The following is a 53847-nucleotide window of genomic DNA, read 5'->3' on the forward strand; positions in this document are numbered from 1 at the left end:
CCCGTATCCGGGTCATGGATTCGGCGACCGTACTCGCCGCCAAGGTCTTCATGACGGTGATGCCGCTGCTGTTCGTGGTCTGCGCTTTCATGCCGGACCCGGTCCGCGGCTGGATGCGCGACTCCCTGCGCGAGGTGCTCGGCCTCGGCGCCGGCGATCAGGTCGACGCCCTGTTCGCCGCGCCGGGCTCGGCGGCGACGCAGGCGTTCGGCCTGCTCGCCGTCCTCGTCGTCGTCCTGTCGGCCACCGACTGCAGCCGCTCGCTGCAGCGCCTGTGCGAGCAGTGCTGGCATCTGCCCCAGGCCACGTCCGCCTTCGTCGTCTGGCGCTGGCTCGTCTGGCTGGGGGTCCTGCTGCTGTCGCTGCTGGTGGGCGCGACCGTCCGCCACGAGCTGTCGGCGCGGGTGGTCATCGGGGTCGCCGCCGCCCTCCTCGGCAACACCCTCCTGTGGTGGTGGACCCAGCACCTTCTGCTGGCCGGCCGCGTCCGGTGGCCGGCGCTGCTTCCCGGCGCCCTCCTGGCCGGGCTCGGACTGACCTGTGTGCTGACGGCCTCCAGGCTGTACATGCCGGACGCGCTCGACCACAGCACCGCCCTCTACGGCTCGCTGGGCCCGGTCTTCACCGTTCTCGGCTGGCTCATCGCCGTCTGCTTCGTGCTGACCGCCGGCCTGGCCGCGGGGCCCGTGATCGCCCGCCGGTCCCCGGTCCGCGGATGGCTGGACGACACGGGCCCGGACGTCACGGAGTGACGATGCCGAAATCGCGATCGGCCTCGTCGGGGTCAGGGGCGGCGGGGGGTCACCAGGCCGGATTCGTAGGCGAACACCACCAGCTGGGCGCGGTCCCTGGCGTGCAGTTTGGTCATCGCCCTGCTGACGTGGGTCTTCGCGGTCGCCGGGCTGATGACCATGTGGGCGGCGATCTCGTCGTTGGACAGACCGCGCGCCACCAGCGCGGTGACCTCGCGCTCGCGGTTGGTCAGCGCGCCCAGGCCCAGGGGCGCGGGCAGGGGGCGGCGGGCGACGTACTCGCCGATGAGGCGGCGGGTGATGGCGGGTGACAGCAGGGCGTCGCCGCGGGCCGCGACGCGGACGCCCTGCAGCAGGTCGGCGGGCTCGGTGTCCTTCACCATGAAGCCGCACGCGCCGGCGCGCAGCGCGTTGAAGACGTACTCGTCGAGCCCGTAGTTGGTGAGGATCACGACGTGGACGCCGGACAGCCGTTCGTCGGCGGCGATGAGCCGGGTCGCCTCGATGCCGTCCAGCACCGGCATCTGCACGTCGAGCAGGACGACGTCGGGCCGGTGCTCGCGGGCGAGGGCGACACCCTGCTCGCCGTCGGCGGCCTCGGCCACCACCTCGATGTCGTCCTCGATCTCCAGCAGGGCCCGGAAGCCGCCGCGGATGAGGGCCTGGTCGTCGACGAGCAGCACCCGGATCACGGTGTTCCTCCGAGGGGGAGTTCGGCGCGGACGGTGAAGCCGCCGTCGGGGCGGGGAGCGGCGCGCAGCCGGCCGCCGAGGGCGGTGACGCGCTCGCGCATGCCGAGCAGGCCCGTGCCGGGTATGGGCGGCGCGGCCGGGTCGGCCTTGCCGTCGTCGTCGACCTGCACGACCAGTTCCGTGTCGCCGTAGCCGATGCGTACCTCCGCGGCCGCCTCGCCGGCGTGCCGGGAGATGTTGGTGAGCGCCTCCTGGACGATCCGGTAGGCGGCCTGGTCCACTTCGGCGGGCAGCTCGCGTTGCTCACCGGTGATCGTCACCGTGGTGGGCTGCCCGCCCGCCCGGGAGCGGTCCACCAGGTCGGCGAGCCGGTCCAGGCCGCTGGTCTCGCCGCCGGGTTCGCGCAGCACCTCCAGGGTGGCGCGCAGCTCGCGCATGGCGTCGCGGCTGGCGTCCTGGACGGCCAGCAGCGCGGGCGGCACGTCCTCGCCGCGCCGGCGCGCCAGATGGACGGCCACCCCGGCCTGGACCTTGATGATCGAGATGCTGTGGGTGAGCGAGTCGTGCAGCTCGCGCGCGATGCGCAGCCGCTCCTCGTCCGCGCGGCGGAGGGCCGCCTCCTCGCGGGTGCGCTCGGCCTCGGCGGCGCGCTGCTCGGCCTCCTCCAGGTAGGCCTGCCGGTGCCGGGCCACCGTCGCCGCCACGCCGGCGGCGACGAACCAGCCGATCAGCAGCGAGATGCTCTGCAGGGTCCCGCCGGACGCGTCGGCGCCGGGCAGGTCCACCAGCAGGCCGGCGCCGAGGAAGACCGTGCCCGCCAGCGCCGCGGCCAGCCGGTGGCCGGCGCTGACCGCGGCGAACACCGCCGCCAGCACGGGGAAGGCGACGGGCGGGCCCAGCTGGACGTGCGCCGCGACCCCGAGCATGCAGGCCGTGCTGACGGCCAGCGCCACCAGCGGCGCCCGCCGCTGGACGGCGAGCACGAGCGTGCCGGCGAGGACGGCCGCGACGTCCGGCGCGCCGGTGTGCGGCGTGACGAGCACGATGACCGTCAGCAGGACGGCCAGTGCCACGGCGGGCAGGCCGTCCTGAGCGAACGGCCGCAACCGCTCCAAGTACCTCATCCGGGCAGATTAGGGCTTTCCCCGGCGAAGATCATCGGCCGTGAGTAGCGATCGGTCGCTACTCCCCGGGGAGTAGCCGGGCCGTTTTTACGCCCCCGGTGCCGGGCCGAGGAGACTCCCCCGGTGCGACGACCGCCGGGTGGCCCGGAGATCACGATGGCCGCCATGAAGACGATGCGAGCAAGCACGGGGGTCGAGGCGTGATGGCGGTCAGGGAATCGGCGGGCGCGACCGCCCGGACGGCGGCCGCCCGGCCCGGGCTCACGCTCGCCGCGGTGGCGGTCGTGCAGTTCATGGTGTCGCTGGACCTGTCGGTGGTGAACGTCGGGCTCCCGCAGATCGCGGCCGGCCTCGGCTTCGGCGCGGTGGGCCTGACCTGGGTGATCCACGCCTACGCCCTCACCTTCGGCGGGCTGCTCCTGCTGGGCGGCAAGGCCGCCGACCGGTATGGACGCAAGCGGGTCCTGTTGTCGGGGCTCGGCCTGTTCGGCATGGCCTCCCTCCTCGGCGGCTTCGCCCAGGAGCCCGGCCAACTGGTCGCCGCCCGCGCCGCGCAGGGCGTCGGGGCCGCCGCGCTGGCCCCGGCCGCGCTGGCGCTGCTGACCGCGACCTTCCCCGAGGGCAGGGCCCGGGTCCGAGCCTTCGGCATCTGGAGCGCCACGAACGCCGCCGGGGGCGCCTTCGGTGTCCTGATCGGCGGGCTCCTCACCCAGTACGCCGGATGGCGCTGGGTGATGCTGGTGAACGTGCCGATGGCCGCCGGCGCGCTGGCGCTGGCCTGGCGCGGCATCGCCGCGAGCCCGCCGGCCGCGCGCGGCGGCCGTCCCGACGTGCTCGGCGCGGTCCTGGCCACGGCGGGCGTGACCCTGCTGGTGTTCGGCGTCGTCCGCACCGACCGGCACCCGTGGACCTCGGCGGCGACCGTGACGACCCTGGCGGCCGCCGTCGCGCTGCTGGCCGCGTTCGTCCTGGTCGAGCGGGCCACCGGCCGCGAGCCGCTGCTCCGGCCGGGGCTGTTCGCCAACCGCTCGGTCGCCGGCGCGAACGCCTACAACCTCCTGGTCGGCGCGGCCATGGCCTCGTCCTTCTACTTCATGTCCCTCTACCTGCAGCACGTGCTCGGGCACGGGGCGGCGCTGACCGGGGTCATGTTCGTGCCGTTCGCCCTTGGCGTGGTCGTCGGGGCCGTGCTCGTGGTCAGGCTCGGGCACCGGTTCGCGCCGCGGACGTTCATGGTCGCCGGCGCGGCGCTGACCGCGGCCGGGTTCGCCTGGTTCGCCCTGATCAGCCCGGATGGCTCGTTCGGCGCCGACGTCCTCGGCCCCTCGCTCGTCGCCGGCGTCGGCTTCGGGCTCTGCCTCGGGCCGCTCGTCTCCGTCGCCACCGCCGGCGTCGCGCCCCGCGAGACCGGCACCGCCTCGGCCCTGCTCACCGCCTCGCGCCAGCTCGGCGCCTCGATCGGGCTGGCCGCGCTCGGCACCGCCGCGCACGACCGCACCGGCCCGGTCGTCACGCCGCGGACGCTGAACGACGGGTACGCGCTCGGCCTCGGCCTCGGCGCCGTCCTGCTGGCCGCCGCCGCCCTCGTCGCCCTCGCCGTGCTGCGCCGCAAGGACGTCCCGGCATGACCGCCGCCCCCATCGACCTCTTCGCCTCGGCGATCCACCTGTACCAGGGCGGCACCATCCGGGCCGGAGGAAGGACTGCGGACTGCGGCCGGGACGGCTGGCGGCTGACGGTCGTCCACGCCAAGACCGGCGCCGACGTGCACGCCGACCACTGGGAGGTCCACCCCGACGCCGAGGAGGTCGTGTCCTGCCTCATCGGCAAGTTCCGCCTCTACCTGCGCCCGGAGCAGGAGGGGCGGCCGGAGGAGGAGATCAGGCTGCGGGCCGGCACCGCCGCCATCGTCCCGCGCGGCCGCTGGCACCGCATCGAGCTGGACGTCCCGAGCAGCATCATGGCCGTCACCCTGCCGCACGGCGGCCGGCTGGAGAGGCGGACCGGGCGCCCCGGCTAGGATGAGCCGCCGTGCCAGCACAGCCTGGAGGTGCAGTGCCCGACACCCGTCCGGTGGATCCCGACGTCGATCTGCACGTGCCCCAGCAGCGCCTGGAGCTGCGGAACGCGCCGTGGTCGACGCTGGCGGCGATCTCGGCGGGCGGGGTCTGCGGGGCGCTGGCCCGGTACGGCGCCACCACCGCCTTCCCGCACGCCCCCGGCTCCTTCGACTGGGCCACCTTCGCGGTGAACGTCTCCGGCTGCGTGCTGATCGGGATGCTGATGGTCGCCATCACCGAGGTGTGGCAGCCGCACCGGCTGCTGCGGCCGTTCCTCGGCGTCGGGGTGCTGGGCGGGTTCACCACCTTCTCCACCGCCATCGTCGAGGTGCGGCAGGCCGCCGCGGCCGGGGCGGCCGGCACCGCGCTGGCCTACCTGGCCGCCACCCTGGTCTGCGCGCTGGCCGGCGTCTGGGCCGGTACGCGCGTGATGCGCCTGGCCGCCCGCCGCAGGACCGAACGATGATCACGGTGCTGCTGGTGGCGCTGGGCGCGGCGGTCGGCGCGCCGCTGCGCTACCTGACCGACCGGCTGGTCCAGGCCCGCCACGACACCCTGTTCCCCTGGGGCACCTTCACCGTCAACGTGTCCGGGTGCGGCCTGCTCGGGTTCCTGGCCGCCCTGCCCGCCGGGCACCACGTCATGGCCCTGGCCGGCACCGGGTTCTGCGGCGCGCTGACCACCTACTCCACCTTCGGGTACGAGACGCTGCGGCTCGCCGAGGACGGCGCCCGCCCGTTCGCGGTCCTGAACGCCGCCGCCTCCATCGCGGCGGGCCTCGGCGCCGCCTACTGCGGCCTGCTCGTCGCGCAGGCGGTCTGAGCCGCCCCGTCAGCGGGCCGGGAAGTCAGCGGGCCGGGAAGGCCAGCAGCGTCCCGACCGCCGCCAGGAACCCGCCGGTGCCGGCCTGGACGGGCAGCACGATGTCGGCGCCCTCCCACTCCAGCGCCTCGGCGGCGGCCCGGTCGGCGGCCACGCCGATGACCTTCGCGCCGCCGCCGAGGCCGGCCCGCACGTCGCCGGGGGTGCCGCCGACCAGGATCGTGTTCCGGCGGGTGAAGTCCGCCGCGTACTTGCGCTCGGCGCGCCGCTGGGCGGCCGCGACGAGGCGGGCGCGCACCCGGCTGTCGAGGCCGTAGGCGCCGACCTGGAAGTCCAGCACCTCCGCCAGGCCGAACCGGTCCGCCTTGGCGAAGACGCCGGGGCCGTTGTCGCCGGACAGCACCGTCTGCACGAGTTCGTCCCGTTCGGCCAGCGCGGTGAGCACCGGGCGGACGCGGGCGGCCGTCTGCTCCTTCAGCAGGTCGTCCACGTCCCACAGGATCAGCGCCGACTTCACCGGGCGGCCCCGGGTGGGCGCCGAGGGCATCAGGGTGAGCAGGGGGGACGGCATGGCAGGCTCCCTGGTCGATGGGGTGAGCGGCGGCGAAACCGCAGGTCGAACGGGATACCACCGACGATAAGCGTCCGCTTGCGGGCTTTCCATGGGCGCGCACACGACGCTCGCGCCGGGTTCTTGTGTCCGGGCACAGCCGGGCCGTCCCGTCGCGCAGGGTGCGCCCGCGTTGACTCGGCGGGAGGCGCACCGCAGAATCACTCCATCGCCCGATGTGATATTCGGTGCAGTGTTAGCGCGAGAGGGGGGTCGTGCCGGCCGCCTGGACGATCCACATCGATCTGCCGCCCGCGGAGATCGCGGCGCGCACCCCGGCGCTGCGGCGGCATCTGCCCGGCGTCGCCGCGGAGGCGGTGGCCGAGATCCGGCGGTCGGTGCCGGCCTATCTGGACGACGCCGCGCCGCTGACGCACATCGTGGAGTCCACGCTCGGCCACTTCGTCGACATGCTGGAGCGGCCCGAGACCGGCTCGCAGGAGATCCTGGACCGGTTCTGGCGGATCGGCGCCGAGGAGGCGCGCGCGGGCCGCGGGCCCGAGCAGCTGCAGACGGCCGTCCGGCTCGGCGCCGGCGTGGCGGTCCGGCGGCTGACCGAACGGCTGGAGAACGACGGCCTGCACACGCCCGCGCACGTCATCGCCCAGGTCGCGCAGGCCGTCTTCGGCTACCTGGACCGCATCGCGGCGGCCGTCACGGCCGGGCACGCCGAGGCGAGCGAGGGCGCCGGGGGCGGCCGGCCGGCGCGGCGGCGCCGGCTCGTCGACCTGATCATCGGCGGCGGCGCGGCCGAGGGGGAACTGGAGGAGACCGCGCGCCGCGCGGACTGGCCGCTGCCCGCCGAGGTCTCCGTCGTCGCGCTGCGGCCCCGCACCGGCGACGCGGCGCACCGGCCCGCGCTGCCGCCCGAGGTGCTGACCGGGCTGCACCTGGACGAGCCCGTCCTCATCGTGCCCGACCCCGGCGGGCCGGGCCGGCGGGCCATGCTGGAGCACGGCCTGCACGGCTGGGCCGCCGCCATCGGGCCGCCGGTGCCGGTCGCCGAGGCCGCCCGGTCGCTGCCGTGGGCGCGCGGCGCGCTCGCCCTCGCCGGGCAGGGCGTGCTGGACGACCGGCGCCCCATCGACGTGTCCGCGCACCTGCCGACGCTGATCATCATGAACGACCGCGGGCTGGTCGACTGCGTCGCCGCGCGGCTCCTCGCGCCGCTGCTGGAGCTGCGGCCGTCGCAGCGGCGGCGGATGGCCGAGACGCTGCTGGCGCTGATCGAGTGCTCGTTCAACGCCACCGAGGTCGCGCGCCGGCTGCACCTGCACGCGCAGACCGTCCGGTACCGGCTGCGGCACCTGGAGTCGCTGTTCGGCGACGACCTGTACGACCCGGCGCAGCGGCTCGCGCTGCACATGTCGCTGCACGCCCGGCTGGCGCGCCCCGGGGAGTGAGCGCGGTCAGGCGCCGCGCAGCCGGGAGATCTCGTACAGCGAGATGCCCGCCGCGACGCCCGCGTTCAGCGACTCGGCGCCGCCGGGCATCGGGATGTTGACCAGCATGTCGCAGGTGTCGGCGACCAGCCGGCCGAGGCCCTTGCCCTCGGAGCCGACGACCAGCACGAACGGCCCGCCGGCGATCTCCAGGTCGCCGATCGGGGTGGGGCCCGCGGCGTCCAGGCCGGCGATGAAGCAGCCGGCCTTCTGGTAGGCCTTCAGCTGCCGCGACAGGTTGGTGGCCTGCGCGACCGGCAGCGTCGCCAGCGTGCCGGCGGAGGTCTTCCACGCCCCGGCGGTGACGCCCGCGGCGCGCCGCTCGGGCACCACCACGCCGGTCGCGCCGAACGCGGCGGCCGAGCGGACGATCGCGCCGAGGTTGCGCGGGTCGGTGATGCCGTCCACCGCCACGATCAGCGGGCGCGCGCCCTTCAGCAGGTCGTCGGGGTGGGCGTAGCGGTAGGGCCGCACCTGCAGCGCGATGCCCTGGTGGACGGCGCCGTCGGTGAGCCGGTCCAGCTCGTTCTTGCCGGTCTCCAGCAGCGGGATGCGGCGGTCGGCGGCGATCTGGATGGCCTCGCGGACCCGGTCGTCGCGGGCGTCGGTGATGTACAGCGCGGTGCCGGGGACCTTGGCGCGCAGCGCCTCCAGCACCGGGTTGCGGCCGGTGACCAGCTCGGGGGTCTCGCCGTTGGCGCGGCGGGCGCCCGCCGGGCGGCCGGTGCGGGCCGGCGCGTCGCCCTGCCCGCCGCCGCCCTGCCCGCGGCTCGCGCCGGGGCCCACGGTCGGGGTGCCGGTCCGCCGGGAGTTCTTGACGGCACGCGCCTTCTGGCGCTTGCCGTGCCAGTGCCGGTTCTCGGCCTTCGGAGTGGGGCCCTTGCCCTTGCCCTTGGTCATTGCTGTTACGCCCCTCGCGACGATTGCGGCTTGCTCGCCCTCGTGCTCAGGGGCGGCTCGGTGAACGGGGCGGCAGCCCCAAACCACCGATTTTATGCGCCGCGGGGAACTGTTCGGGTCACCGGCGGTCCAACCGCTCCAGGATCGTGGCGATCAGGTCCTCGATCCCGGCGAGGCGCTCCTCGATCGCGGCGAGCCGGTCCGCCTGCGGTTCCCGGGGGGCGGGCGGCGCGGTGTAGGCCGCGGGCCCGGCGCCCATCGCGGCGACCACCTCCTGCCGCAGCGCGCCGAGGCCGGCGCCGGACCCGGTCAGGATGCGCGCGGCCAGATCGTCCGGCTCGTCGACGAGGCCGAGCAGCAGGTGGCCGGTGCCGATGTAGTCGTGGCCGAGGCCGAGGGCCTCGCGCAGGCCGAGCTCCAGCGTCTTCTTGGCGCGGGGGGTGAACGGGACGTGCCCGCCGGAGTCCCCGCCGCCCTTGCCGGTCATCTCCTCGACCTGGCGGCGGGCGCCCGCGAGCGTCAGCCCGTACGGCGCCAGCACCTGGTCGATCAGGGGGTCGTGCACCCGCAGCAGCCCGAGCAGCAGGTGCTCGGTGCCGATATGGCCGTGCTCCAGGAGCCGTGACTCCTCCTGGGCGAGGACGATGACCTGCCGGGCGTGCTCGCTGAACCGTTCGAACACGGATGACCACCTCGGGAAGGGTCGGCGTACGGCACTACCGACCGTACGCCGCCCCTTCCCGGCGTCAAGTGCGCTTCAGCTCCCAGCGCGGGCCGTGCGGGGTGTCCTCCACCACGATCCCGGCGGCGGTGAGGCCGTCGCGGATGGCGTCGGCGGCGGCGTAGTCCTTGCGGGCGCGCGCCGCCTGCCGCTGCTCCAGGGTGACCTTGACCAGGGCGTCGACCACGGTGTGCAGGTCGTCCTCGGCGGTGCCGGCCCACTGCGGGTCCAGCGGGTCCAGGCCGAGCACGCCCGCCATCGCGCGGACCTCCGCCAGGTGCCGGGCGGCCGCGGCGGCGTCATCGGCGGCGAGGGCGCTGTTGCCCTCCCGGACGGCCTCGTGCAGGACCGCCAGGGCCTGCGGGACGCCCAGGTCGTCGTCGAGCGCGGCGGTGAAGGCCGCGGGCAACTGCCCGGCGGGCTCGCCGGGGCCGACGACCTCGGCGGCGCGGGTGACGAACCCCTCGATGCGCTGGTAGGCCGAGACGCCCTCGGCGAGGGCGGCGTCGGTGTAGTCCATCAGCGACCGGTAGTGCGCCGAGACCAGGTAGTAGCGGATCTCGGCGGGCCGGGCGCGGCCGAGCAGGTCGGTCAGCAGCACCACGTTGCCGACCGACTTGCTCATCTTCTCGCCGTTGATGGTGAGCAGCCCGTTGTGCAGCCAGTACCGGGCGAACCCGTCGCCGGCCGCCTGCGACTGGGCGATCTCGTTCTCGTGGTGCGGGAAGATCAGGTCGACGCCGCCGCCGTGGATGTCGAACACCGGCCCCAGGTACTTGCGGGCCATCGCCGAGCACTCCAGGTGCCAGCCGGGCCGGCCCTCGCCCCACGGGGTGTCCCAGGTGGGCTCGCCGGGCTTGGCGCCCTTCCACAGCGCGAAGTCGCGCGGGTCGCGCTTGGCCTCCTCGTTCGGGGAGTCCTCCGCGGACCGCATGTTCTCGATCTTCTGGTTGGACAGCGACCCGTAGTGCTCGGCCCAGGAGCGCACGTCGAAGTAGACGTCGCCGCCGGCCGCGTAGGCGTGGCCGCGCTCCATCAGCAGCCGCATCAGCACGATCATCTCCGGGACGTGCCCGGTCGCGCGCGGCTCGATGGTGGGCGGCAGGCAGCCGAGCAGGTCGTAGCCCTCGCTGAAGACGCGCTGGTTGCCCTCGGCGACGGCGAACCACGGCACGCCCCCTTCGGCGGCCACCCGCAGGATCTTGTCGTCGATGTCGGTGACGTTGCGGACGAAGGTGACGTCGTAGCCGGAGGCGCGCAGCCAGCGCAGCAGCACGTCGTAGATGACGCCCGAGCGCAGGTGGCCGATGTGGGGTGACGCCTGCGGCGTCGCACCACACACGTACATCCCCACGCGGCCCTCTTCCAGGGGCTCGAACGTGCGGACGCTACGGGTGCTGGTGTCGTAAAGGCGCAGGCTCACGGACCCAGGTTATTGGATCGCCGTGTGCCCGCGCCGCCGCATTGACGTGTCCGCTAGCGGGTGTGGACCTTGTCGGGCGTGACACGTACGATCACGCGCTCGTTGCCGGGGGCGTCCTCGAAGGGCTCACCGGTGTACTTCTGCGACAGCCGCTGAATGAGCTCGCCCTCCGGGTCGTCCACGATCGTGGCGGTGCCGCGGATCTCCGCGTAGTCGTAGGGGTTGTTCAGGTCGTAGACGCTGAGGTTCACGCGCGGGTCGCGGAGCAGGTTGGTGTGCTTGCGGCGGCCCTTGGCCGTGGAGACCAGCACGTCGTCGCCGTCCACCTCCGCCCACACGACGCTGGCCTGCGGCTCACCGCCCGGGTTGATGGTGGCGATGGTGACGAAGTTGGTGCCGTCGAACAGCGTGCGCGCCTTGTCGTTCAGCGTGGCCATGTTCTCCCCTTGCCGGAACGGTCCTGCTCACGATCTTGCCACGGCCTGCGATCTACCCGGGGGGATCGGCTTTCATACCGCCGCGAACCTCCAGCTCACGGCCGCGGAACAGGCCGGCCCCCTTAAGCGCCGCCCCGGCCCGGCGCGCCGTGGCGGCCGGGCCGGGCCGGGGTCCGGTACGCGGCGAGCCCGGCCAGCAGCAGGGCGTTCGGCGTGGCGCCGGCGGTGGCGGTGAGAGTGCGGAGGCCGTCCCGGGAGCGGACGCTGACCAGGCCGTTGTCGATGTCGACGGTGCCGATCGCGGGCCAGGTGATGCCGAGGCCGTCCTTGGTGATGCCGTCGGGGGTGGCGGTGAAGGGGCCGAACGCGACGCTGCCGCCGGCGTCCAGGTGGTCGCGGACGCGGGGCGCCAGATGCTCGTTGAGGCCGGCGGTGATCGCCTCGCCCAGGGCGCGGACGTCGGGGAGGGCGTCGTCCAGGCGCAGCGTGCGGCCGTCGGCGGCGACGACGTCGAACCGCCAGCGCACCACGCCGCGCCGCGCCCGCTGCACGCCCGACATCGTCACCGAGACCAGGTCGGCCCAGGCGTAGGCGGCCTCGCCCTCGATCTCCACGCCGCCGGTGTGCAGGCGGACGACGCGGGCCCGGCCGCGCAGGCCGCCGCGCCGCACGATCCAGCCGGCGGCGGCGAGGTAGCCGAGGGCGAGCAGCGCGGCGGGGACGCCGAGCGCCGGGCGGCCCTGCGCCAGGTAGGCGGCCGACGCGGGCACCAGCACGGCGGCGGCGAGGACGAGCAGGGCCAGCCACGTCAGCGCGCGGCGGCGGCCGGCCCGGGCGTCGAACACCCGGACCGGCGCGCCCAGCGAGCCGGTGGGAGAAGGCACGAACCATCGCCTACCCCGCTATGGGCGGAGAAAATCACCGGCTTGCCTCGGGGAGAGGCTCCTCTAACCCGCCGGCCGGGCCCACGTCCAGGCGTACTCGGGGTCCTCGCAGCGGGTCGCCGCCGGGCCCAGGTCCAGCGGGCGCAATGTGCTCGGGATCATGACCGCCGCACCTCAGCCACGCGCCCACGTCCAGGCGTACTCGGGGTCCTCGCAGCGGGTCGCCGCCGGGCCCAGGTCCAGTGGGCGCAATGTGCTCGGGATCATGACCGCCGCACCTCAGCCACGCGCCCACGTCCAGGCGTACTCGGGGTCCTCGCAGCGGGTGGCCGCGGGGCCCAGGTCCAGTGGGCGGAAGGTGTCGATCATGACCGCCATCTCGCTGGTGGTGGTGTGGCCCTCCTTGAGGGCCTGCACCGACGCCTCGACCGCGCCGGGCTGCGGGCCGTGGGTGAATCCCGCCGGGTGCAGCGACACCGACCCGACCCCGATGCCCGAGCCCTTGCGGGCGGTGTAGTCGCCGCCGACATAGAACATGAACTCGTCGGAGTCGACGTTGTGGTGGTTGTAGGGGATCGGCACCGCGTCCTCGTGGAAGTCCAGCGGGCGCGGGCAGAACGAGCAGATGACGAAGTTGGGTCCCTCGAAGGTCTGGTGCACCGGCGGCGGCGCGTGGGTGCGCTTCACGATCGGCTCGAAGTCGTTGATGTTGAAGACGTAGGGGTAGAGGTAGCCGTCCCAGCCGACCACGTCGAAGGGGTGGTGGGCGTAGGTGAGGCGGGTCAGGCCGCCGCGGGTGCGCACCAGCACCGGCACCTCGGTGCCCTCGGCCAGCAGCGGCTCGGACGGCCCGCGCAGGTCGCGCTCGCAGTAGGGCGCGTGCTCCAGGAACTGCCCGTACTGCGACAGGTAGCGCTTCGGGGGGCGGATGTGGCCGCGCGCCTCGATCACCAGCGCCCGCAGCTGCTCGTCGCCCTGCGGGATCCAGCGGTGGATGGTGCCGGTCGGGATGACGGCGTAGTCGCCCTCGGCGACGTCCAGCGCGCCGTAGGTGGTCTCCAGCCGGGCCGCGCCGGTCTGGACGTAGACGACCTCGTCGCCGGCCGAGTCGCGGTACAGCTCGCTCGGCCCGGTGGCGGCGGCGAAGCAGATCCGCACGTCGGCGTTGCCGGCCAGCACCTGGCGGCCGGTCACCAGGTCGCCGCCCACCGGCAGGTCCTGGGTGCGGTACGCGCGCGGCTGCAGCGGGTGGTTGGGCCTCAGTTCGGCGGCGCCGGCGGTGTCGTCCACGCCCTCGGACTTGATGATCGCGGTGGGCGCGTGCCGGTGGTAGAGCAGGCTGGAGTCGGAGGAGAAGCCCTCCTCGCCCATCAGCTCCTCCGCGTACAGGCCGCCGTCGGGGCGGTGGAACTGCACGTGCCGCTTCCTGGGCACCTCGCCCACGACCCGGTAGTAGGGCATCACTGCCTCCAGTAAGGGGACGCCATTGTCGCTGACACCGTACTTCTTCCCGATTGTCCCGTGCGGTACGGGATGATCACCATGGAGGACGGGTCATTCGCTCCCAACCTGGTTAACCTCCGAATTGACGTCGCCACGAAAAGAGGGTCGATGCCCCCAGAGCAGCCGGGTCCGCCGCGGTTCGGCCGCGCGCTGCGCCGCCTGTACAACGTGTCCGCCGGACTGGCCGTCGCCGTCCTCGCCGCCGCCGCGTTCGCGGCGACCTACGAGCCGCTGCGCGCGCTGGCGCTCGCGGGCGGGGCCGGGCGCCGCTGGGCGCCCGCCTACCCGGTGATGGCCGACGCGCTGCTGGTGATCACGGTGCTGGCGCTGCTGGTCTTCCGGTACGCCCGCTGGTGGTCGCGGGCGCTGCGCTGGGCGCTGCTGGTGGCGCTGCTCGCCGGGGGCGCGGCGCTCGGCGTCCGGCACGCGGTGCGCGGGTACGGGTCGCTGCCGGCGGACTGGGTGAAGGGCGGGGTGGCGGTCGCGCCGCACGCGATGCTGGTGATCGCGGTCTGGCTGTGGCTGACGATGTTCACGCAGCTGCGGGGCAGCCATCCGGCGCCGGAGCCGCAGCCCGAACCCGCGCCGGAGCCGGAGCCTCAGCCGGAGCCGGAGCCTCAGCCGGACGTCGTGGTGCTGCCGCCCGCGCTGCTGCCCACCGACGTGGAGCTGGTGAACAGCGGGACCGTGCCGAAGAAGGAGCCCGAGCCGGCGTCCACCACCCAGCCGGACCTGGTCATGCCCGCCCTCCCCGCCGTCGATGACGACGAGGAGCCCGACGCGCCGGACCGGGCCGAGGACCCCGATGCCGGCGACGACGACATCCCGAAGCCCGCCACGGACAAGGACGACGATGACGACGACCTGCCCATCTGGAACTGGAACCCGCCCTCCGGGCAGCTCCGCAGCTCTCCCACCCCGCCCGCCGAATAGCGTCGCGGCGGACCGGATGGGTAGGTGACCGGCATGAGCGCCCTTTTCGACCGGCTCGTCGACGACGCCGCGCTGTTCCCGCCGCGGCGCGCCTCCCTGCGGGACGCGCTCCCCGAGTACCGGACGGCGCTCGGCCACCCCGTCCTCGGCCGCTTCCTCTGCCCGGCCTCCCGGGTGCCCGAACTGCCGGACCTGCTCGCCCCCGAGGACCTGCTCGACCTCGGCATCATCGCCGACACCGGCGTCGAGGGGCTGGCCAAGGCGCTGGACGCGGTGGCCGCCGAGCCCCGGGTCCGGCTCGGCGGCATCGAGATCGCGGTGCCCGCGGACGCCGATCAGGCGCGCGCAGCGGCTGTGATCATCGCGCACCTGCCGGATGAGGTGCCGTCCTTCATCGAGGTGCGCCGCAGCCCCGGCTGGCACGAGGCGCTGGACCGGATCGCCGCCGCGCGCGGGCTCGGCGCCCCGGTCGGCGCGAAGCTGCGCACCGGCGGCGTCACCGCGGACGCGTTCCCGAGCGTGGCCGAGGTCGCCGCGTTCATCGCCGCCTGCGCCGAGCGCGGCCTGACGTTCAAGTGCACGGCGGGGCTGCACCACGCCGTCCGGCACACCGACCCCGAGGACGGGTTCGTCCACCACGGGTTCCTGAACGTGCTGCTGGCCGCCGCCACCGGTACGGATCTGGCGGAAACGCTGGGCCGGACCGACGGCGCCGGCCTGGCCGCCGACGCCGCCGCCGCCCTCACCGATCGCGGCCCGTTCGTGGCGTTCGGCTCGTGCGACATCGACGCGCCGCGCGCCGATCTGGCGGCCCTCGGACTGATCCCCGGTCCGGGCGTCGGGGAGGATTGATCCCATGACGACCGTTTCCTGGGTTGATGTCAATGACGACAGCGGCTTCGGGCTGGAGAACCTGCCCTACGGCGTGTTCTCCCGTCCCGGCAAGGTCCCCCGCGTGGGCGTGGCCATCGGCGCCTACGTCCTGGACCTGGCCGGGCTCGCCGCCGACCGCCTGATCGAGGACCACGGCTGGTTCGCCGCCGACACGCTGAACGCCTTCATGGCCGCCGGGCGGGACGCCTGGCAGGCCAACCGGGCGCGGCTCACCGAACTGCTCACCGACCGCTCGAACCGCCCCCAGGTGCACCCGCACCTGATCCCCCGCGCCGACGTCGAGCTGCTGCGCCCCTTCCGGGTCGCCGACTACGTCGACTTCTACTCCTCCGAGCACCACGCCACCAACGTCGGCAGGATCTTCCGGCCGCAGGGCGACCCGCTGCTGCCCAACTGGAAGCACCTGCCGGTCGGCTACCACGGGCGCGCCGGGACGGTGTACCCGTCCGGGACGCCGATCGTGCGCCCCTGCGGGCAGCGCAAGGCGCCGGCCGACGCGGCGCCGTCGTTCGGGCCGTCCCTCAAGCTCGACATCGAGGCCGAGGTCGGGTTCGTCGCGGGCGTCCCGTCGGCGCCCGGCCAGGCCGTCCCGGTGTCGGCGTTCCGCGACCACGTCTTCGGGTTCGTGCTGGTCAACGACTGGAGCGCGCGCGACGTGCAGGCGTGGGAGGGCCAGCCGCTCGGGCCGTTCCTGTCCAAGTCGTTCGCCACGTCGGTGTCGCCGTGGGTGGTCCCGGTCGCGGCGCTGGAGGCCGCCCGGATCGCGCCGCCCGCGCAGGACCCGGCCCCGCTGCCCTACCTGCGCACCGACGAGCCGTGGGGGCTGGACCTGTCGCTGGAGGTGCTGATCAACGGCCAGGTCGCGGCGCGGCCGCCGTTCTCGGCGATGTACTGGACCTCGCCGCAGCAGCTCGCGCACGCCACCGTGAACGGCGCGCCGCTGCGCACCGGCGACCTGTTCGCCTCCGGCACGGTGTCGGGCCCCGAGCGGGACCAGCGCGGCTGCCTGCTGGAGCTCACCTGGAACGGCGAGGAGCCGCTGGAGCTGCCGGACGGCACCAAGCGCGTCTTCCTGGAGGACGGCGACACCGTCACCATCCGCGGCACCGCCCCGGGGGCGAACGGCGCCCGCATCAACCTCGGCGAGGTGACCGGCACCGTCCGGCCCGCCACCTGCTGACCGGACGCAGAACGCCCCTCCCGGAGCCGGGAGGGGCGTTCGCTCGTTCTGGGGTCAGGTGCGGGCGACGACCAGCGCGTTGGCGATCGCGGCGAGACCTTCGCCGCGGCCGGTGAGGCCGAGGCCGTCGGTGGTGGTGCCCGAAACGCTGACGACGGCGCCGCCGAGGGCCTCCGACAGGGTCTTCTCGGCCTCGGCGCGGCGCTTGCCGACCTTGGGCCGGTTGCCGATGACCTGGACCGAGACGTTGCCGATGACGAAGCCGGCCTCACCCGCCAGCCGGGCGACCTCGCGCAGCAGGGTGACGCCCGCGGCACCGGACCAGCGCGGGTCGGACGTGCCGAAGACCGCGCCGAGGTCGCCGAGGCCGCAGGCGCTCAGCACGGCGTCGCAGATTGCGTGGGCGGCGACGTCGGCGTCGGAGTGGCCGTCCAGGCCGGGGCCCTCGCCGGGCCATTCCAGGCCGGCGACCCACAGCGGGCGGTCATGGGAAGCGAACGGGTGGACGTCGGTACCGACGCCCACCCGGGGAAGCTGTTCGCGCATCTGTATGTCAGCCGACCTGAATCAGCTGGCCAGGACCTCGTCGAGCAGGGCCTCGGCCTTGTCCTCGTTGGTCTTCTCGGCAAGGGCGAGTTCGCTGACCAGGATCTGCCGGGCCTTGGCGAGCATGCGCTTCTCGCCGGCCGACAGGCCGCGCTCCTTGTCCCGGCGCCACAGGTCGCGGACGACCTCGGCCACCTTGTTCACATCGCCCGAGGCGAGCTTCTCAAGGTTGGCCTTGTAGCGGCGCGACCAGTTGGTCGGCTCTTCGGTGTAGGGTGCGCGCAGCACCTCGAACACCTTCTCCAGTCCCTCCTGGCCGACGACGTCACGGACGCCCACGTCCTCGACGTTCTCGACCGGGACCTGAACAGTCAGGTCGCCCTTGTCGACCTTCAGGACCAGGTAGGTCCTTTCCTCACCCTTGATGGTGCGAGTCTCGATGGCCTCGATCCGAGCAGCCCCATGGTGGGGGTAGACGACGGTGTCGCCGACCTGGAAAGTCATGTGACAAGTACCCCTTCCGCTAAAGCCAGGATAGCACGCGCCTGACGGTGACCGCACCGGCGTTAGCGACATATCCGCAGGTCAACCCACTAATTGGGGTCTTGACAAAGGGCCTTGATGGTGCGTTTGGGGTCCGGAGGACCAGGGAAACCCGGCGGGCGGGCCCCGCGCGGCGCCTGGCCCGCGCCCCCTGCCAGGAGCTGGGAAGCGGCCCATACTGGGAGGTGAACATGCCGGTCCGCGCGGGTACAAAACGCCCATAAATCCAAGAAAAAGGGGCGCGGCTCGGCGGGGTTCCAGGATGCGAGGTGTGCGGCGTGAGGCCAGACGGCGACCCCGAGCCCGACGACTACGGACTCCCCCACGTCGACGTCGTGGTGCCCGACGACGCCCGCGAACTGGAACGCGACGTCATCGCCTACCGCCGCGAGATCCGCCGGATCCGCCGCCGCGCGCGGCTGCTGCGCCTGCTCGGCCCGCTCGCCCGGTTCGGCGTGGGCGTCCCCCTCCTGGCCGGCGCGGTGCTGGTCGCGCTGGTCAGCGGCGCGCTGATGACGTTCTTCGGCCCCCGCCCGACGCCCCGGACGGCCGCCACGCCGACCGCCGCGCCGCTCGCCCCGTCCCCCAGCGCGCCCCCCGGCCGGATCGGCGGGTGGATGCCCGACGGTCGGATCGAGCTGATCGAGGGCACCGTCGAAGCGGCGGACCTGAGGGGACTGCGGCCCGCGGTGTTCGGCATCGCCGCGACCGACTGCGGCTGCGCGCAGCAGATCGCCGACCTGTCGGGCCGTGCCCAGCAGTACAACCTGCGCTTCTACCTCGTCGCGGACACGCGCGGCCGCGACGTGCCCGTCCGGCAGACGCTGAAGGATCTGCAGGCGCTCGTGCGCGGCACGCACACCGGCGCCCCGCAGCTCGCCGCCGACCGCGGCCACCTGATGGCGGCGTTCGCGCCCGGCCCCGGGCTGACCGCCGTGCTGGTGACGTCCGACGGCCTGGTGCGCGACATCCGGCGGCACGCGGCGCTGGACCCCGTCCTCGCCGACGAGATCAAGAACCTTCCGTTCAGGTAAACGAAGCCACCCCGAAGCAGGTCCGGCGGGGTGCCCTCGCTACGCTTCCCCTGGCGTGTCTCACGCCGACTTTCCGACATCCCTAATCGACGAAGCCCCGCGAGGAGACCGACGCCGTGATCCGTAACAGCCGTCGAGTGGCCGCACTCGCCATCGCCGGTGCCGTCGCCATCGCGCCGGTGATCTCCGGCTGTGGCGCCGGCGAAGAGCCCCAGACCGCCGCGCCGACCCGGCTGACCGAGGCCGTGAACGCCTCGGTCCCCGAGGGCCGGCCCGCGCTGGACCTGCGCAACGTGTTCCTGCTCGGCCCGCAGCCGGAGCAGGCGCTCGCGCCGGGCGCCTCGCTGCCGCTCTACGGCACGATCATCAACCAGCGCCAGGACCGCGCCGACAAGCTGGTCGCGGTGAGCGCCGAGGGCTTCGCCCAGGCGAAGATCACCGGCGGCTCGCTGGCGCTGCCGCCCGCCGACGCCAGCGGCCGGGGCAGCTCGACCGCGCTGCTCGGCCAGGCGGCCGCGAGCCCGGCCCCGCAGGCCTCGGCCTCGGCGTCGCCGACGGCCTCCGCCAAGCCGGGCAAGAAGCCGTCCGCCAAGCCGTCCGCCACCACCTCGGCCACCCCCGCGGCCGGCGCGTCCACCGAGCCCGCCGCCGCCCCGCCCGCGCCGCCCGCGGCCGGCGGCAAGGCGCCGCTGGTGGTGCTCACCGGTCTGAACCGCCAGCTCCTCGGCGGCGAGACGATCAAGGTGACGCTGCAGTTCGAGAAGGCCGGCAAGGTCGAACTGTCGGTCCCGGTCATCCCGCAGCAGGGCGAGTACGCCTCCTACCCGGCCGCCACGGGCGGCACGCCGCTGCCGGGCGCCTCGGCGTCCGCGTCGCCGGCCGCCACCGACGAGCACGGCGCCACCCCGTCCGCGGGCGCCACGCCGTCCGAGGGCGGCCACGAGGGCGCCACGGCGTCCCCGACGGCCACGCCCTCCGGCCACTGACCCGGTAGAACGCGGAAGGCCCGTACGGCACTGCCGTACGGGCCTTCGTGCGTTCGCGGGTCTTTACGGCTCGAATTTATATCCGAGGCCGCGGACCGTGACGATGTAGCGCGGGGTGGACGGGGTGGACTCGATCTTGGCGCGGAGGCGCTTGATGTGCACGTCCAGCGTCTTGGTGTCCCCGACGTAGTCGGCGCCCCAGACGCGGTCGATCAGCTGCATGCGGGTCAGCACCCGGCCGGCGTTGCGCAGCAGCACCTCCAGCAGCTCGAACTCCTTCAGCGGCAGCTGGACCGGCTCGCCGCCGACGCTGACCACGTGCCGCTCGACGTCCATGCGGACCGGGCCGGCCTCCAGGGTGGCCGGGGCCAGCTCCTCGGCCTCGCCCTGGCGGCGCAGCACCGCGCGCATCCGGGCGATCAGCTCGCGGGTGGAGAACGGCTTGGTGACGTAGTCGTCGGCGCCGAGCTCCAGGCCGACGACCTTGTCGACCTCGCTGTCCTTGGCGGTCAGCATGATCACCGGGACGTTGGACTTGGCGCGCAGCTCCCGGCACACCTCGGTGCCGGGCAGGCCCGGCAGCATCAGGTCGAGCAGCACGAGGTCGGCACCGTTGCGCTCGAAGATGTCCAGCGCGTCGGGGCCGGTGGCGGCGATCGCCACCTCGAACCCCTCCTTGCGCAGGTTGTAGGACAGTGCGTCGCTGAAGGACTCCTCGTCTTCCACGACGAGCACGCGGGTCACGGTGTTGCCTCCTGGGCGGTCTGGGAGTGGGGGGTCTGACGGCCGGCGGGCGGATGCAGCAGCGGCAGCCGGATCGTGAAGGTGGACCCGGAGCCCTCCTTGCTCCAGACCGTCACCTCGCCGTCGTGCTTGGTGGTGACGTGCTTGACGATGGCCAGGCCGAGCCCGGTGCCGCCGGTCTGGCGGGACCGGGCGGGATCGACGCGGTAGAACCGCTCGAAGATGCGCTCCAGGTCCTCGGCGGGGATGCCGATGCCCTGGTCGGTGACGTTGATCTCGGCGTACCCGTCGTCGCACTGGCGGGTCGTCACCACCACCCGGGTGTTCTCGGGGCTGTAGGCGACGGCGTTGTCGATGAGGTTGCGCAGCGCGGTGATCAGCAGGTCGGCGTCGCCGCGCACCTTCAGGCCGTCCTCGCCGCCGGTGGCCAGCTCGATGCCCTTGGCACCGGCCTTGACGTGCCCGCGGTCCAGGGCCTCCACCACGACCTCGTCGAGGGAGACCGGGCGCAGGTCGGGCAGCGGCTCGTCGCCCTGCACCCGCGACAGCGTCATCAGGTCCTGCACCAGGCTGGTCAGCCGGACCGACTCGTGCTGCATGCGGCCGGCGAAGCGGCGCACCGCCTCGGGGTCGTCGGCGGCGCCCTCGACGGTCTCGGCCAGCAGCGCCAGCGCGCCGACCGGGGTCTTCAGCTCGTGGCTGACGTTGGCCACGAAGTCGCGGCGGATCGCCTCCACCCGGCGCATCTCGGTGAGGTCCTCGGCCAGCACCAGCACCAGGCCGTGCGAGCCGAGCGGCGCCACCCGCACCGCGAACCAGCGGCCCTCGCCGCGCAGCCGGCCGCGGCCGGCGTCGACCTGGACCTCGGCCTCGCGGATCTCGCCGTCGCGGCGGACCAGCCGGGCCATCGCCAACAGCTCGTCCACCTTCAGCCGGTCGTCGCTCACCATCCCGAACGCGCGGGCGGCCGAGCTCGCGCGCAGCACCCGGTCCTCGGCGTCGAGCACGACGGCCGAGGAACGCAGCACACTGAGCACCGACGCCACGCCCGGCGGCAGGCCGCCCGGCGTCGCCGGGGGGGTGACGACACGCTGGGCTCGCTCGGTCACACGCACCGCCAATCCAGTAGCGAGCCCTATAGCGAGCCCGGCAAGCCCGGTCAGGCCTGCGACAATCTCGACCTCCACACTGGGGATGGTAGGTGGCAATCCGGACGTACTCTCACCTCAGGGGGGTGCAATGGGGCCCCGTTAGCCAGAAGTTCACCTCGCCCTACGGGACAGTTCACACCCATGCGGCAGGCTGTGGCGTGGGCGAGTCCGCTCGCCGTCCCCCCGCACATCTGCCCTCCGCATCAAGGGATCTTCAATTGCGCGACGCCTACCACGAGGAACTCGACTCCCTCTCCGACAAGCTGGTCGAGATGACGCGGCTGGTCCGTTCCGCGATGGCCCGCGCCACGACCGCGCTGCTGGACGCCGACCTGCGGCTGGCCGAGGAGGTCATCAGCGGCGACGAGCACATCAACAAGATCGACAATGAGATCGAGGAGACCGTCTTCGACCTCATGGCCCGCCAGCAGCCGGTGGCCGGCGACCTGCGCGCGGTGATCACCGCGCTGCGGATGAGCGGCGACCTGGAGCGGATGGGCGACCTGGCGGTGCACATCGCCAAGACCGCGCGCCGCCGCCACCCCGAGTCGGCGGTGCCGCCGGAGCTGCAGGCCACCGTGCTGGAGATGGGCCAGATCGCCGAGCGGATGATCGCCAAGGCGGGCTCGGTGATCGCCTCCCAGGACGTCGACCTCGGCCTGGAGCTGGACGCCGACGACGACCAGATGGACCGGCTGCACCGGCGCCTGTTCGACATCCTGCTGTCGCCGAAGTGGAAGCACGGCGTGGAGCCCGCGGTGGACATCACGCTGGCCGGCCGCTACTTCGAGCGCTTCGCCGACCACGCGGTGCACGTCGCGGAGAACGTGGTCTACCTGGTCACCGGCCAGCGCCCCCAGGAGATCATCGACGGCCCCTGAACCCCGGCTTCAGACGCCTGTGCCCCGCCCGGAAGGGCGTACACCGCCAACGGTCCTGAGGCACTACGGGCAAAGCACCACGCGGTGGTGTCCCGCGCCCCCCGGGCGCGGGACACCACCGCGTGTTCGTTTCGGTCTTACTTCTTGCGGCGGGAGCCGCGCTTCTTGGGGGCCGGGGCGGGGGCCTTGGCCGGCGCGGGGGCCGGGGCCTTGGCCGCCGGGGCGGCGGCGGCCTTCTTGGCGCCCGCGCCCTGGTTCTTGACGGCCTCGATGGCGGCCTTCGCGGCGGCCGGGTCGAGGTACTCGCCGCCGCGCTTCAGCGGGACGAAGTCGTCGTCGAGCTCGTACACCAGCGGGATGCCGGTGGGGATGTTCAGGTTGACGATCTCGGCGTCGGAGACGTCGTCCAGGTGCTTGACCAGGGCGCGCAGCGAGTTGCCGTGCGCGGCGACCAGGACGGTCTTGCCGGCCGCCAGGTCGGGCACGATCGCGTCGTACCAGTAGGGCAGCAGCCGGTCCACCACGTCGGCCAGGCACTCGGTGCGTGGGATCAGCTCCGACGGCAGCGCGGCGTAGCGCAGGTCGTTGACCTGCGACAGCGGGTCGTCGTCCTTGATCGGCGGCGGCGGGGTGTCGTAGGACCGGCGCCAGACCATGAACTGCTCTTCGCCGAACTCCTCGCGGGTCTGCGCCTTGTTCTTGCCCTGCAGGGCGCCGTAGTGGCGCTCGTTCAGGCGCCAGGAGCGCTCGACCGGGATCCACAGCAGGTCGGCCACGTCCAGGGCGATGTTGGCCGTGCGGATGGCCCGCTTCAGCAGCGAGGTGTGCACCACGTCGGGGGTGATGTCGGCGTCGAGCAGCAGGTCGCCGCCCTTGGTCGCCTCGCTCTCCCCCTTCGCGGACAGGTCGACGTCCACCCAGCCGGTGAACAGTCCTTCCGCGTTCCAGACGCTTTCGCCATGCCGGAGCAATACCAGGGTCGCCATGGCACCAGAGCTTATCGGGGCGCCCCGCGGGGTCAGCGGTTGGCCGGGTCGGCGAAGGAGGCGAACGCCTGGAGGTTGGCCAGGCTCTCGCCGCGCTTGACCCGCCAGTCCCACTCCTTCTGGATGGAGGTCTTGAAGCCGCGTTCCAGGGCCTTGTCGAAGTTCTCGTCGGAGTAGGTGAGGACGCAGCCGAGCAGCCGGTCGATCTCGTCGGCGCTGATCGCGGCGAGCGGGACCTTGCCGACCAGGTGGACGTCGCCGACGTCGTCGAGCGCGAACGCCACCCCGTACATGCGGCCGTTCTTCTCCAGCAGGAACCGGTAGAACGCCTCGTGGTTCTCGTCGGGCTTGCGGCAGAAGAACGCCTCGATGCTGAGGCTGTGGTCGCCGATGATCAGCCAGGTCATGGTGGCGAGCTTGTGCTGGCCGGGCAGCTTGACGAAGAACGCGCCGGGCCGTGGCTTGTCGTACTCCAGCTCGGCGGCCTTCAGCGTGTCCTCGATCACCTGTGCGTAGTCGGTCATGCGGTCACCTCGGCGGGAATCGGGGACGCGGCCCGGTGGGCCGCGGGGATACGGGCGAGAGCGCCCTGGTACACCTGGATCAGCCGGTCGACGGTGGCGTCCCAGCCGAAGTCGGCGGCGTGCCGGACGGCGCCGCGCGCCAGCCGGTGGTGGGTGCCGGGCTCGGCGTGCAGGCGGCGCAGCACCGCGGCGTAGTCGGCGGGGTCGTGCCCCTTGATCAGCACGCCGGACTCGCCGTCGCGGACGGCGGTGCACAGGCCGCCGACGGCCGCGGCGACGACGGGCGTGCCGCACGCCTGCGACTCGACGGCGACGAGCCCGAACGACTCGTTGTGCGAGGGGACGACGGTGACGTCGGCGGCGCGGTACCAGTCGGCCAGGCGCCGCTGCGGCGCGGGCGGCTCGAACCGGACCACGTCGGCGATGCCGAGCTCGGCGGCCAGGCGCTGCAGCCCCTCGGGCCGGTCCAGACCGGAGCCGGACGGGCCGCCGACGACGGCGACGACCAGCTTGGCGCGCAGCGCCGGGTCGGCGGCGAGCATGCGGGCGGCGGCGCGCAGCAGCACGTCGGGGGCCTTGAGGGGCTGGATGCGGCCGACGAACAGCAGCACGTAGGCGTCGCGGGGCAGGCCGAGGCGGCGGCGGGCGGGGCCGGTGCGGTGCGGCAGCAGCCCGGTGCTGCGCGCGATCAGCGGCGACTCGGGCTGGAAGAGGGCGAGGTCGACGCCGGGGCTGACGGTGTCGACGCGGGCGGGGTCGGCGCCGTAGAGCCCGATCAGCTCGCGGGCCTCCTTGGCGGTGTTGGCGACGAGCCGGTCGGCGGACTCCACGACCTGCTCCTCGCCGAGCACCCGCTCGGCCGGCTCCTGGGTGTCGCCGGTCGCCAGGGCGGCGTTCTTGACCTTGGCCATGGTGTGCATGGAGTGCACCAGCGGCACGCCCCAGCGCTGCTTGGCCGCCCATCCGGCCTGGCCGGAGAGCCAGTAGTGGGTGTGCAGGACGTCGTAGTGGCCGGGCTCGTAGGACGCCTCGGTGCGCAGGATGCCGGAGGTGAACCCGCACAGCTGGCGGGGCAGCTCGGTCTTGTCCAGCTCCTCGAAGGGCCCGGCGACGATGTTGCGGACGAGCACGCCGGGCGCCAGCTCGACGACCGGCGGCAGCGCCCGTGACGTGGCGCGGGTGAAGATGTCCACCTCGACGCCGCAGGCGGCCAGGCGTTTGGCGACCTCGACGATGTAGACGTTCATCCCGCCCGCGTCACCCGTTCCCGGCTGATCCAGGGGCGAGGTGTGCATGCTGATCGTCGCTACCCGTTCCACACGACGCGACAACGACACCACCTCCGGTAATGCAACCTACCGAGCTTCTGCGGTGTTCCCCGCCGCCGGAGGCCAACCCCCCGGGGGTGGCGAAGTGATCCGTCTCACCGGGGCTTGGAGGAGTGTTTGCGCACCTGGGAAGCTGTGCGCATGCGTAAGACGGCGGTAGTGACCGGAGCAAGCAGCGGAATCGGGGCGGCCACGGCGCGGCGGCTCGCCGCCGAGGGGTTCAACGTGGTGCTGGCCGCGCGGCGGCGGGACCGGCTGGAGGAGCTGGCCAAGGAGATCGAGTCGACCGTGCCGGGCGCGGGGAGGGTCGCGGCGATCACCCTGGACGTGACCGACCAGGAGTCGGTGGACGCGCTGGCCGCGGCGGTCGGCGACGTGCACGTGCTGGTCAACAACGCGGGCGGGGCGATCGGCCTGGAGCCGGTGGCGCGGGCGGACGTGGCCGACTGGCAGGCGATGTACGACACCAACGTGCTCGGGCTGCTGCGCGTCACCAAGGCGCTGCTGCCGAAGCTGGTCGCGAGCGGGGCCGGGCACGTGGTGAACATCACCTCGCTGGCCGCGCACGTCCCCTACGAGGGCGGCGCGGGCTACAACGCCGCCAAGCACGCGGCGTACGCGGTGAACGAGGTCATGCGGCTGGAGCTGGTGGCCGAGCCGGTGCGGGTCACCGAGGTCGCGCCGGGCCTGGTGAAGACCGAGGAGTTCTCGCTGGTGCGGTTCAAGGGCGACAAGGAGAAGGCCGACAAGCCCTACCAGGGCGTGCCCGAGCCGCTGGTGGCCGACGACATCGCCGACTGCGTCGCGTGGGCGGTCACCCGGCCGGCGCACGTCAACATCGACCGGATCGACGTGCAGCCGCGCGTGCAGGCCGCCCCGTACAAACTGCACCGGGTCTGACCAGGGATGATCCGCCGCCGGGCCGGGTAGTGACCAGGTCATGGCCCGGGACTGGGAACGAGTGTTCGTGCTGCCGATGGCCGACGCCGAGGCCGATCCGGAGCGGGTCGGCGACGAGGGCGCGGCACTGGCACGGCTGGCGGCCGCGGGGCTGCCGGTCGCGCCGGGATTCCATGTGACCGCGGGTGCCTGGCGCCGGTTCATGGCCGCCGCCGAGCGACATCACGGCGAGTTGCCGACCGAGGTGGCCGGGCCGATCCGCTGGGAGTACGCCGCGCTCGGCGACCGCGACGCCCCGGTGTCGGTCCGCTCGGCCGTCCGGGACGTGGAGGGCGTGCGGGGCGAGGCGGCGCTGCTGCGGGCGGTCCGCGAGTGCTGGGTGGATCCGGCGGGCGACGCCGTCCCGCTGCTGGTGCAGGCGGCGGATCCGGCGGAGGCGACCGGGACGCTGGCCACGGCGGCGCCGGTGAGCGGCTCGCGCGACCAGGTGGTGATCCGCACCGGCGGGGACGTGCTGGTCGCCGACAAGGAGTCCGGCCGGATCTTCGGCCGGCGCGGCACCGGCCGCCCGGCGCTCACCTCGCTGCAGGCGGGCGCGCTGGTGCGCATCGGCGCGCAGGCCGAGGAGCTGCTGGGCGGGCCGGTGGAGCTGGAGTGGGCGGTGCGCGCCGGCGCGGTGGCGCTGCTCGGGGTCCGGCCGCTGACCGGGCTGCCGGACGACGACGACGTCATCGAGATCTGGAACGACGCCGTCTCCGACGACCGGGTGTGGAGCAACGAAGAGGTCGTCGAGATCGTCCCGGACGTCATGACGCCGTGCACGTGGTCGCTGCTGCGGGCCGGGCTGCCGGGCCGCCGCGCCTACGGCCGCATCGGCGGCCGCCTCTACCTCGACCTCGGCATGGCGGTGCGGCTCGGCCTGCCGGTGGAGGTGCCGCCGGGCGTGCGGCTGCCGCAGCGGCGGGCCCGCCGGATGCGGCCGGCCACCCTGGTGCGCAAGCGGCTGGACCGGCGGCGGCTGCGCGACTTCCTGGCCGAGTCCCCGGCCCGCTGCGACGTGCTGGGCGACCGGATCGCGTCGGCCACGACGCCCGCGCAGCTGGTCGACCTGTGGTGGAACTCGGTCCGCCCGGCGTTCGTCCAGACGCGCCGGATGCTGCTGGCGGCGGGCCGTCCCGAGCACGCCGAGCTGGCCGGCATCCGCGCCGACCTGACCCGGCTGGCGGGCGCCGCCGAGGCGAGCGCGATGCTGACCGGGCTGCGCTCGCCGGACGGCACCGGCCTCGCCTCGATGGGCCCGGTCACCGGCCTGGCCCGGCTGGCGCAGGGCGAGATCGACCGCTACGCCTACGTCCGGCAGTGGGGGCACCGGGGGCCGCACGAGTTCGAGGTGGCGGCGCCGCGCCTGGCCGAGGACCCCGACTGGGCGGCCCGGATGGAGGACGCGGGCCGCGACGCGGCGGTGCTGCTGGAGCGGCAGCGGCTCGCGGCGCGCGACGCCTGGCGGCGGTTCCGGGAGCGCCATCCGCGCCGGGTCACCCGGATGCGGCGCCGGATCGGCCGGTGGGCGCGGGCCGAGCACGCGCACGAGGCGGTCCGCTCGGAGGCCGCGCGGATGTTCTGGGTGCTGCGGGCGTTCGTGCGGCGCGCCGGGGAGCTGACGCTGATCGGCGACGACGCGTTCTTCCTGTCGTTCGACGAGCTGCTGGACGTGCTGTCCGGCGACCCCTCGCCGGTCGAGGACGTGCCGGTGCGGCGCCGCACCTACGAGCGGTACCGGGCGCTGCCGCCCTACCCGACGCTGATCCGGGGCGCGTTCGACCCGTTCGCGTGGGCGACGGCGCCGCAGGGCGTCGACGCGATGGGCGACGCGGTGAGCGGCGTCGGCGGGTCGGCGGGGACGGCCGAGGGCGTGGTGCGGGTGCTGGGCGCGCCCGAGGAGGGCGACGCCCTGCGCGACGGCGAGATCCTGGTGGCGCACACCACCAACGTCGGCTGGTCGCCGCTGTTCACCCGGGCCGCCGCGGTGGTGACCGATCTCGGCGCGGCGGCGTCGCACGCCGCCGCCGAGGCGCGTGAGCTGGGCATTCCGGCGGTCGTCGGCACCGGCGACGCCACCGGGCGGCTGCGCACCGGCGACCGGGTCCTGGTGGACGGCGAGCGCGGCGTCGTCACGCTCCTCGTGGATCGACGGCAGCCCAGGGAAGGGTGACCTCACCGAGCCGCCAGCGTGTTCTTCCCCCGTAGTGAGGGTGGGCGAGCACCGGCCAGGTCTGCGCCAGCAGCGTGACGGCCGCGATCCAGCGCGCGCGCGGGCCGAACACCGACTGCGGCGCGGCGACGGCCCAGCAGCGGTCGAAGTCGGTGAGCAGGGCGTGCACCCGTTCCCCGGGGATATTGCGGTGGATCAACGTCTTGGGGAGGCGTTCGGCCAGGTCGGACGGGCGTTCCAGGGCGGGCAGGTGGGCGGCGAAGGTGATGGTCCGGGGGCCTTCGGCGCCGAGTGTCACCCATACGGCGCGGCGGCCGATCTCGTCGCAGGTGCCCTCCACCAGGACTCCGGCCGGGTCCAAGCGCGCGCGCAGCTCGTCCCAGACCTTCCAGGCGGCGGCCTCCTCGTATTGGCGCAGCACGTTGAACGCCCGGACCAGTACGGGCGGCTGCGGCACGGGCAACTCGAAACCGCCGCGCCGGAACGACAGTCCAGGGAAGGCACCCCCGGAGCGCTCCAGGAACGCCTGCCCGGCGGCGACCCGCTCGGGCTCGATCTCGATGCCGACGACCTCCAGCTTCGGCGACACCGCGCGCAGCCGCGTGTACAGCTCGACGGCGGTCACCGGCGAGGCGCCGTAGCCGAGGTCGATCGCGAGCGGCCGCTCCCCCGAACGCAGCGCGTCCCGCTGGGTGGCGGCGATCCAGCGGTCGATCCGGCGCAGCCGGTTGGGGGCGGTGGTGCCCCGGGTCACCTCGCCCTGGGGTTTCTGCATGCGGGCCATCCCCTTGATTGTCCCGGACCGGGACCGCGGGCCCTGCCCGTCGCCGTCCAGTAAGCGATCGTTTACGGTGATGCCGAGGTGCCCCCTGCCCCTGGAGGAGAGCCGATGCCCCAGCTCGACCTGGCCACCCTGCACGAGGCCGTCGCGGCCGAGATCCCCGACCGCGAGTGCCTGGTCTGGCGGGACCGCCGACTCACCTGGCGCGAGGTCACCGAGCGCAGCAGGCGGCTGGCGCACCTGCTGCGGGAGCACGGGCTGGGCCGGCGGGACGAGGCCGTGCGGCCGTGGGAGTCGCCGCACGACCATCTGGCCCTCTACCTGCACAACGGCCCGGAGTATCTGGAAGGGCTGATCGGTGCGCACAAGGCCCGGGTGGCGCCGTTCAACGTCAACTACCGGTATGTCGACGACGAGCTGGCGCAGCTGTTCGGCGACGCCCGTCCGGCCGCGATCCTGTTCCACGCACGGTTCGCGGAGGCGATCGGACGGGTCGTCCAGCGGCTCGACCACACGCCCCTCCTCCTCCAGGTCGCCGACGATTCCGGCGCGGAGCTGCTACCGGACGCGCTCGACTACGAGAAGGCGCTGGCGGCGTCGTCGGCGGAGCCGCTGGACGTCCGCACCAGCCCCGACGACCTGCACATCCTCTACACCGGCGGCACGACCGGCATGCCGAAGGGCGTGCTGTGGCGGATCGGCGACCTGATGGTCGGCCCGCTCGCCCTCACCCGCCGCGACGGCACCCCGATCACCGACCTGGACGAGGCCGTCGCGCGCGCCGTCGAATCCCGGCACCGGGTGCTGGTCGGGCCGCCGATGATGCACGGCGCCGGCACCTGGTCGGCGCTCGGCGGCTGGTGCGGCGGCGCCTGCGTGGTCTTCCCGGACCAGGCCGGCGGCCTGGACGCCGCGGACCTGCTCGCCACCGCCGAGCGCGAGCGCGCCACCCGGATGCCGCTGGTCGGCGACGCGTTCGCCCGCCCGATCCTGGCCGAGCTGGAGCGCCGCCCCTACGACCTCGGCGCGCTGCGCACCCTGCTGAACTCCGCCGCCGCGATCAGCCCGGACGTGCGGGCGCGGCTGCTGGAGCACCTGCCGCACGTCCGGATCGTGGACGTGCTCGGGACGTCGGAGTCGGGCTTCCAGGTCTCCCGCGACGGCTCGTCCGCCCGCGCCTTCGCGCCCGCGCCCGGCACCGCCGTGCTGAGCGCCGACCGGACCCGGCGCCTCGCGCCGGGCGAGGACGAGCTCGGCTGGCTCGCCAAGGGCGGCGGCGCCATCCCGCTCGGCTACCTGGGCGACCCGGCCAAGACCGCCGCGACGTTCCTGACCGTGGACGGCGAGCGCGTCGTCGTCGCCGGCGACCGGGCCCGGCTGCTGCCCGGCGGCGCCGTCGAGGTGCTCGGCCGGGAGGCCACCACGATCAACACCGGCGGCGAGAAGGTGTTCGCCGAGGAGGTCGAGGCGGTGCTGCGCGACCTGCCCGGCGTCGCCGACGCGCTGGTGGTCGGGCGGCCGAGCGGGCGCTGGGGCACCGAGATCGTGGCGGTGCTGCGGCCGGCCGCCGCGCCCGGCGACGCCGAGCTGCGGGCGGGCTGCGCCGCGCGGCTGGCCCGCTACAAGATCCCCAAGGCGTTCCTGCGCACCGACCGGGGGCTGCGGCTGCCGAACGGCAAGGCCGACTACGCCGCCGCCCGCGCCCTGCTCGACGCGGATCGAATCTGATTCGGTTCAGCTCTGTACGCCGCCGCCTCCACCCGGCATGCTGGCCTGATGCCCGACCTGAACGCGCTGCTCGCCGACCTGACCGCCGAAGGCGACTCCCTGGACGCCCTGGTGGCCCCGCTCGCCCCGGCGGGCTGGGCCACGCCCACCCCCGCCGCCGGCTGGACGATCGCGCACCAGATCGCCCACCTGGCCTGGACCGACCGGCAGGCGATCGCCGCCATGGACGGCACCTTCGACGCCATCCTGGAGACGGCCCTGGCCGACCCGGCGAACTTCGTCGAGAACGGCGCCGCCGAGGGCGCGACCGCCGAGCCCGCGGAGCTGCTGGCCTCCTGGCGGGCCGTGCGCGGCGCGGTGGTGCGCGACCTGGCCGCCGTCCCGGCCGGCACGAAGCTGCCCTGGTTCGGGCCGCCGATGAGCCCGGCGTCCATGGCCACCGGGCGGCTCATGGAGACCTGGGCGCACGGCGAGGACGTCGCCGAGGCCCTCGGCGTCACCCGCGCGCCGACCGCCCGGCTCCGGCACGTCGCGCACATCGGCGTCCGCGCCCGCGACTTCTCCTTCCGCAACCGGGGGCTGGAGCCGCCGGCGGCCGACTTCCGCGTCGCGCTCACCGGGCCGGACGGCGACACCTGGTCCTGGGGCCCCGAGGACGCGGCGCAGTCGGTCACCGGGCCCGCGCTGGACTTCTGCCTGCTGGTGACGCAGCGCCGCAACCGCGCCGACGTCGCGGTGACCGCCACCGGCGCGGACGCCGACCGGTGGCTGGACGTCGCGCAGGCCTTCGCCGGCCCGCCCGGCACCGGCCGCCCTGCCCGCTGAGAGATCGGCCACTGTTCCCCGGGTTTCGGATTGCCCCCGGCTTGCGCGGGACATGACCGGAACATGACTATCTTGTTCGCTTTCGACGGTTCCGAGGACGCCCGCACCGCCATCGAGCACGCCGCCCGCTCCCTCAAGCAGGAGCCGGCCGTCGTGCTCTCGGTGTGGGAGCCGCTGCTGACCCAGATGACCTGGGCGCCGCTCGCCACCCCGGTGCCCGCCACCGACCCGGCGGCGGAGAAGTTCGAGGAGGAGAGCGAGGCCGAGCAGCTCTCCCGGCAGGGCGCCGACCTGCTCCGCCGGTCCGGCTGGGCCGAGGTGACGGCGCGCGCCGAGCGCAACAACGGCCCGATCTGGGCGACGATCGTGGACGTCGCCGAGGAGCTGGACGCCTCGCTGATCGTGATCGGCTCGCGCGGCCTGGCGGGCGCCCGGTCGGTGCTGGTCGGCAGCGTCTCCGACCGGGTGCTGCACCACGCCCACCGCCCGACGCTGGTCGTGCCGCCGCCGAAGAAGGACTAGGCGATCGAGGCGAGGGCCTTGCCGAAGGCGGTGTAGGCGTCCTCGGTGAACAGCACGAACCGCACGTCGCCGACCAGGGCCGGCGTCACGCTGACGGTGCCGACCGCGATCCGCGCCGCGTCCTCCATCGGCCAGCCGTAGATCCCCGCCGAGATCGCCGGGAACGCGATCGAGGCGACGCCGAGCTCGTCGGCGACGCGCAGCGACTCACGGTAGCACGAGGCCAGCAGGTCCGACCGGTCGGCGGTCTTGGAGTAGACCGGGCCGACGGTGTGGATGACCCAGCGGGCGGGCAGCTCCCCCGCCGTGGTCGCCACCGCCTGCCCGGTCGGCAGGCCGCCGCCGTAGTGGGACGCGCGCAGCCTGCGGCACTCGTCCAGGACCGCCGGGCCGCCCCGGCGGTGGATGGCACCGTCCACGCCGCCGCCGCCGAGCAGGGACGAGTTCGCCGCGTTCACCACCGCGTCCACCCGCTGCTCGGTGATGTCGCCGAGCACCAACGTGATCTCCATGCGCCTCTCCTTCCCGCCCGGTCAGCCTAACTCCGCCCCTGGGGCCGCGGCAGCACGCCGACACGCAACCGCGAAAGCGCAGGTCAAGCTGGCAGAAGCGGGCGGATAGGCCATACTGGAGGCGATCGATGGCGGAACCGGGCTTCCGGCCGTCCCCGGCGGGGCGTGCCGCAGGACCGATTCCCGCGATCGGCGCCTGGCAGACGATCAGTGGTCAGGACCACCCGGCCGGGCAGGGAAACGCCCGTGCAGGCGGGTCTATGCTGCCGTGAGGACGACCACAATGACGTGCAAGTCGTGGAGGTTCCCCCCTTGAAGATCTTCGTTGCCGGCGCGACCGGCGTCGTGGGCCGCCGCCTGGTCCCCTCGCTCGTCCAGGCGGGCCACGAAGTGGCCGGCACCACCCGGCGTCCCGAGCGCGCGGACGGCATCGCCGCGCAGCACGCCACCCCGGTCGTCCTGGACGTCCTGGACGCGGACGCGGTGCACGCCGCCGTCGCCGCCGAGCGGCCCGACGTGATCGTGCACCAGCTCACCGACCTCAGCGCCGAGGACTTCGAGGCCAACTCGCACCTGCGCGTCGCCGGCACCCGCAACCTGGTCGACGCGGCGCTGGCCGCCGGGGTGCAGGCGATGGTCGCGCAGAGCATCGCGTGGCTGTACCTGCCCGGCGAGCGCCCGGCCGTCGAGACCGACCCGCTGGACCCGGCGCTGCCGCCCTACCGGGGCGTCGCCGCGCTGGAGGAGGCCGTCGCGGAGATGCCGCGCGGCGTCGTGCTGCGTTATGGAGCGTTGTACGGCCCCGGGACCTGGTACGCCGCCGACGGCGCGATCGCCGAGCGGGTCCGCGCCGGCAGCCTCGCGCTGACCCCGGCGTGGACGTCGTTCGTGCACGCCGACGACGCGGCCGCCGCCGCGCTCGCCGCGCTGGACTGGCCGGCCGGCCCGGTCAACATCGTCGACGACGAGCCCGCCACCACCGCCGACTGGCTGCCGGTCTACAGCGCCGCGCTCGGCGCGCCGATGCCGCCCACCGCCCGGCACGCCGCGGCGACGGGCCGCCCGGTCTCCAACGCCAAGGCCGTCGGGCTGGGCTGGAAGCCGGGCGTGCCGTCCTGGCGGGCCGGTTTCGCCGAGATGGAGTAGCTCACCCGTCGATGTGCAGCTCGTGGCCCTTGGCCGCGGGATGCGCGGCGGCGAGCAGCCGGTGCCCCTCCTCCTCCACGGCGGCGCGGTCGGGCAGCGGCGCGAACGGCTCCACCCTCAGCGTGGCCACGCCGCGCTTCTTCTCCATCTTCCACATGCCGTGGACGAAGCCGTCGACGAGCAGCGTCGCGCGGATGATGCCGTTGACGGTGAAGATGCGCTTGCGGTGCTCCTCGGTGATGATGCGGGCGCGGTCGGCGTGCGAGAGCGTCAGGTTGTCGAACTCGGGCACGAACCGCACCGGCGCGGGGGTGTCCGGGTCGGGCAGCGGCCCGTCCGGCACGTCGTACAGGACGCGGCCGTTCTCGTCGGCGAACGTGCGCAGCTCCAGGCGCCGCACCACCTCGCCGAGGCCGGTGAGGCCCGACCAGTGCTGGACGTCCTGGACGGTGGCCGGCCCGAACGCGGCCAGGTAGCGCAGCACCATCTCCTCGGCCGAGGGCTCGGCTTCGACACCGTCCAGCCAGTGCTCCAGCGTGGTGTGCCGGGCCAGGCCGGAGGAGCCCCAGACGCCGCGCGGCGGGACCTGCACCAGCGGCACCGTGCAGCGGACGATCCGGTTGAGCAGCGCGCCGTCGTGCTCGGGCCAGCGTTCGGCGAGGAGCTCGCGCAGTTCCTTGTCCGAGCGCGGCTCGTCCTCCAGCAGCTTGCGGCCGTAGGCGCCGACGGCCTCGGCGTCGGCGCCGCCGAGGTCGGTCGCGGCCAGGTAGCGGTCCAGGACGGGCCTGGTCAGCGGCTTCAGCAGGACCGCGTCCCGGGCGCTGACCAGGTGCAGCGTGCCGCGCATGACGACCACGCGGACCAGCCTGCGGTCGGTGAGCAGCGCGCCGGGCTCGGCGAAGTCGAAGCCGGCGAGCCGGCTCCACAGGCCGATGTAGGGCGGGTTCGGCGCCTGGGCCTGCATGCCGACCAGGTGCTCGACGGCGTCCAGGACGGTCATCGGCCGCCGTTCCAGCAGGAGCTGGCGGGCCAGCAGGGCGCGGTTCAGGGCGCGGCGCCCCAGTACGTCAGTCGTCATAGCGTCCCCGGAGCTCCTGCCAGCTGGGCGGAGGACCGGGCAGCTCCTCCCCCTCGACGGTGTGCAGCCCGTCCATGATCATGGTCAGGTAGCGGTGCTGCAACCGGTTCATCCGCTCGTCGTCGCCGATCCGGATCGTGTGCAGGTGCTCCAGCAGCACCGAGATGTCGCCGACCTCGACGCCGGGCCGCAGCGCGCCGGCCTCGCGGGTCCGCTCCAGCAGCCGCTGCGTCGCGGCGTGGATCTCCTGGCCCTTGCGGCTCATCTCCTCGGTGACCGGGAAGCTGCCGGCCAGCCGCATGGTCAGCGACCCGGCGCCGATGTCCAGGCAGCGGCGCATGAAGTCGGCGAAGGCCGTCCAGGCGTCCCGCTCGTCGGCCAGCGCGGCGTTCACCTGCTCCAGGTAGCGGTCCATCCCCTCGTCGGCGAGCCGCTGGAGCAGCTCCTCCTTGTTCTTGTAGCGCCGGTACAGCGCGCTGATGCCGACCCCGGCCTGCTCGGCGACCGCCGAGATGGGGGCGCCGGGGTCGGCGGTGAACACCGCTCGCGCGGCCTCCCGGATGAGCTCGTCGTTGCGCGCCGCCTGGGCCTTGCGCCCGCTCATGGGCGCCTGCTGGGTATTCGCCATGCCCCCACCATAACGGAACAAACAATTCCGTTCTACGGGTGGCCGGTCAGTACGCCATGCCCATGGCCTCCCGCACCTCGGCCAGGGTCCGGTCCGCGACGGCCGACGCGCGGGCGTTGCCCTCGGCGAGCACCCGGCGCAGCTGGGCCGGGTCGGCGGCGTACTCGGCGCGGCGGGCCCGGATCGGGCGCAGGAACTCGTTCACCGACTCGATCACCATCCGCTTCAGCGCCGCCGCCCCGCCGCCGCCGATCTCCGCCGCCACCGCGTGCGGGTCGCGGCCCTGGCAGAGCGCGGCGAGCAGCACCAGGTTGGACACCTCGGGACGCTCCTCGGGCGCGTAGGCGATCATGCGGTCGGCGTCGGTCTTCGCGCGGCCGATCAGGCGGGCCGTCTCGTCCTCGGTGGCCGACAGCGCGACCGCGTTGCCGCGGCTCTTGCTCATCTTGCGCCCGTCGGTGCCGAGCAGGTTCGGCGCGTCCGACAGCAGCGCGTCCGGGACCGGGAAGAGCGGGCCGTAGCGCTCGTTGAAGCGCCGCGCGACGGTGCGGGTGATCTCCTGGTGCGGCAGCTGGTCCTTGCCGACCGGCACCAGGTTGGCCTTGCAGAACAGAATGTCGGCGGCCTGGTGGACGGGGTAGGTCAGCATCAGGCCGCTGACCGCGGACCGGCCGGACGCCTGGATCTCGTCCTTGACGGTGGGATTGCGGCGCAGCTCGGCGTCCGACACCAGGGACAGGAACGGCAGCAGCAGCTGGTTCAGCGCCGGCACCGCGCTGTGCGCGAAGACGGTGGCCCGCGCCGGGTCGACGCCCACCGCCAGATGGTCGGCGAGCAGGCCGAGGACGTGCTCGCCGAGCCGGTCGGCGACGTCCCGGTCGGTGAGCACCTGGTAGTCGGCGATCAGCACGAACAGCTCGACGCCCGCGTTCTGCAGCCGGACCCGGTTGGCGAGCGTGCCGAAGTAGTGGCCCAGGTGCAGCGGGCCGGTCGGGCGGTCGCCGGTGAGGATGCGGAACGCGCCGGGGTCGGCGAGGACGCGCTCTTCCAGGGTGTTCGCCGTTGCGAGGTCGTTCATTCTTCTCTCCTTGACGGGGGACGGCCTCGCGTCCAGAAGAGAAAAAGGCCGTCCCGTGGGACGGCCGCGCATGTCGGAGGGACCGTCCTTAGGACGGCCACCAGCTCTGGCATGCGCATGAATGCATGCCAGCACGATAGCCCAGTTCCGCGGGTTCCGCCCTCGACGCATGTCAGTGGTTAGCGGATTATCTGTCTCGGAACCGGTTGCTAACCTGGGCGGCATGACGGCGCTGAAACCCCAGAACTCGGGCCCCGACCTCTCCTTCCTGCTCGACCACACCGGCCACGTCCTGCGGACGCGGATGGCGGCGGCGCTCGGCGAGATCGGGCTGACCGCGCGCATGCACTGCGTGCTCGTGCACGCCTTGGAGGAGGAGCGCACCCAGGTCCAGCTCGCCGAGATCGGCGACATGGACAAGACCACGATGGTGGTGACCGTGGACGCCCTGGAGAAGGCCGGGTACGCCGAGCGGCGGCCGTCCGGCACCGACCGGCGGGCGCGGGTGATCAAGGTGACGGAGGCCGGGGCCGCGATCGCCGCGAAGAGCCAGGCGATCGTGGACCGGGTGCACCGGGAGGCGCTGGAGTCGCTGCCTGCGGACGAGCGGGAGATGTTCCTGCGGGCCCTGAACCGGCTGGTGGCGGGGCATCTGCGCACGCCGGCGGAGGGTCCGGGGACGGCGCGGCGGCCGCGCGAGCGAAACTAGGTCCGAGAAATATAGTCTGCAACAGAACTATCTGTTAACGTCTCTCTTGTTCCCCTCGAACAGGAGAGACCGTTGTCTGTGCAGTCACGTTCCCGCTGGGCGGCGCTCGCCGTCCTCTGCGCCGGGATGCTCATGATCATCTTGGACGGCAGCATCGTCACGGTGGCGCTGCCGGCCGTCCAGCGCGACCTCGGCTTCTCGCCGGGCGGCCTCACCTGGACGGTGAACGCCTACGTCATCGCGTTCGGCGGGCTGCTGCTCCTGGCCGGCCGGCTCGGCGACATGATCGGCCGCAAGCGGATGTTCGTCGCGGGCCTGGCCGTCTTCACCGCGGCGTCGCTGCTGTGCGGGGCCGCCACCTCGCCGGAGATGCTGATCGGTGCCCGGTTCCTGCAGGGCATCGGCGGGGCGATGGCCTCGGCGGTCAGCCTCGGCATGATCGTGACGCTGTTCCCCGAGCCCGCCGAGCGGGCCAAGGCCATCGGCGCGTTCGCCTTCACCGGCTCGGCCGGCGCGTCGATCGGGCAGGTGCTCGGCGGCGTGCTCACCGACGCGCTGAGCTGGCACTGGGTGTTCCTCATCAACCTGCCGATCGGCCTGGTCGCGGGCGTCGCGGCGCTGCGGCTGCTGGAGGGCGGGCCGGGCACCGGCGGCCTGCGCACCGCCGACGGCCTCGGCGCGCTGCTGGCCACCTCGGGCGTCATGGCCGGCGTCTACACGATCGTGCAGACCGGCCAGCACGGCTGGGGTTCGGCCCGCACGCTGCTGCTCGGCGCGGTGTCGCTGCTGCTCCTGGCCGCCTTCGTGGCGCGGCAGGCCACCGCGGCCGCCCCGTTGCTCCCGCTGCGCGTGCTGCGCTCGCGCAACGTCTGGGGCGCCAACCTGATCCAGATGCTGATGCTGGCCGGGCTGTTCAGCTTCCAGATCCTGATCGCGCTCTACCTGCAGAACGTGCTCGGCTATGGCGCGACCGCGACCGGCCTGGCGATGCTGCCCGCCGCGCTCTCGATCGGCGTGCTGTCGCTGGTCTTCTCCGCCCGGCTGATCGCCCGCTTCGGCGAGCGCGCCGTGCTGGTGACCGGCCTCGCGCTGCTGCTGGCCGCCCGGTACTGGCTCGTCACCCTGCCGGTGGACGGGCACTACCTGACCGACCTGCTGCCGATGATGCTGGTCAGCGGCGGGTTCGGGCTGGCGATGCCCGCGCTGACCGGGCTCGGCATGTCGGGCGCCCGCCCCGAGGACGCCGGCGTCGTCTCCGGGTTGTTCAACACCACCCAGCAGGTCGGCGCGGCCCTCGGTGTCGCGGCCCTCACCACCCTCGCCGCGTCCCGCACCGGGCACCTGACGACGGCCGGGGCACTGAACGACGGCTACAAGCTGGCGCTCGGCGCCGGCGGCGGGCTGCTGGCCGCCGCGCTGGTGCTCACCCTCGCGGTGCTGCGCCGCCCCGCCGCCGCCGAAGAGACCCCGCAGACCGAATCCGCCCCCGCGACCACCACTGTTTGAGGAGAGAAGACATGAGCGACACCGAATACGGCCCCGGACAGGGCCCCGGCCCGAAGACCCTCGGCCAGGAGGAACTGGCGAAGATCCTGGACGGGCAGCCCTTCGGGGTGCTGGCCACGAACAAGAAGAGCGGGCACCCGCACCTGTCGACCGTGGTCTTCACCTGGGACGCCGCGGAGCGGATCGTGCGGATCTCGACGGTCGCCGGGCGGGCCAAGGTGCGCCAGTTGGCGAACGACCCGCGCGCGGCGCTGCACGTCGCCACCCCGGACCACATGGGCTTCGCGGTGGCCGAGGGGACGGCCGAGCTGTCGGAGGCCAGCACGGTCCCGGGCGACGCGACCGGCCGGGAGCTGCTGGCGATGACGCCGGGCTTCGACGACCCGGCGGACGAGCGGGCGTTCCTGGAGCAGATGGTGCAGGACGAGCGGGTGGTCATCCGGCTGCGGGTGGACCGCCTGTACGGCACGGTCCTCGCCGCCTGACCCGGGCGGGCGCCGGGGTCAGTGCGGGAGGGTGTAGAGCAGGATCGGCAGGCCGATGATGACCGGGACGGCGACGGTGGCGGCGACGCGGGTGGAGCGCCGCACCGGGGCCGGCTGGAGCAGCCGGTGCACCCGGGCCATCACCGGGATGTCGTCGGTCGCGGCCACGCCGAGGGTGCCCGAGGGGGCCGGGCCCGGGCGGGCGGCGGCGAAGCGCAGCAGCGCCGTCGCCAGCTCCCGCGGCGGGCGGTGCCGGCGGGCGCGGTCGTCGGCGGCCATCTCGATCAGCAGCTCGACGGCGTCCAGACATCGCCCGACCAGCCGGATCTGCGGGAACACCTGGCGCAGCGAGGCGAACGGCAGCAGCACCAGGTCGTGGCGCTCGCGCGCGTGCGCGCGCTCGTGCGCGAGCACCGCGGCCAGCTCGGCGGGGTCCAGCAGCGCCAGGGTGCCGGCGCTGACGACGACCTTGGACGAGCGGACGCCCGGCACGCAGTACGCCGCCGCGCCCGGGTGGTCCAGGACCAGGGTGCCGGGGGCGGCGGAGTCGCTGCGCGAGACCAGCGCGAGCAGCGCGCGGTGGCGGCGGCGGGCCCGCACCACGCGGAAGACCGCCCACATGAGCATGGCGACCAGCACCGCGGTCAGGCTGATCGCCGACAGCAGCGCGGCCAGGTGCACCGGGTCCAGCCGACCGGCCTGGTCGGCGATCAGGCCGGGCAGGCCCTGCACGATGCCCTTGCGGTAGGGCAGCATCGCCAGCCCGAGCAGCGCGCCGATCGTGGACACGCCCCAGCCGAGGCCGAGGGCCTGCCACAGCGCGATGCCGGTGCGCGGCGACCGCCACGTCCAGCGGGCCTTCGACAGCAGGTGCGCCCCGCCGACGGTCGCCAGGGAGATCAGTGCGAGCAGGGCGGCGCCGGTCATGCCGGAGGCTCCTTGCCCGTGGTGGTGTGGCCCGCGGCCACGCCCTTGCCGGAGGTGAGGTCGGCCAGCGCCTGGCGGATCACGTCGACCTCGTCGCGCGAGACCGAGCGGACGAAGTGCGCCAGCGCGGCGTCGCGGTCGCCGGTCTCGTTCAGCGCGCCCAGCATCAGCTCGGTGATGTAGCCCTCGCGGCTGGCGACCGGCTGGTAGCGCCAGGCCCGCCCGTCGCGCTCGCGCTTGAGGAAGTCCTTCTTGGCCAGGCGGTCGAGGACGGTCATGACGGTGGTGTGGGCGAGGTCACGGTCCCCGGCGAGGGCACGGCTCACGTCGCGCGCGGTGGCGGCGCGCAGGCCGGCGTCCTCCCGCGCCCACAGGACCTCCATGACGGTGCGTTCAAGCTCTCCCAGACCCTTCACACCCGCAAGGTTAACCGACTGAGAGGCATGTCACCACGGCAGGTAGTACTACCCACTTCAGTACTACAAGCCGTAGTACTACATTCCGTCGTATGAGCACTCTCGCGCTTCTGGCCGACGCGGCCCCCCGTGTCGCCGACCATGGCGCCGCCTCCCCGGCCGACTTCGCGGCCGCCCGCCAGCAGATGGCGTTCACCCTGGGTTTCCACATCGTGCTCGCCTCCATCGGGATCGGCCTGCCCGCGATCACCCTGCTCGCCGAGTGGCGCTCGCTGCGCACCGGCGACGCGGTGTACGCCGAGCTGGCCCGCCGGTGGATGAAGGCGGCGGGCGTGCTGTTCGCGGTCGGCGCGGTGTCGGGCACCGTGCTGTCGTTCGAGATGGGCACCCTGTGGCCCGGGTTCATGGACAAGTACGGGCAGGTGTTCGGCGCCGCGTTCGCGCTGGAGGGGATCGCCTTCTTCATCGAGGCGATCTTCATGGGCATCTACCTGTACGGCTGGGACCGGCTGTCGCCGCGCGCCCACTTCATGACCGGCGTCCCGGTGGTGATCGCCGGGATCCTGTCGGCGTCCTTCGTGGTGACCGTCAACTCCTGGATGAACCAGCCGCGCGGCTTCAGGCTGGTGGACGGCAAGGTCACCGACGTGGACCCGCTCGCGGCGATGTTCAACCCGGCCACGCCGGTGCAGGCCGTCCACCTCATCCTGGCCTCCCTCATGGTGTGCGGGTTCCTGGTCGCCTCGGTGTACGCGGTCGCGCTGCTGCGCGACCGCAAGGCGGGCCGGGTGGACCGCTACCACCGGCTCGGCTTCGCGATCCCGTTCACGCTCGGCGCGGTGTGCGCGCCGCTGCAGGTGCTGGTCGGCGACTGGGCGTCGCGGTTCGTGGCCGACAACCAGCCGGTGAAGTTCGCCGCGATGGAGGGCGTGGAGCACACCCAGGCGGGCGTGCCGTTCCGGTTCGCGGTGTTCGAGGTGCCGAACGCGCTGTCGCTGATGCTGAAGTTCGACGCGCACGCCACGCTGCGCGGGCTGGACTCCTTCCCCGCGGACGTGCGGCCGCCGGCCGAGGTCGTCAAGATCGCCTTCGAGGTCATGATCACCGCGGGGATGCTGCTGCTCGCGCTGGCGGCCTGGTGGGGGCTGTCGTGGTTCCTGCGGCGCCGCTCCGCCGGCCGCGCCGGGCTGCCGTGGCAGCCGTGGTTCCTGCGCGCCGCGACGGCCGCCGGCGTCGCCGCGGTCATCGCGATGGAGGCGGGCTGGACCGTCACCGAGGTCGGCCGGCAGCCGTGGATCGTGTACGGGGTGATGCGGACCGAGGAGGCCGTCAACCCCAACCCGGGCCTGCGCTTCGGGCTCTACATCGTGCTCGGCGTCTACGCGCTGCTGGCGTTCGCGACCGTCAGCGTGCTGAGGCGGATGCGGCGCCGCCCCGGTTCCGCCGTCGAGGTCACGGGCGAGACCAGCGAGCCGGTGAAGGCGGGGAGCGTCTGATGGGGTACTCCGATGTGGCCTTCGGGCTGATCCTGCTGGGGCTGTCGGCCTACCTGCTGTTCGGTGGCGCCGACTTCGGCGCCGGGCTGTGGCACCTGGTCTCGCGGCGCCGCTCGGACCAGGAGGTCATCGAGCACGCGATGGGCCCGGTGTGGGAGGCCAACCACGTCTGGCTGATCTTCGTGATGGTGATGACCTGGACGGCGTTCCCGCCGGTCTTCGCGCAGATCATGGCGGCGCACTGGGTGCCGCTGTCGCTGGCCGCGCTCGGGATCGTCGCGCGCGGCAGCACGTTCGTGTTCAGCAAGGCCGTCCCCGACCAGGGCTGGTACGCCTGGATCTTCGGGGTGTCGTCGGTGCTCACGCCGTACTGCTTCGGCGCGGTCGCCACCACGGTCGCGACGGGCGGCTCGACCTGGCTCAGCCTGGAGGGCGTCTACGGCGGCGTCCTCACCACCGCGCTCTGCTCCTACCTGGCGGCGGTCTACCTGATCTGGGACGCGCGCCGGCTCGGCGACGCCGACGTGACGCTGCGGTTCCGCGGGTACGCGCTGCTGTCGGGCGTGGCGGTGGGTCTGCTCGCGCTGCCCGGCGCCGTCGGCTTCGGCGTGCGCTCGCCGCTGATGGTCCTGTCGGCGGTCGCGGGCGTGGCGTCGCTGGTGCTGGTCCTGCGGCGGCACTACCTGGCGGTGCGGGCGACGGGCGCGCTCGCCGTCGTCGCGGTGCTGTGGGGCGGGGCCGAGATGGCGGGCCTGGACCTGGACGCGGCCGCCGCGCACGACGCCGTGCTGCAGGTGGTGTTCGCGGCCCTCGGCGTGGGCGGGCTGATCCTGGTGCCCTCGATGGTGTGGCTGTATGTCCTGTTCCAGCGGAGCGAGGCGGTCCCGCAGGAGCGGGTGCCGGCCGGCCCCCTGCCGACGGGCGGCCAGGTCCCTTGAACGACGGCGTGCCGGGCGCACGGTCGGCAACCACCGCCCGGCACGCCGTTCCCTCCCAACAACGGAATCCCACCGGAATAGGGTTGCCCAAGGAATTCGAAAATCGATTTTGGATTATCGTTGCGGTGCGTTCCGCTGCCCCTCGGTAATATGGCGAAGGTATCCACCGCTCAAAATATCTCTGATAGGGCGCCCAAGAGGCGCGGGCCACGGCCCCGCCGGCGCGACCTCTCCGCCGTCCGGCGGACCGATCAATGAAGGGCGCGGCGTCAGAGACCCGCCGCCCCCGCGCGTGGGACGGCTCAGCACCAGCCGCAGCACACTGGCCGGGAGGCCTTCATGATCGAGGTCAAGAGCACCGACAAGCCGGACGAGCGCCGGGACTTCCCCCGCGGGCACGTGGAGGTCCTCACGATGTCCGGGCTGACCTTCGGGGTCGCCACCTTCGAACCGGGCTGGCGCTGGTCGGAGTCGGTCAAGCCGATCGCCGGCACCGACTCGTGCCAGGTCCAGCACAGCAGCTACTGCGTCCAGGGCCGGATGCGGATCCGGATGGACGACGGCGCCGAGGCCGAGGTCGGCCCCGGTGACGTGTTCGTCGCCTCGCCCGGCCACGACGCCTGGGTCGTGGGCGACGAGAGCTGCGTCATGTACGACTTCGCGGGCGGCGCCGCGGTGTACGCCAAGGCGTGACGTACCGGCCGCCCGACGGCGGGATCCAGTAGAAAAGGCAGAGCCCCGGCCGCACGGCCGGGGCTCTTGCGTCGCCACCGGAAGACGCATTCCGCTCGATCCTGGCAAAGGAGTCACCGGGTGATCACTGATGTGGTGCGACGCAGGGCCGGGGAGCTGGCCCGGGGCGGCCGGCTGCCCGCCTTCGTCTACGACCTGGCCGCCCTGCGCGCGCACGCCGCCGGCATCCGGGAGGCCCTGGCCGTCCCCGGGGGGCCCGAGCTCTTCTACGCGGCCAAGGCCAACCCCGATATGCCCGTCCTGAAGGCGCTGGCCCCCTGCCTGGACGGCGTCGAGGTGGCGTCCGGCGGGGAGCTCGCCCATGTCCGCCGGGCCCTGCCCGACGTGCGGCTGGCCTTCGGCGGCCCCGGCAAGACGGACGCCGAGCTGCGGGCGGCCCTGGACCAGGGCGTCGAGCGGCTCCACGTCGAGAGCCCCTACGAGCTGACCCGGCTGGCCGCCCTCGGGCGCGAGGCGGACGTCCTGCTGCGCGTCAACCTCGCCGGCGAGCGGCAGGGCGCCGCCCTCGCCATGTCCGGGCCGTTCGGCATGGACCCCGACGCCATCGAGGCGTGCCTGGACCTGCTCGCCGAGGCGCCGCACGTCCGGCTGAGGGGGGTCCACGCGCATCCGGCCTCCGGGCTGGACGCCCCCGCCCTGCTCCGCCAGTCCGAGGAGATCCTGACCTGGGCGCGGCCGTGGCTGGACAAGGCCGGCTGCGAAGAGCCCGAGTACAACCTCGGCGGCGGCATGGCCGTCGACTACGCCGACCCGGAGCACCGGTTCGACTGGGCCGGCTACGCGCGGGGACTCGCCGGGCTCCGGGAGGACGGCGAGACGCTGCGCATCGAGCCCGGGCGGGCCGTCACCGCGTACGCGGGCTGGTACGTGACCGAGGTCCTGGACGTCAAGCGCGCCCACGGCGACTGGTACGCCGTCCTGCGCGGCGGGACGATGCACCTGCGCACCCCCGCCGCCAAACAGCACGACCAGCCCTTCGAGGTCCTGCCCCAGGACGGCGACGGGCCGGCGACGGGCGAACCGGTCACGCTGGTCGGGCAGCTGTGCACGCCCAAGGACGTCTTCGCGCGGCGGGCGGACGCCGGGCGGATCGCCGTGGGCGACGTCGTCGCCTTCGCCCTGGCCGGGGCCTACGCGTGGAACATCTCCCACCACGACTTCCTGATGCACCCCAAGCCCGGCTTCCACTATCTGGGCCTTCGCGGCGATATGTGACCCGTGAGGCGCAGGAGGGGATGTTTGTCCCCTGTGCCGCCGGGCAGGGCCGAACACGTGACGCTGTGAAACCGACATCGACGAGGAGGTCGAGAATGAGCACGATCGAGCAGTCGATCGACGTGGAGGTCCCGGTCCGCGACGCCTACGACCAGTGGACCCGCTTCACCGAGTTCCCCGACTTCATGGAGGGCGTGGACGCCATCGACCAGGTGACCGACACGCGCACCCACTGGCGGACCAGCATCGCCGGGGTCAAGCGCGAGTTCGACGCCGAGATCACCGAGCAGATCCCCGACGAGCGCGTCGCCTGGAGCACGGTCGACGAGCCGCACCAGGCGGGCGTGGTGACCTTCCACCGCGTCGACGACGCGCACACCCGGGTGATGCTGCAGATGGAGTACCACCCCGAGGGCGCGGCCGAGAAGGCCGGCGACGCCCTGCACCTGGTGCAGCACCGCGTCAAGGGCGACCTCAAGCGGTTCAAGGAGTACATCGAGAAGAAGGGCCACGGCGGCCCGGGCTGGCGCGGCGAGGTCCGCCAGGACCCGACCCGCTGACCCTCGTACTCCGGAGAGGCCGGGCGCACCGCGGTGCGCCCGGCCTCCGCGCGTCTCAGTTCGGCGCGACCGTGACGGTGTAGGAGGTGGCGTTGTCGCTCAGCGCCGGGTCCTTGTCCTTGGAGCCGGGGACGACCAGGGCCGAGCCGGGCAGCGGGCCGCCCGGCGCGTCCTTGGACACCGTGAGCGGCAGCCGGTACTCGGCCTCCTGCTTCGGCTTCAGCCCCTTCGGCACGTCGCACCGCAGCAGCTGCGGGGCGCCCTGCGCCGGATCGCCGAGGGCGACGATCGCCCGGCCCGCCGGGGCCCCCTCCTCCGGCGCGGCGGCGTTCTTCTCCGGAGCCGCGGCGTTCTTGTCCGGCGCGACGTTCTTGTTCGGAGCGGCGTTCTTGTCCGGAGCGGCGTTCTTGTCCGGAGCGGCGTTCTTGTCCGGAGCGGCGTTGTCCTTGCCCGGCAGCAGGGTGCACCCCTTCGGCAGGATCTTGCCCAGCGTGGTGAACAGAGGCGTGACCAGGCTCAGCGTGGCCTTGTCGTTGGTCGGGCCGTTGCCCTTGTTACCGACCTTGAGGGTCACCGCGGTCTCGGCGCCGCGCGCGGCGGCCGCGTTCCCGGCGACCTGGTAGAGGTCGGCGGCGGGCGCCTGGCGCGGCGATCCGGCCAGCGCCGCGCCGGCGGCGCCGACGGTCACGGCGGCGGCTCCGGCGCAGAGCGCGATGGTGCGCACGAGCATGGAATTCCCTCTTTCGCATTCGAGCCGAAATGGAACAGTTCGGCGAGCGAATGCGTCACCGAACTGTCCGCTCCATACCCGGGGCGCGATATGACAAACGCCGGAACCATTCCCGCATGATCATCAAACGGGAACAATAAAGGGCTTTTGAGGGTAGATTCCGGGCGCGGTCACCAGGGCCCGTACGGCCCCATGTTCGACCCGCCGCGCTTGCCGCCCTTGCCGCGGAACGGCTTGACCGCCGGGCGCACGTCGGCGAGGTAGACCGCGGCGGCGATGAACGCCGCGACCGGCAGGATGCTCAGCAGCATCGCGATGGGCGAGGCGCCGCGGCTCGGCATCACCGCGACGGCGAGGCCGACGACGGCGGCGACCGTGAGCAGGATCGTCCACAGTTTCTTGCTCTGCTTGCTCGCCGCCGCGTACGCGTTGCCCGGCACGAGCAGCGAATCGACCAGCGCCCACGCCTCCATCGCGAACGCGATGATCAGCAGCAGCCAGAAGAAGTAGTCCAGCACACTGAATCCCGCCACCGGCGATCAACGCTCCTGCCCGTCTCAGGCGGCGCCGGGGCGCCGCGCGATCCTGCCGTCCCTCGACAGCCTAGGGGCAACCGCCCCTCGCCTGGGAAGACGACGGGGCCCGGCCGGGAATTCCCGGCCGGGCCCCGTCGTCGTGCCGCGGGCGCGCGCCTTACTTCTTGGTGCTGCTGGCGGGCGACTTGGCCTGCTGCTGCGCCGTCTTCTTGGTCTGCGCGGCCTTGGTCCTGGACGCGGGCTTGGCGGCGTCGCCGGCGGCGACCGCCGCGACGCCCTCGGCCGAGCCGGCGACCTCGGCGGCCGTGCGGTGCACGACCTTCTTGCCGCGCTCGGCGAGCTCGTCGACGAGCTCGAACGCGCGGGTGCCGAAGTGGGTGGCGTAGGCCACCGCGGCGCCGGGCAGGTCCTTGACCTCGATCTTGTCCTGCAGCTTGGAGACGTTCTCGCGGGCCTCGCCGCGGTACTTGTCGACGTTCTTGCGGACCTCCACGCGGTACCGGTCGACGGTGCCGCGGACCTGGCCGCGGTACTTGTCCGCGGTCTGCAGGGCGTCGCCCTGGTACTTCACGACGGTCTCGCGGGCCTTGACGACCTGCGTGGGGACCTCGCGGATCTTCTCCACCGCGAGGTCGCCGACGCCGGCGACGGTGTAGACGGCCTTGTTGTCGCGGAAGGTGCTGGCAAGCGTCATCCGACCTCATCCTCTCTTAGGGGCTCGTGTGTGACACCGGTGGCTTCGTTCTCCTTGCGGAACGACTCGTAGATGTCGAGCAACACCTGCTTCTGCCGCTCCGTGAGGAGCAGGTCGGCCCGGATGGCGGCCGACACGTCGGTGTCGGCCTCACGGTCCTCGAGAATCCCGGCCTGCACGTACAGCGCCTCGGCGGAGATCCGCAGACCCTTGGCGATCTGCGCCAGGATCTCCGCGCTCGGCTTGCGCAGGCCGCGCTCGATCTGGCTCAGGTACGGGTTGGAGATCCCTGAGACGTCCGCGAGCTGACGCAGCGAGATCTTGGCCCGCGTGCGCTGCTCCCGGATGTACTCCCCGATGGAGCCGACCTTCGAACTTGCCATGTCTCCACCTTGCGTCATGGTGCTTGCAATTGCAAGCACCCCAGCTAGCACTTCGGCGGTGATGCCGCTCACAACCTCGGCATACATGATGTCAGGGCTGTGAAAGTGCTAGCTGAGGGGTGCCGGAAGAGGCTCAGGAGACCGCCGAGGCGGGCCGCACGGACGCACCTCCAGGCAGGCCGCACAAGGACCACTTCAAACAGACGCGATTGTTTATAAGACCTTGGCGGTGATCCCGTTCACACTGGGCGACGCCGCCGCCCACCGGCGGCGATCCCGTGAACGAGGAGAACCATGCCCCAGACCGCCCTCATCCGAAGGCTGCGCGGCGTGCCCGCCGTCGCGCTCGGTGCCGTCCTCGCCGTGACCGCCCTGCCCGGCGGGCCCGCCTCGGCGCGCGAGACCCCCGTCCCGCCCGGGCAGGACGCCTTCTACCGGCCGCCGTCCCCGCTGCCGGCCGGACGGGCCGGGGACGTCATCCGGAGCCGGGCCTCCAAGCTCGCGATCTCGCCCACCACCAAGGCGTGGCAGATCCTCTACCGGACCGCGAACGCCACCGGCGCCCCGATCGCGGTGTCCGGCACGGTGCTGGTCCCGCCGAAGCCGTGGACCGGCCCGGGCGCGCGCCCGCTGGTGTCCTACGCGGTCGGCAGCCGGGGCATCGGCGACTCCTGCGCCCCCTCGTACACGATGACCACCGGCCTGGACGCCGAGCACGGCGTGGACTACGAGTCGTACCGGATCAACGACCTGCTGAACAAGGGCTGGGCCGTCGCGGTCACCGACATGGAGGGCCTCGGCACGCCCGGCCCGCACACCTACACCGTCGGCAGGTCCCAGGGCCACGCCGTGCTCGACATCGCCCGCGCCGCCGAGCGCCTGCCCGGGACCGGGCTCGGCGCCGGCTCCCCCGTCGGCGTCGTGGGCTACTCCCAGGGCGGCGGCTCCGCGGGCTGGGCGGCCGAACTGGCCGGCACCTACGCCCCCGAGCTGAACCTCAAGGGCGTCGTCGCCAGTGGCGTCCTCGCCGACGCCGGCGCCGTCGGGCGCTCCCTCGACGGCACCATCGGCATGGGCCTGGCGTTCATGGCCTCCGTCGGCTACGACGCCGCCTACCCGGAGCTGAACCTCGGCAAGTACCTGAACGACGCCGGCCGCAGGCTCAAGGCCGAGCAGGGCGAGGTCTGCGTGTTCAGCGTCAGCGGCGTCGGCGCGATCGCGAACACCGCGTTCCGCCACATCAAGGACTACACCACGTCGAGCCCGCTGGACTCCCCGGCCTGGCAGGCGCGGTTCAAGGAGAACAGGCTCGGCGGCGTCAAGCCCACCGTGCCGGTCTTCCAGGCCCACGCCCGGCTGGACGAGGCCCTCCCCTACGCCCAGGCCGACGCCCTGCACCGGGACTGGTGCAGGCTCGGCGCGAACCTGACCTGGAAGACCTACGAGGCCGTCGACCACATCCTCGGCTTCCTGCAGAACTGGCCCGACACGGTCGGCTTCATGACCGACCGCTTCGCCGGCAGGCCCGTCAGGTCCAACTGCTGACCCCCGTGCCGCCGGCCCCTCGCCGCTTCAGGAGACCGCTGAGGCGGGGACCGTCCAGGTGTTGCAGACGCCGAGGCCCCGCCCCCGGAAGCCGCGGGCGACCCAGCCGGCGTAGTGCCGCCCCGAGCCGTGGTCGCGCTCGGCGACGGGGCGGCGGTCGTCGCCGCGGCCGCGCACGTCGGCCATCAGCGCCTCGTACTGCGCCCGGGTCATCGGCAGCGAGTCGCGCTCGGCGCCGAGGAACGCCCCGGCCAGGCACTGCGCCTGCAGCTCGATGCGGCGGCTCGCCTCGTTGCGGGCCGTCACGTCCTCGCTCTGCATCAGCCGGTTGCCGCGCTCCAGGATGCCCGCGCTGTCCTGGACGTGGTGGCCGTACTCGTGCGCGATCACCCGCGCGAACACCGCGTAGTGCGACAGCGGCTCGTCGCCGGAGGTCGCGACGACGTCGCGCAGCCCGACGTACATGGTGTTGTTGGCCGGGCAGTAGAACGCCGACGCGCCCGGGCTCGGGTAGTTGCCGCACGGGCTGCGGCCCGGCTGCTCCCAGAACACCCGCCGGGGCGGGTCGAACGGGGCGCCGATCCTGCCGAACTGGGACTTCCAGGAGCCGTCCAGGCAGTCGCTCAGCGTGTTCATGAAGCGGCGCATCGACTCGGCGCCGGCGGCGATCGCGGGCAGCCGGCAGCGGACGGAGGTGAGCGACCCGGAGGCGTACAGCTTGCGGTCGGTGCCGGCCGCGGCCTGCCGGACCGGGCCGCCGCCCGCGCCGGGACCGGCCCCGGCGCCGCCGGCGACGCGCCCGAACGCGGTGAGGCCGAGGACGGTCAGCACGCCGACGACGGCGAGCGCGCCGATGATGCCGGCGATCGTGCCGCCGGCCGAGCGGCGCGGCGGGCGGCGCGCCGGGACGTACTGGTAGCGGGGCCCGTAACCGGGTCCGGGAGAGGGCAGGCCGTACGGCGGGACCTGCGGCGGCGCCGGAGGCGGGGCGGGCGGGGGGCCCCACGGGGGTTGATGACCTGCCATAGCCGAAAATCATTGCATGCCCTGCGCGCTACGATTGCCGCCCATGTCGTGTCTTGCGACGCTGCGTCGCTTGCGGATGACGTCCGCCGCCCTGGTCACCGCCGCTCTCGTGCCGCTCGCCGGGGCCGTCCCGGCCGGCGCGGCGGAGGCGCCGGCCCCCGCCCCGGCCGCGCTCGGCGCGGCCGCCGCCGCCGGGCGGGTGATCCAGGACGAGGTCGTGCTGACCGTCGCGCACGGCGGCGTCGCGCACGCCCGCGAGACGATCGCCTACCGGTTCGCCGGCGAGCAGGAGCTGTCGCGGCGGTTCGTCACCCGCTCGCACGACAGCATCACCAAGGACCGGCTCTACAAGCTGGAGAACATCCGGGCGAGCAGCCCCGACGGCGGGCCGACCCGCGTCACCACCTCGGTCGACGACACCGAGACCGTGCTGAAGGTCGGCGGGTCCGGCGCGGTCACCGGTACGCACAAGATCGTGCTGGAGTACGACGTGCGCGGCCTGGTCACCCCGATCGGGGCGACCGAGGAGGTGCGCTGGCCGGCCGCCGGCGGCTGGGGCGTGGCCGTCGACGACGCCCGCGTCACCGTGGTCTCGGCCGCGCCGATCCGCAGCGTCAACTGCTTCGCCGGGCCGCTGCAGAGCGCCATCGGCTGCAGCCAGTACTCCATGAGCCACAGCCGCACCGAGGGCCGCTTCGACCAGCAGGGGCTGCTGCCCGGTGAGTACCTCACCGTGGTGGCGGGGCTGCCCGGCGGCGCCACCGGCGGCAAGCCGCTCTTCGAGCGGCGGCACACCGTCGCCACCGCGTTCTCGGTGAACGGCGTCACCGCCGCGGCGCTGCTCGGCCTGCTGATCCTGCTCGGCGGCGGGTTCGTGCTGCTGTACCTGCTGCGCGGCCGGGACGCCCGCGTCGTGGCCGGCAAGGCCGCCGAGGGCGACCAGGCGCCGGTCGCGGGCGCGGGGTTCGAGCCGCCGGACGGGGTGCGCCCCGGCCAGATCGGCACCCTGGTCGACGAGCAGGCCGACGTCATCGACGTCACCGCCACCATCGTGGACCTGGCGGTGCGCGGCTACCTGCTGATCGAGGAGGAGGACCGCGCGGTCACCGGGAAGCTGGACTGGACGCTGCGCCGGCTGGACCGCCCCGGCGGCGAGGACCTGCTGGCCTACGAGCGGGTGCTGCTGGACGCGCTGTTCACCGAGGCCGACGGGTCGCCGCGCCGCGCGGTGAAGCTGTCCGACCTCGGCGGTACGTTCGCCACGCGGCTGGCCAAGGTGCGCTCGGCGATGTACGACGACGTCGTGGCGCAGGGCTGGTTCGCGCGCCGGCCCGACACCGTCCGGTCCCGCTGGACGATCGCCGGGCTGGTGCTGATCGTGCTCGGCGTGGCCGGCACGGTCGCGCTGGCGCTCACCACCGACTTCGCGCTGGCCGGCCTCGCCGTGATCATCGCGGGCGCGGCGATGGCCTACGGCGGCCAGTACATGCCGGCCAAGACCGCGCGCGGCTCCACCGTGCTCGCGCACACGATCGGCTTCCGCGCGTTCCTGGAGCGCGGCGAGCTGCCCGAGGGCACCGAACCGGCCTCCCAGCAGCGCATCGCGCTGTTCTCCCGCTTCCTGCCGTACGCGGTGGTGTTCGGCACCGTCCCGACCTGGGCCGGGATCGTCAAGGACGCGGGCGAGCGGGCCGAGGGCGCCGACAACCTGTACTGGTACGAGGGCCCGGCCGAGTGGGACCTGTCGGGGTTCGCCGAGTCGATGCGCACCTTCGTGCTGGCCACCTCCGGCTCGATCTCCCAGTCCCGGGGGATGTGAGCCGGCGGGGTTGAACCGCTCCGGCCGGGTAGGGGTCCCGGCCTGGAGGTGGTTCGCATGTCCGCTGTCATGGCCTCGATCGTCTCGGCCACGGGTGGTTCGTCGGCCTCACCGCTCGGTTCGGACTACTGGCTGGTCCTGGCGCCCGTGATCATCGCGGTGGTCCTGGTGGCCGCCATCCTGCTGACCCGCCGCGCATCGCGCCGGGGCGTGCCGGACAAGCCCCCGGAAGGGGACAAGGGAGCGCACCGGGGCGCGGTGCAGGGCGGCGTGATCCAGGGCAGCCCGTCGCAGCGCAACCGGCGCGACGAGGCCCCGCGCCAGGACTGAGGCCCCCTCCCGCGGCGACCGCCGGCGCACCCCCTCCGCGTCCGGGACGGCCGCCGCGGGAGGGTCCCTGCGGAAGTAAGATGTCTGACATCTGACTTCTGGAGGTCCCATGTCCCTCACCCCGGTCCCCGGCGGGTCGACCGTCGACGCCGTGCTCGACCAGCTCCAGGCCGAGGTCAGCGGCGGTTCCTGGCCGGTCGGCGAGCGCATCCCCGGCGAGCTGGAGCTGGCCGCGCGGCTCGGCGTCAGCCGGCCCGCGGTGCGCGAGGCGATCCGCGCGCTGACGCACGTCGGCGTGCTGGAGGTGCGCCGCGGCGACGGCACCTACGTGCGCAGCGGCGCCGACCCCCGGCCGCTGCTGCGCCGGGTCGAGCGCGCGTCGCTGCGGGACGTGTTCGAGATGCAGCTCGCCTACGACGTGCAGGCCGCCCGGCTGGCCGCCCGCCGCCGCACCGGGGCCGACCTGGAGCGGCTGGACGCGCTGCTGCGCGCCCGCGCCGAGGCGGGCGGCGCCGACGAGTTCGGCGCGGCCGACGCCCGCTTCCACCTCGGCGTCGTGGAGGCCACCGGCAACCCGGTGCTGATCGAGGGCTGCCGGTTCTACCTGCGCCGGCTCGGCGAGTCGATGAGCGCGCTGCGGCTGGACCGGGAGCTGCCCGAGGCGTCCCAGGAGGCGCACCGGGCGGTGCGGGACGCGGTCGCCGCGCGCGACGAGGAGGGCGCCGCCCGCGCCGCCGCCGCGATCATCGAGCCGACGCTGGCGCTGCTCGAAGAGCTGATGGCGGCCGAGCGGGCGGAGCGGTGACGGCCCGCCGCACCGCCTCCCTCGGCGGGCTCGTGCTGATCGTCCTGGTCGCGCTGAACCTGCGGCCCGCGATCACCATGGTCGGCCCGCTGCTCGGCCCGGTCCGCGCCGACCTGCACCTGTCGGGGGCGGCGGCGGGCGCGCTCACCACGCTGCCGCTCGCGGTCTTCGGCTCCTACGGGCTGCTCGCCCCGTTCCTGCGCCGCCCGCCGCGCGGCGAGACGCTGCTGGTCGCCGCGATGGCGCTGCTGGTCGCCGGGCTGCTGCTCCGGCTGCCGCACGCGCCGTTCTTCCTGTTCGCCGGGTCCCTGGTCGCCGGGATCGCGATCAGCATCGGCAACGTCGCGATGCCCGCGCTCATCAAGCGGGACCATCCGGGCGCGATCACCGCCGTCACCTCCGTCTACTCGATCGCGCTGACGATCGGCGCGGCGACGGCCTCCGCCGTCGCGGTGCCGCTGGCG

59 protein-coding genes (2 of these 59 only partly in view) are annotated in these 53847 nt (G+C 73.7%); 31 read left to right on the forward strand and 28 right to left on the reverse strand.

Annotated features, from left to right (window positions below; translation table 11 throughout):
• Positions 1 to 752, forward strand: partial view of a YhjD/YihY/BrkB family envelope integrity protein gene (locus ACRB68_RS11990; RefSeq protein WP_153532610.1) — the 3' portion only. Its footprint begins 115 nt before the window's first position; the window shows 752 of its 867 coding nt (coding positions 116–867); its start codon lies off the left edge, out of view; it ends in the stop codon at positions 750 to 752.
• 32 nt (positions 753 to 784) lie between these two features.
• On the opposite strand, the gene ACRB68_RS11995 is transcribed toward ACRB68_RS11990, so the two are convergent.
• Together ACRB68_RS11995 and ACRB68_RS12000 are read right to left on the reverse strand one after the other, a co-directional pair.
• Positions 785 to 1444 carry a response regulator transcription factor gene (locus ACRB68_RS11995; protein WP_328594102.1) on the reverse strand — a complete coding sequence of 220 codons (660 nt, stop codon included), beginning with the start codon at positions 1442 to 1444 and terminating at the stop codon, positions 785 to 787.
• Positions 1441 to 2568, reverse strand: coding sequence for a sensor histidine kinase (locus tag ACRB68_RS12000; protein WP_153532611.1), 1128 nt, complete (start codon positions 2566 to 2568; stop codon positions 1441 to 1443). The genes ACRB68_RS11995 and ACRB68_RS12000 overlap by 4 nt, the downstream gene beginning before the upstream one ends.
• A 203-nt stretch (positions 2569 to 2771) precedes the next feature.
• On the opposite strand from ACRB68_RS12000, the gene ACRB68_RS12005 reads away from it, so the two are divergent.
• The 4 genes from ACRB68_RS12005 to crcB are packed head-to-tail and all read left to right on the forward strand — an operon-like array spanning position 2772 to position 5450.
• Positions 2772 to 4196, forward strand: coding sequence for an MFS transporter (locus tag ACRB68_RS12005; RefSeq protein WP_153532612.1), 1425 nt, complete (start codon positions 2772 to 2774; stop codon positions 4194 to 4196).
• On the forward strand, positions 4193 to 4588 hold the full coding sequence (locus tag ACRB68_RS12010) for a cupin domain-containing protein (protein WP_153532613.1): 396 nt from the start codon (positions 4193 to 4195) through the stop codon (positions 4586 to 4588). The genes ACRB68_RS12005 and ACRB68_RS12010 overlap by 4 nt, the downstream gene beginning before the upstream one ends.
• Positions 4589 to 4623: 35 nt before the next feature.
• The gene (locus ACRB68_RS12015; protein WP_328594103.1) at positions 4624 to 5094 is read left to right on the forward strand and encodes a fluoride efflux transporter FluC; all 471 of its coding nucleotides are present in this window, start codon (positions 4624 to 4626) and stop codon (positions 5092 to 5094) included.
• Positions 5094 to 5450: a fluoride efflux transporter CrcB gene (crcB, locus tag ACRB68_RS12020; protein ID WP_328594521.1), complete on the forward strand. Its 357-nt coding sequence runs from the start codon at positions 5094 to 5096 to the stop codon at positions 5448 to 5450. Before ACRB68_RS12015 ends, crcB begins: the two co-directional genes overlap by 1 nt.
• Positions 5451 to 5475: 25 nt before the next feature.
• Here crcB and ACRB68_RS12025 read toward each other — a convergent pair whose 3' ends face one another.
• A complete protein-coding gene (locus tag ACRB68_RS12025) occupies positions 5476 to 6021 on the reverse strand; it encodes an HAD family hydrolase (RefSeq protein WP_153532615.1) in 546 nt (181 codons plus the stop codon).
• Between the two features lie 254 nt (positions 6022 to 6275).
• Here ACRB68_RS12025 and ACRB68_RS42460 point away from each other — a divergent pair, with 254 nt between their 5' ends.
• On the forward strand, positions 6276 to 7463 hold the full coding sequence (locus ACRB68_RS42460; protein ID WP_153532616.1) for a PucR family transcriptional regulator: 1188 nt from the start codon (positions 6276 to 6278) through the stop codon (positions 7461 to 7463).
• Between the two features lie 6 nt (positions 7464 to 7469).
• Here ACRB68_RS42460 and rlmB read toward each other — a convergent pair whose 3' ends face one another.
• The 6 genes from rlmB to ACRB68_RS12060 all read right to left on the reverse strand — a co-directional run bounded on the left by rlmB (position 7470) and on the right by ACRB68_RS12060 (position 13328).
• Positions 7470 to 8402, reverse strand: a complete 933-nt coding sequence (gene rlmB / locus ACRB68_RS12035) for a 23S rRNA (guanosine(2251)-2'-O)-methyltransferase RlmB (RefSeq protein WP_153532617.1) — start codon at positions 8400 to 8402, stop codon at positions 7470 to 7472.
• A 118-nt stretch (positions 8403 to 8520) separates the two neighbouring features.
• The gene (locus ACRB68_RS12040; protein ID WP_153532618.1) at positions 8521 to 9084 is read right to left on the reverse strand and encodes a Clp protease N-terminal domain-containing protein; all 564 of its coding nucleotides are present in this window, start codon (positions 9082 to 9084) and stop codon (positions 8521 to 8523) included.
• Between the two features lie 64 nt (positions 9085 to 9148).
• Positions 9149 to 10546 (reverse strand): cysteine--tRNA ligase, encoded by a 1398-nt coding sequence (gene cysS / locus ACRB68_RS12045; protein ID WP_328594104.1) that lies wholly within the window; start codon positions 10544 to 10546, stop codon positions 9149 to 9151.
• 53 nt (positions 10547 to 10599) lie between these two features.
• Positions 10600 to 10983 (reverse strand): PPOX class F420-dependent oxidoreductase, encoded by a 384-nt coding sequence (locus ACRB68_RS12050; RefSeq protein WP_153532619.1) that lies wholly within the window; start codon positions 10981 to 10983, stop codon positions 10600 to 10602.
• A gap of 122 nt (positions 10984 to 11105) precedes the next feature.
• Entirely contained in the window at positions 11106 to 11867 is a 762-nt protein-coding gene (locus tag ACRB68_RS12055) for a DUF6585 family protein (RefSeq protein ID WP_153532620.1), read from the reverse strand.
• Positions 11868 to 12146: 279 nt separating this feature from the next.
• The gene (locus ACRB68_RS12060; RefSeq protein WP_153532621.1) at positions 12147 to 13328 is read right to left on the reverse strand and encodes a homogentisate 1,2-dioxygenase; all 1182 of its coding nucleotides are present in this window, start codon (positions 13326 to 13328) and stop codon (positions 12147 to 12149) included.
• Between the two features lie 150 nt (positions 13329 to 13478).
• On the opposite strand from ACRB68_RS12060, the gene ACRB68_RS12065 reads away from it, so the two are divergent.
• Genes ACRB68_RS12065 through fahA form a run of 3 tightly spaced genes read left to right on the forward strand, consistent with a single transcriptional unit; the run spans position 13479 to position 16377 of the window.
• On the forward strand, positions 13479 to 14303 hold the full coding sequence (locus tag ACRB68_RS12065) for a DUF2637 domain-containing protein (protein WP_194293285.1): 825 nt from the start codon (positions 13479 to 13481) through the stop codon (positions 14301 to 14303).
• A gap of 33 nt (positions 14304 to 14336) precedes the next feature.
• Positions 14337 to 15155 (forward strand): hypothetical protein, encoded by an 819-nt coding sequence (locus tag ACRB68_RS12070; RefSeq protein WP_153532623.1) that lies wholly within the window; start codon positions 14337 to 14339, stop codon positions 15153 to 15155.
• A 4-nt stretch (positions 15156 to 15159) separates the two neighbouring features.
• Complete coding sequence (fahA, locus tag ACRB68_RS12075) at positions 15160 to 16377, forward strand: fumarylacetoacetase (RefSeq protein WP_153532624.1); 1218 nt, start codon at positions 15160 to 15162, stop codon at positions 16375 to 16377.
• A gap of 54 nt (positions 16378 to 16431) precedes the next feature.
• Here the strand turns inward: fahA and ispF are convergent, their stop codons facing one another.
• On the reverse strand, positions 16432 to 16902 hold the full coding sequence (gene ispF / locus ACRB68_RS12080; RefSeq protein WP_328594106.1) for a 2-C-methyl-D-erythritol 2,4-cyclodiphosphate synthase: 471 nt from the start codon (positions 16900 to 16902) through the stop codon (positions 16432 to 16434).
• A 42-nt stretch (positions 16903 to 16944) separates the two neighbouring features.
• Positions 16945 to 17427, reverse strand: coding sequence for a CarD family transcriptional regulator (locus ACRB68_RS12085; protein ID WP_026414839.1), 483 nt, complete (start codon positions 17425 to 17427; stop codon positions 16945 to 16947).
• Positions 17428 to 17744: 317 nt separating this feature from the next.
• Between ACRB68_RS12085 and ACRB68_RS12090 the strand changes: the two genes are divergently transcribed.
• Both ACRB68_RS12090 and ACRB68_RS12095 read left to right on the forward strand, forming a co-directional pair.
• The gene (locus tag ACRB68_RS12090) at positions 17745 to 18500 is read left to right on the forward strand and encodes a hypothetical protein (protein WP_153532626.1); all 756 of its coding nucleotides are present in this window, start codon (positions 17745 to 17747) and stop codon (positions 18498 to 18500) included.
• Between the two features lie 137 nt (positions 18501 to 18637).
• The gene (locus ACRB68_RS12095; RefSeq protein WP_153532627.1) at positions 18638 to 19486 is read left to right on the forward strand and encodes a copper chaperone PCu(A)C; all 849 of its coding nucleotides are present in this window, start codon (positions 18638 to 18640) and stop codon (positions 19484 to 19486) included.
• A 63-nt stretch (positions 19487 to 19549) separates the two neighbouring features.
• On the opposite strand, the gene ACRB68_RS12100 is transcribed toward ACRB68_RS12095, so the two are convergent.
• Together ACRB68_RS12100 and ACRB68_RS12105 are read right to left on the reverse strand one after the other, a co-directional pair.
• Entirely contained in the window at positions 19550 to 20230 is a 681-nt protein-coding gene (locus tag ACRB68_RS12100; RefSeq protein ID WP_328594107.1) for a response regulator transcription factor, read from the reverse strand.
• The gene (locus ACRB68_RS12105) at positions 20227 to 21417 is read right to left on the reverse strand and encodes a sensor histidine kinase (protein WP_328594108.1); all 1191 of its coding nucleotides are present in this window, start codon (positions 21415 to 21417) and stop codon (positions 20227 to 20229) included. Before ACRB68_RS12105 ends, ACRB68_RS12100 begins: the two co-directional genes overlap by 4 nt.
• Before the next feature lie 182 nt (positions 21418 to 21599).
• Between ACRB68_RS12105 and phoU the strand changes: the two genes are divergently transcribed.
• Positions 21600 to 22262, forward strand: a complete 663-nt coding sequence (phoU, locus tag ACRB68_RS12110) for a phosphate signaling complex protein PhoU (RefSeq protein WP_153532629.1) — start codon at positions 21600 to 21602, stop codon at positions 22260 to 22262.
• Between the two features lie 137 nt (positions 22263 to 22399).
• Here phoU and ACRB68_RS12115 read toward each other — a convergent pair whose 3' ends face one another.
• Genes ACRB68_RS12115 through mshA form a run of 3 tightly spaced genes read right to left on the reverse strand, consistent with a single transcriptional unit; the run spans position 22400 to position 25103 of the window.
• Positions 22400 to 23248: a phosphoglyceromutase gene (locus tag ACRB68_RS12115; protein ID WP_235959354.1), complete on the reverse strand. Its 849-nt coding sequence runs from the start codon at positions 23246 to 23248 to the stop codon at positions 22400 to 22402.
• A gap of 32 nt (positions 23249 to 23280) precedes the next feature.
• Positions 23281 to 23772, reverse strand: a complete 492-nt coding sequence (locus tag ACRB68_RS12120; RefSeq protein ID WP_153532630.1) for a YbjN domain-containing protein — start codon at positions 23770 to 23772, stop codon at positions 23281 to 23283.
• Positions 23769 to 25103 carry a D-inositol-3-phosphate glycosyltransferase gene (gene mshA / locus ACRB68_RS12125; protein WP_153532631.1) on the reverse strand — a complete coding sequence of 445 codons (1335 nt, stop codon included), beginning with the start codon at positions 25101 to 25103 and terminating at the stop codon, positions 23769 to 23771. Before mshA ends, ACRB68_RS12120 begins: the two co-directional genes overlap by 4 nt.
• A gap of 138 nt (positions 25104 to 25241) precedes the next feature.
• Between mshA and ACRB68_RS12130 the strand changes: the two genes are divergently transcribed.
• Positions 25242 to 26000 carry an SDR family NAD(P)-dependent oxidoreductase gene (locus tag ACRB68_RS12130; protein ID WP_153532632.1) on the forward strand — a complete coding sequence of 253 codons (759 nt, stop codon included), beginning with the start codon at positions 25242 to 25244 and terminating at the stop codon, positions 25998 to 26000.
• A gap of 40 nt (positions 26001 to 26040) precedes the next feature.
• On the forward strand, positions 26041 to 28212 hold the full coding sequence (locus ACRB68_RS12135) for a PEP-utilizing enzyme (RefSeq protein WP_153532633.1): 2172 nt from the start codon (positions 26041 to 26043) through the stop codon (positions 28210 to 28212).
• Here ACRB68_RS12135 and ACRB68_RS12140 read toward each other — a convergent pair.
• The gene (locus ACRB68_RS12140) at positions 28172 to 28987 is read right to left on the reverse strand and encodes a class I SAM-dependent methyltransferase (RefSeq protein ID WP_235959359.1); all 816 of its coding nucleotides are present in this window, start codon (positions 28985 to 28987) and stop codon (positions 28172 to 28174) included. The two genes, ACRB68_RS12135 and ACRB68_RS12140, sit on opposite strands and share 41 nt — an antisense overlap.
• Positions 28988 to 29101: 114 nt before the next feature.
• On the opposite strand from ACRB68_RS12140, the gene ACRB68_RS12145 reads away from it, so the two are divergent.
• The 3 genes from ACRB68_RS12145 to ACRB68_RS12155 all read left to right on the forward strand — a co-directional run bounded on the left by ACRB68_RS12145 (position 29102) and on the right by ACRB68_RS12155 (position 32068).
• Complete coding sequence (locus tag ACRB68_RS12145; protein ID WP_153532635.1) at positions 29102 to 30721, forward strand: AMP-binding protein; 1620 nt, start codon at positions 29102 to 29104, stop codon at positions 30719 to 30721.
• 48 nt (positions 30722 to 30769) lie between these two features.
• Entirely contained in the window at positions 30770 to 31546 is a 777-nt protein-coding gene (locus ACRB68_RS12150) for a TIGR03084 family metal-binding protein (protein WP_153532636.1), read from the forward strand.
• 63 nt (positions 31547 to 31609) lie between these two features.
• On the forward strand, positions 31610 to 32068 hold the full coding sequence (locus ACRB68_RS12155; protein ID WP_153532637.1) for a universal stress protein: 459 nt from the start codon (positions 31610 to 31612) through the stop codon (positions 32066 to 32068).
• On the opposite strand, the gene ACRB68_RS12160 is transcribed toward ACRB68_RS12155, so the two are convergent.
• The gene (locus tag ACRB68_RS12160) at positions 32065 to 32580 is read right to left on the reverse strand and encodes an O-acetyl-ADP-ribose deacetylase (protein WP_153532638.1); all 516 of its coding nucleotides are present in this window, start codon (positions 32578 to 32580) and stop codon (positions 32065 to 32067) included. The two genes, ACRB68_RS12155 and ACRB68_RS12160, sit on opposite strands and share 4 nt — an antisense overlap.
• Before the next feature lie 312 nt (positions 32581 to 32892).
• Here ACRB68_RS12160 and ACRB68_RS12165 point away from each other — a divergent pair, with 312 nt between their 5' ends.
• Positions 32893 to 33726, forward strand: a complete 834-nt coding sequence (locus tag ACRB68_RS12165) for an NAD-dependent epimerase/dehydratase family protein (RefSeq protein WP_153532639.1) — start codon at positions 32893 to 32895, stop codon at positions 33724 to 33726.
• A gap of 1 nt (position 33727) precedes the next feature.
• Here the strand turns inward: ACRB68_RS12165 and ACRB68_RS12170 are convergent, their stop codons facing one another.
• The 3 genes from ACRB68_RS12170 to trpS are packed head-to-tail and all read right to left on the reverse strand — an operon-like array spanning position 33728 to position 36510.
• Positions 33728 to 34804 carry a winged helix DNA-binding domain-containing protein gene (locus tag ACRB68_RS12170; protein ID WP_153532640.1) on the reverse strand — a complete coding sequence of 359 codons (1077 nt, stop codon included), beginning with the start codon at positions 34802 to 34804 and terminating at the stop codon, positions 33728 to 33730.
• Entirely contained in the window at positions 34794 to 35432 is a 639-nt protein-coding gene (locus ACRB68_RS12175; RefSeq protein WP_235959363.1) for a TetR/AcrR family transcriptional regulator, read from the reverse strand. Before ACRB68_RS12175 ends, ACRB68_RS12170 begins: the two co-directional genes overlap by 11 nt.
• A gap of 46 nt (positions 35433 to 35478) precedes the next feature.
• Positions 35479 to 36510 (reverse strand): tryptophan--tRNA ligase, encoded by a 1032-nt coding sequence (gene trpS / locus ACRB68_RS12180; protein WP_153532641.1) that lies wholly within the window; start codon positions 36508 to 36510, stop codon positions 35479 to 35481.
• Between the two features lie 223 nt (positions 36511 to 36733).
• On the opposite strand from trpS, the gene ACRB68_RS12185 reads away from it, so the two are divergent.
• From ACRB68_RS12185 to ACRB68_RS12195, 3 genes are all read left to right on the forward strand, one after another.
• Positions 36734 to 37219, forward strand: a complete 486-nt coding sequence (locus ACRB68_RS12185; RefSeq protein WP_153532642.1) for a MarR family winged helix-turn-helix transcriptional regulator — start codon at positions 36734 to 36736, stop codon at positions 37217 to 37219.
• Between the two features lie 78 nt (positions 37220 to 37297).
• Positions 37298 to 38725: an MFS transporter gene (locus tag ACRB68_RS12190; protein ID WP_328594110.1), complete on the forward strand. Its 1428-nt coding sequence runs from the start codon at positions 37298 to 37300 to the stop codon at positions 38723 to 38725.
• An 11-nt stretch (positions 38726 to 38736) separates the two neighbouring features.
• Complete coding sequence (locus tag ACRB68_RS12195) at positions 38737 to 39210, forward strand: PPOX class F420-dependent oxidoreductase (RefSeq protein WP_153532643.1); 474 nt, start codon at positions 38737 to 38739, stop codon at positions 39208 to 39210.
• Between the two features lie 18 nt (positions 39211 to 39228).
• Here ACRB68_RS12195 and ACRB68_RS12200 read toward each other — a convergent pair whose 3' ends face one another.
• Both ACRB68_RS12200 and ACRB68_RS12205 read right to left on the reverse strand, forming a co-directional pair.
• Positions 39229 to 40137, reverse strand: a complete 909-nt coding sequence (locus tag ACRB68_RS12200; RefSeq protein ID WP_153532644.1) for a M56 family metallopeptidase — start codon at positions 40135 to 40137, stop codon at positions 39229 to 39231.
• Positions 40134 to 40553 (reverse strand): BlaI/MecI/CopY family transcriptional regulator, encoded by a 420-nt coding sequence (locus tag ACRB68_RS12205; protein ID WP_328594111.1) that lies wholly within the window; start codon positions 40551 to 40553, stop codon positions 40134 to 40136. The genes ACRB68_RS12200 and ACRB68_RS12205 overlap by 4 nt, the downstream gene beginning before the upstream one ends.
• Positions 40554 to 40645: 92 nt before the next feature.
• Here ACRB68_RS12205 and ACRB68_RS12210 point away from each other — a divergent pair, with 92 nt between their 5' ends.
• The 5 genes from ACRB68_RS12210 to ACRB68_RS12230 all read left to right on the forward strand — a co-directional run bounded on the left by ACRB68_RS12210 (position 40646) and on the right by ACRB68_RS12230 (position 45515).
• Positions 40646 to 42049, forward strand: a complete 1404-nt coding sequence (locus ACRB68_RS12210; protein ID WP_153532645.1) for a cytochrome ubiquinol oxidase subunit I — start codon at positions 40646 to 40648, stop codon at positions 42047 to 42049.
• The gene (locus tag ACRB68_RS12215; RefSeq protein WP_153532646.1) at positions 42049 to 42987 is read left to right on the forward strand and encodes a cytochrome d ubiquinol oxidase subunit II; all 939 of its coding nucleotides are present in this window, start codon (positions 42049 to 42051) and stop codon (positions 42985 to 42987) included. The genes ACRB68_RS12210 and ACRB68_RS12215 overlap by 1 nt, the downstream gene beginning before the upstream one ends.
• A 339-nt stretch (positions 42988 to 43326) precedes the next feature.
• A complete protein-coding gene (locus tag ACRB68_RS12220; RefSeq protein ID WP_153532647.1) occupies positions 43327 to 43680 on the forward strand; it encodes a cupin domain-containing protein in 354 nt (117 codons plus the stop codon).
• Between the two features lie 120 nt (positions 43681 to 43800).
• Positions 43801 to 44955: a type III PLP-dependent enzyme gene (locus ACRB68_RS12225; protein ID WP_328594112.1), complete on the forward strand. Its 1155-nt coding sequence runs from the start codon at positions 43801 to 43803 to the stop codon at positions 44953 to 44955.
• Positions 44956 to 45050: 95 nt separating this feature from the next.
• On the forward strand, positions 45051 to 45515 hold the full coding sequence (locus ACRB68_RS12230; RefSeq protein WP_153532648.1) for an SRPBCC family protein: 465 nt from the start codon (positions 45051 to 45053) through the stop codon (positions 45513 to 45515).
• A gap of 55 nt (positions 45516 to 45570) precedes the next feature.
• On the opposite strand, the gene ACRB68_RS12235 is transcribed toward ACRB68_RS12230, so the two are convergent.
• The 4 genes from ACRB68_RS12235 to ACRB68_RS12250 all read right to left on the reverse strand — a co-directional run bounded on the left by ACRB68_RS12235 (position 45571) and on the right by ACRB68_RS12250 (position 47930).
• Positions 45571 to 46245 (reverse strand): hypothetical protein, encoded by a 675-nt coding sequence (locus ACRB68_RS12235; RefSeq protein ID WP_153532649.1) that lies wholly within the window; start codon positions 46243 to 46245, stop codon positions 45571 to 45573.
• A gap of 170 nt (positions 46246 to 46415) precedes the next feature.
• Entirely contained in the window at positions 46416 to 46778 is a 363-nt protein-coding gene (locus ACRB68_RS12240) for a DUF2516 family protein (protein WP_328594113.1), read from the reverse strand.
• Between the two features lie 160 nt (positions 46779 to 46938).
• Complete coding sequence (locus ACRB68_RS12245) at positions 46939 to 47475, reverse strand: hypothetical protein (protein WP_153532650.1); 537 nt, start codon at positions 47473 to 47475, stop codon at positions 46939 to 46941.
• Positions 47472 to 47930 carry a helix-turn-helix domain-containing protein gene (locus tag ACRB68_RS12250; RefSeq protein ID WP_328594114.1) on the reverse strand — a complete coding sequence of 153 codons (459 nt, stop codon included), beginning with the start codon at positions 47928 to 47930 and terminating at the stop codon, positions 47472 to 47474. Before ACRB68_RS12250 ends, ACRB68_RS12245 begins: the two co-directional genes overlap by 4 nt.
• A gap of 222 nt (positions 47931 to 48152) precedes the next feature.
• On the opposite strand from ACRB68_RS12250, the gene ACRB68_RS12255 reads away from it, so the two are divergent.
• Entirely contained in the window at positions 48153 to 49403 is a 1251-nt protein-coding gene (locus ACRB68_RS12255; RefSeq protein ID WP_153532651.1) for a lipase family protein, read from the forward strand.
• A gap of 27 nt (positions 49404 to 49430) precedes the next feature.
• Here the strand turns inward: ACRB68_RS12255 and ACRB68_RS12260 are convergent, their stop codons facing one another.
• The gene (locus tag ACRB68_RS12260; protein ID WP_153532652.1) at positions 49431 to 50429 is read right to left on the reverse strand and encodes a neutral zinc metallopeptidase; all 999 of its coding nucleotides are present in this window, start codon (positions 50427 to 50429) and stop codon (positions 49431 to 49433) included.
• A gap of 76 nt (positions 50430 to 50505) precedes the next feature.
• Here ACRB68_RS12260 and ACRB68_RS12265 point away from each other — a divergent pair, with 76 nt between their 5' ends.
• The 4 genes from ACRB68_RS12265 to ACRB68_RS12280 all read left to right on the forward strand — a co-directional run.
• Entirely contained in the window at positions 50506 to 52248 is a 1743-nt protein-coding gene (locus tag ACRB68_RS12265; RefSeq protein ID WP_235959498.1) for a DUF2207 domain-containing protein, read from the forward strand.
• A gap of 57 nt (positions 52249 to 52305) precedes the next feature.
• Positions 52306 to 52578, forward strand: coding sequence for a hypothetical protein (locus ACRB68_RS12270; RefSeq protein ID WP_153532654.1), 273 nt, complete (start codon positions 52306 to 52308; stop codon positions 52576 to 52578).
• A 109-nt stretch (positions 52579 to 52687) separates the two neighbouring features.
• Positions 52688 to 53383 (forward strand): FadR/GntR family transcriptional regulator, encoded by a 696-nt coding sequence (locus ACRB68_RS12275; RefSeq protein ID WP_153532655.1) that lies wholly within the window; start codon positions 52688 to 52690, stop codon positions 53381 to 53383.
• Positions 53380 to 53847: the 5' end (the start) of an MFS transporter gene (locus ACRB68_RS12280; protein ID WP_328594116.1), read on the forward strand. Its footprint extends 756 nt past the window's final position; only the first 468 of its 1224 coding nucleotides appear in the window; its start codon is at positions 53380 to 53382; its stop codon lies beyond the right edge, outside the window. The genes ACRB68_RS12275 and ACRB68_RS12280 overlap by 4 nt, the downstream gene beginning before the upstream one ends.

Source organism: Actinomadura macrotermitis (genome assembly GCF_009604375.1).
Classification (GTDB): domain Bacteria; phylum Actinomycetota; class Actinomycetes; order Streptosporangiales; family Streptosporangiaceae; genus Spirillospora; species Spirillospora macrotermitis.

Bases quoted from the DNA above. Each gene is read 5' to 3' on its own strand.
- ACRB68_RS12000 (WP_153532611.1), bottom strand. From the start codon at position 2,568: ATGAGGTACTTGGAGCGGTTGCGGCCGTTCGCTCAGGACGGCCTGCCC.
- ACRB68_RS12005 (WP_153532612.1), top strand. From the start codon at position 2,772: ATGGCGGTCAGGGAATCGGCGGGCGCGACCGCCCGGACGGCGGCCGCC.
- ACRB68_RS12010 (WP_153532613.1), top strand. From the start codon at position 4,193: ATGACCGCCGCCCCCATCGACCTCTTCGCCTCGGCGATCCACCTGTAC.
- ACRB68_RS12025 (WP_153532615.1), bottom strand. From the start codon at position 6,021: ATGCCGTCCCCCCTGCTCACCCTGATGCCCTCGGCGCCCACCCGGGGC.
- rlmB (WP_153532617.1), bottom strand. From the start codon at position 8,402: ATGACCAAGGGCAAGGGCAAGGGCCCCACTCCGAAGGCCGAGAACCGG.
- ACRB68_RS12050 (WP_153532619.1), bottom strand. From the start codon at position 10,983: ATGGCCACGCTGAACGACAAGGCGCGCACGCTGTTCGACGGCACCAAC.
- ACRB68_RS12060 (WP_153532621.1), bottom strand. From the start codon at position 13,328: ATGCCCTACTACCGGGTCGTGGGCGAGGTGCCCAGGAAGCGGCACGTG.
- ACRB68_RS12065 (WP_194293285.1), top strand. From the start codon at position 13,479: ATGCCCCCAGAGCAGCCGGGTCCGCCGCGGTTCGGCCGCGCGCTGCGC.
- ACRB68_RS12070 (WP_153532623.1), top strand. From the start codon at position 14,337: ATGAGCGCCCTTTTCGACCGGCTCGTCGACGACGCCGCGCTGTTCCCG.
- fahA (WP_153532624.1), top strand. From the start codon at position 15,160: ATGACGACCGTTTCCTGGGTTGATGTCAATGACGACAGCGGCTTCGGG.
- ACRB68_RS12085 (WP_026414839.1), bottom strand. From the start codon at position 17,427: ATGACTTTCCAGGTCGGCGACACCGTCGTCTACCCCCACCATGGGGCT.
- ACRB68_RS12115 (WP_235959354.1), bottom strand. From the start codon at position 23,248: ATGGCGACCCTGGTATTGCTCCGGCATGGCGAAAGCGTCTGGAACGCG.
- ACRB68_RS12120 (WP_153532630.1), bottom strand. From the start codon at position 23,772: ATGACCGACTACGCACAGGTGATCGAGGACACGCTGAAGGCCGCCGAG.
- ACRB68_RS12130 (WP_153532632.1), top strand. From the start codon at position 25,242: ATGCGTAAGACGGCGGTAGTGACCGGAGCAAGCAGCGGAATCGGGGCG.
- ACRB68_RS12135 (WP_153532633.1), top strand. From the start codon at position 26,041: ATGGCCCGGGACTGGGAACGAGTGTTCGTGCTGCCGATGGCCGACGCC.
- ACRB68_RS12140 (WP_235959359.1), bottom strand. From the start codon at position 28,987: ATGCAGAAACCCCAGGGCGAGGTGACCCGGGGCACCACCGCCCCCAAC.
- ACRB68_RS12145 (WP_153532635.1), top strand. From the start codon at position 29,102: ATGCCCCAGCTCGACCTGGCCACCCTGCACGAGGCCGTCGCGGCCGAG.
- ACRB68_RS12150 (WP_153532636.1), top strand. From the start codon at position 30,770: ATGCCCGACCTGAACGCGCTGCTCGCCGACCTGACCGCCGAAGGCGAC.
- ACRB68_RS12155 (WP_153532637.1), top strand. From the start codon at position 31,610: ATGACTATCTTGTTCGCTTTCGACGGTTCCGAGGACGCCCGCACCGCC.
- ACRB68_RS12160 (WP_153532638.1), bottom strand. From the start codon at position 32,580: ATGGAGATCACGTTGGTGCTCGGCGACATCACCGAGCAGCGGGTGGAC.
- ACRB68_RS12170 (WP_153532640.1), bottom strand. From the start codon at position 34,804: ATGACGACTGACGTACTGGGGCGCCGCGCCCTGAACCGCGCCCTGCTG.
- ACRB68_RS12175 (WP_235959363.1), bottom strand. From the start codon at position 35,432: ATGGCGAATACCCAGCAGGCGCCCATGAGCGGGCGCAAGGCCCAGGCG.
- trpS (WP_153532641.1), bottom strand. From the start codon at position 36,510: ATGAACGACCTCGCAACGGCGAACACCCTGGAAGAGCGCGTCCTCGCC.
- ACRB68_RS12185 (WP_153532642.1), top strand. From the start codon at position 36,734: ATGACGGCGCTGAAACCCCAGAACTCGGGCCCCGACCTCTCCTTCCTG.
- ACRB68_RS12195 (WP_153532643.1), top strand. From the start codon at position 38,737: ATGAGCGACACCGAATACGGCCCCGGACAGGGCCCCGGCCCGAAGACC.
- ACRB68_RS12200 (WP_153532644.1), bottom strand. From the start codon at position 40,137: ATGACCGGCGCCGCCCTGCTCGCACTGATCTCCCTGGCGACCGTCGGC.
- ACRB68_RS12210 (WP_153532645.1), top strand. From the start codon at position 40,646: ATGAGCACTCTCGCGCTTCTGGCCGACGCGGCCCCCCGTGTCGCCGAC.
- ACRB68_RS12215 (WP_153532646.1), top strand. From the start codon at position 42,049: ATGGGGTACTCCGATGTGGCCTTCGGGCTGATCCTGCTGGGGCTGTCG.
- ACRB68_RS12220 (WP_153532647.1), top strand. From the start codon at position 43,327: ATGATCGAGGTCAAGAGCACCGACAAGCCGGACGAGCGCCGGGACTTC.
- ACRB68_RS12230 (WP_153532648.1), top strand. From the start codon at position 45,051: ATGAGCACGATCGAGCAGTCGATCGACGTGGAGGTCCCGGTCCGCGAC.
- ACRB68_RS12235 (WP_153532649.1), bottom strand. From the start codon at position 46,245: ATGCTCGTGCGCACCATCGCGCTCTGCGCCGGAGCCGCCGCCGTGACC.
- ACRB68_RS12245 (WP_153532650.1), bottom strand. From the start codon at position 47,475: ATGACGCTTGCCAGCACCTTCCGCGACAACAAGGCCGTCTACACCGTC.
- ACRB68_RS12255 (WP_153532651.1), top strand. From the start codon at position 48,153: ATGCCCCAGACCGCCCTCATCCGAAGGCTGCGCGGCGTGCCCGCCGTC.
- ACRB68_RS12260 (WP_153532652.1), bottom strand. From the start codon at position 50,429: ATGGCAGGTCATCAACCCCCGTGGGGCCCCCCGCCCGCCCCGCCTCCG.
- ACRB68_RS12265 (WP_235959498.1), top strand. From the start codon at position 50,506: ATGACGTCCGCCGCCCTGGTCACCGCCGCTCTCGTGCCGCTCGCCGGG.
- ACRB68_RS12270 (WP_153532654.1), top strand. From the start codon at position 52,306: ATGTCCGCTGTCATGGCCTCGATCGTCTCGGCCACGGGTGGTTCGTCG.
- ACRB68_RS12275 (WP_153532655.1), top strand. From the start codon at position 52,688: ATGTCCCTCACCCCGGTCCCCGGCGGGTCGACCGTCGACGCCGTGCTC.